Source organism: Allobosea sp. UNC402CLCol (assembly GCF_000745475.1).
Taxonomy (GTDB): Bacteria; Pseudomonadota; Alphaproteobacteria; order Rhizobiales; family Beijerinckiaceae; genus Allobosea; species Allobosea spartocytisi.
Genome location: NZ_JQJJ01000010.1, coordinates 112,585 through 168,673, shown reverse-complemented (window position 1 = coordinate 168,673; position 56,089 = coordinate 112,585). Strand labels below are relative to the sequence as shown.

Sequence of the window (56,089 nt, the reverse complement as noted above, 5' to 3'; positions counted from 1 at the left end):
GCCTTGGTCGCGCTTTCGCCACAATCAAGCAGGGCACGGGGGATTTTCGGCAAGACGAGCTTTTCGGCAGCCTGCCCGCCAAATAAGCAAAAGCCCCCGAAACGGGGGCCTTCGCGCCTGCAAAACAGGCTCAGATCATTTGATCGGGAACTGTTGCAGTTCCGTCACATACCCAAAACGCCGGAAACGACCGCGATCAGCGCGTGACCGGCTGGCTGGCATAGGCGGCCGGCGACTGGTCCAGGCTGCTGGTGCGCAGGTTCGTCGCCCGTCGCGGCGGCAGCGGGGCGCGGATATTGGTCGGATTTGCCGGCACGGTGACCTCGACCGGCACTTCCACCGCAGCGGTGCTCTGCCCGCTCGTGCTGGAGGAGCCGCCGAATGTCGGCATGAAGCTCAGCGCGCGCTGCAGGAAGGGCTTGCTCTCCTCGGCCGGCGCGGCCACCGGCACCGAGGTGGTGCTGGCCAGCACTGGCGCCTGCTCGGCCTTGCCGGGCTGGATCCGCGCGAGCTGGGTCGTCGCCGGGGCGGTGAACGGCTTGGTCTCGGCCTTTGCCGGTTCGGGCTTGCTGGGCTCGGGCTTGGCAACCTCGGCCGGCGCGGCGGCGGCAACCGCAGCCATCACCGCGCCGTCATCCGCCGAAGCGGCGCGCGCCGTGCCTTTCGCCCTGCCCTTGTCGTCGAGCACGACCACGCTCGGCCCCGAGGCCAGCGCATCCTCGCGGCTGATGCCGACATCCCGCGACGCCCAGGACGCCCTGCGGTTGAGCGCATCGGCGCCGCCGGCCATCAGCGCCTGCTTGAACGAATTATGCTGGTCGCCGTCGTCATAGACGAGTCGGATCGCCGGCGTGCCCTTGGCGACGAGGGCAGCGACCTCGACCGCGTCCTGGCGTTCCTTCGCGGCAACCTCGGCCGGCTCCGAGCCGCCATTGAAGACATAGCGGCCGCCGACGACGGACACCGCCGGCTCGTCCTTCACGACTTCGAAATAGTCCGAGCCTTCCTTCAGGTTCTTCCAGAAGGCGATGTTCGGATCGAGCCGGTGCTGGGCGAGGTTCTTCGCCGTCATGCGGAAGGGGAAGGCCTGCATCTGCACGGCCTTCTGGCCGGCGTTCTGCGCCTCGCGCACCAGCGCGTAGATCTCGCCGATCTGGTCATCCGTCATCGAGTAGCAGCCGGCCGAGGAGCAGGCGCCATGCACCATCAGATGCGCGCCGGTGCGGCCATGGGCCCGGTCATAGGCGTTGGGATAGCCCATGTTGAACGAGACGTAATAGGACGAGTTCGGGTTCATCTGCTGCGGCGCGATGGCGTAGAAGCCCTCCGGCGCCATGCGGTCGCCCTCGCGCACCTTCGGGCCGAGCTGGCCCGACCAGCGGCACATGGGAAAAGTCTTGAGCAGGGCGTAGCGGCCATCGGCCTTGCGCTTCCAGACCTCGAGCTCCGACTCCTTCTTGTAGGAGCGGATCAGGATCGGCTGGTCCTTGCTCATGCCCTTCTCGGACATCAGCGCATAGGTCGCCGACGGAATCGGGATGTTGTGCCGACCGGCGCCGCGATAACGCTCTTCCTCGCAAGCCGCCAGGGTCAATGCAACAAAAGCCACGAGCGCGAGTTGCTTCAGTGCCACGTCGTCAATCCCATCGAACGGCAGGCCGGGGCGCGACCTGTGACTTCGCAAGACGGCTAAATTGTGCCGTCGTCCTGTTTTAGAAGCGTTAGCCTTGAGGGTTCCTTACCATAGGCTCCCTGAGTCTGGCCACATGGTCAATGCCCGGTAAAGACGCCGCCGTTTCGCAGGCGCGAAATCAACGCTTTCAGAGATGGCGCCCGATCCCGAGGAATTTTTCCGCCCGCTTGTCGACGATCGCGGCGCCGTCGAGGCCGGCGAAATCGGCGAGCGCCGCCGCGATGGCGTCCCCCGCCCGCGTCATCGCCGCCTGCTTGTCGCGGTGGGCGCCGCCGGTCGGCTCAGAGACGATTCCGTCGATGACGCCGAACCTGAGCAGGTCCTGCGCCGTGATCTTCATGCCGGTGGCGGCGTCCTGCGCGCGCGCCGTGTCGCGCCAGAGGATCGAGGCCGCGCCTTCCGGCGAGATCACCGAATAGATCGCATGCTCGAGCATCAGCACGCGGCTCGCCGCCGCGATCGCGATCGCCCCGCCCGAACCGCCCTCGCCGATCACCAGCGCGACGCTGGCTGTGGGCAGGCCGAGCCAGGCTTCCGTCGAGCGGGCGATGGCCTCGGCCTGGCCGCGCTCCTCGGCATCGATGCCCGGATAGGCGCCGGCGGTGTCGACGAAGCTCAGCACCGGCAGGCCGAAGCGGCCGGCCATCTCGACGAGCCGCACCGCTTTGCGATAGCCCTCGGGCTTCGGCATGCCGAAATTGTGCCGGATGCGGGTCTCGGTCGAATCGCCCTTCTCCTGGCCGATGACGCAGACCGCCTCGCCGCGGAAGCGGCCGAAGCCGCCGACGATCGCCTCGTCTTCCCCAAAGGCGCGATCGCCCGCGAGCGGCGTGAACTCCTCGATCAGCGCGGCGCAGTAATCCTTGAAATGCGGCCGCTGCGGATGGCGCGCCACCAGCGTCTTCTGCCAGGGCGTCAGCGCCGCATAGATTTCCTTGAGCGCCTGGTTCGCCTTGGCGTCGAGCTTGCCGATCTCTTCCGACAACGAGATGCCGTCGCCACGCGCCTCGAGAGCCCGCAACTCGTCCGACTTCGCCTCGAGCTCGGCGACCGGTTTCTCGAAATCCAGATAGCTACGCATCGTGATCCAGTTCAGCTTCCGCGCCGGGTTCGGCACGGATCGGCGGTTTCGCATGAAACCGGGGCTCGAAAGGCGGCGGACCATGTCCGCGACCCGGCGAAATTGTCAACCCGCATGGGGTTTTCGAGGTGACGGGAATTCCAGTCCCGCGCTGCCGGAAGGCTTCGCGGCGCGCGGCGTCGGCGCGGGCTGCGGCAGCAGGATGGGCCTGAGCGCGAAGCTGCGCCGCGTCGCGCGCAGCGGCGCGCGCCGGTAGAACTGCTTGGTCGCGTCGATGACATGGACCCCGGCGAAGGGCAGCGACAGCCCGAGCCCGATCTGCTCCCAGGCATAGGCCGAACGCATCAGGATCCGCCGCTGCAGCGGCGGCACATAGAGCACCTCAGCCCAGTGCTCGGGCGAGAATTCGGCGGCGCGCATCAGCGCCGAGAGCTGGCGGCGGCTGAACGGACGGCCCTGCCCGAAGGGCGTGCCGTCCATGCGCGCCCAGAGGCCGCGCCGGTTGGGCACCACCAGGATCATCCGCCCGCCGGGATTGAGCACGCGCGAAACCTCTTCCAGCAGGTCGTCGGGGCTTTCGGTCTCCTCCAGCGCATGGACGAGCACGACCCGGTCGATCGAGGCGGTCGGCAGCGGCAGCAGGGTCGGCTCGACCAGCGCCGAGGCGGAAAGCCCCGGCGAGGGCCAGTTCACCACGCCTTGCGCCGCCGGCATGAAGGCGATGGCGCGTTCGGCCTCGATGCCGAGCACGGAGAGATAGGGCGTGGAGAAGCCGAGCCCCAGCAGCCGCTGGCGGTCGCAATCCGGCCAGAAGCGCAGCATGGCCCGGCCGATGAAGCGTCGCGCCACATGCCCGAGCGGGCTGGCGTAGAAGGCGCGCAGGTCGACGACGTCGAGAGGCATGGCGCCTGAGATGGAACGCCGCGCGCGCGAACGCAAGGGCGGCTTCCGCAGCAACTGCACGACGACACTGCGCGCCCGGTGGGTTGATCGACAAGCGGCCTTGGCCCATGCAGGGCGTCCGTTCGCACTCGCAGGAGTCCGCCATGCCGCTCGACCTCCATGTCTTCCGCACGCTCAGCGACAATGCGGGCGCCCTGCTCCACGACCCCGCGACAGGTGCCTGCGCGGCGGTGGACGTGCCCGATGCCGGCGAGATGCTCGCCGCCGCCAGGGCCAAGGGCTGGACGATCAGCGACATCTTCATCACCCATGCCCATCACGACCATACGCAAGGCGTCGCCGAGGTGAAGCAGGCGACGGGCGCGACCGTCGTCGGCCCGGCCGATGCCCGCACATCCGCCCCGCTCGACCGCGTGATCGGCGAAGGCGACAGCGTGGCTCTGGCGGGCGAGCGCTTCGAGATCTGGCACACGCCCGGCCATTCCGACGGCCATCTCAGCTATATCGGCCTGGGCAGCAAGATCGCGCTGGTCGGCGACGTCGTCTTCGTCATGGGCTGCGGCCGGGTCCAGCCCGGCCAGATGGAGCGGATGTGGACCTCGCTCTCGCGCATCATGGCGCTGCCCGGCGACATCCGGCTCGTCACCGGCCATGACTACACGCTCGCCAATGCCCGCTTCGCCCGCTCGGTCGATCCGACGAACGCGGCGCTCGCCGCGCGTTTCGCCGAGGCCGGGACAGCCAAGGCCGAAGGCCGCTTCTGGGCGCTGACCACCATCGCCGAGGAACAGGCGACGAACCCCTTCTTCCGCGCCGGCGAGCCCACGCTGGCGGCCGCCGTCCATCTCGCCGGAAAGCCGGCTTCCCAGGTCTTCGCGGCGCTCCGCGAAGCCAAGAACAAGTTCTGACCATGCCGCATCGCCTCGAAGGGCTGACGGCGGCGGAGGTGATCCGCCTGCTCGACCTCAAGCCCCATCCCGAAGGCGGGCATTACCGCGAGACCTTCCGCGATGCGGAAGGCCCGGAAGGGCGCGGCCATTCGACCGCGATCTACTATCTGCTCGACACCGGCGAAACCTCGGAATGGCACCGCGTCGATGCCGCCGAGATCTGGCACCATTATGCTGGCGCGCCGCTGGTCATCACCGTCTCGCCCAATGGCCACGACGCCTCGGCCCATCATCTCGGCACCGATCTCGCTGCCGGCCAGCGCCCGCAATTCGTGGTGCCGGCCGGCTGGTGGCAGAGCGCGACCTCGCTCGGCGCCTGGACGCTGGTGGGCTGCACGGTCGCGCCGGGCTTCGCGTTTTCGGGATTCGAGATGGCGCCGCCGGGCTGGCGGCCGACGCCACGCAAGCCGGCTGGAGGAGCATGATGCTGACGACGAACGAGGACAGCCGGCTCGCGCTGGAATGCGAGCGGCGGATCATCAATGCCTGGCCGGCCTTGTCGACGCTCGTCCTCGGCGACTGGGTGCTGCGCTTCGCCAATGGCTATTCCGGCCGCGCCAACTCGGCGACGCCGCTCGCCTATGGCGCCGAGCTCGACGATGCCATGCTCGACATGCTCGAGGAGCTCTACCGCGCCGACGGTTTGCCGCCCACGATCCGGCTGACCCCGCTCGTCGCCGAGGCGACCCGCGCGGCCGTACTGGCACGCGGTTACAGGGTCAAGGACGCCTCTTTCGGCATGATCGCGCCGCTCGCCGGGCTCCCGGTCTCCGAAGAGGCGGAGCTCCAGATCGAGGCCCGGCCCGAGCTGGAATGGATCGCCGGCGTCGCTGCGCGCCAAAGCGGCCTGAAGACGCATGCGGGCAATCTGGCGGCCATCGTCGAGAAGGTCCGCCTGCCCGCCGCCTTCGCCTCATGGCTGGTCGAGGGCGAGCCTGTCGCCTTCGGCATGGCGGTGGCGGAGCGCGGCATGGCCGAGATCGGGCTGATCTGCGTCGATCCCGCCCATCGCGGCAAGGGGCTGGGCCGCCGGATCGTCGCCGGGTTGATGGGCTGGGCCGGCGCCATGGATTGCCACAGCGCCTATCTGCAGGTCGAGCAGAGCAACGCCATCGCAATCAGCCTCTATCGCAGCCTCGGCTACCGCCAGCTCTACGCCTACGAGACGCGAATCCTGGACTAGCGCCGTCATTCTCGGGCTTGACCCGAGAATGACGGCGCAGTGCCTCAACGAATCAGCAGCGCCGTGCCGTAGAGGCCGATGGCGAAGACCGTATGCCCGACGATATTGAGCAGGCGGATCTGGTTGGCGTTCGGGCGCTTCGAGGCGGCGATGCCCATGCCCATGCCCGGCTGCAGGATGAACCAGCCGCAGCCCACCGTCGCGAGCCCGACGATCAGCGCCGGCAGAAAGGTCGGGTTGCGCGCCCAGCCCATGCCCCAGACCACCAGCACGACGCCGGCGAAGAGGATGCCGACGAGGTAGTGGAAGAGCCAGCCCAGCGCGACCTCGTTGGCGACCGGCTCGGCCTTGCCGATATCCTCATGCCCGACGCGCCCGCGCAGCAGGTGCGCGAACCAGCGCCCCGGCGGCCCCCAGTTCGGCTTCGGCATGCCGAAGAGCCGCAGGAACTGCGCCCAGAGATCGAACAGGATGGTCGCGCCGATGCCGATGACGACCGCGCGATAGATCAGATCCGCCAAATCTCGTCCCCCAAAACTCTCGCCCCCAAAAACCGGCGATCTTCGCTGCCCTCCTCGTTGGAGCGGCGATCGCCGCCGCGGTCAACCGGCCGGAGGCGCCCCCGACGCAGCCGCGGCCTGCGGAAGACGCATCCGGCCCGCACCGGAACCTCGCGCCGGGCGCGGTGTTGCCTCCGGAGAGATCGCAAGAGGAGTGCATATGGCTGGGGCAACGGCAGAGAAGACGCGCAGTGCCGGCGCGACGGGTCCGCACGGGGCGGCGGAGCTGCCTTCCGTCATCGTCACCAGCTACAATCTCGAAATCCGCGACGAGGACGGCTTCGTCGGCGACAAGGCGAGCCGCAGCGCCTTCGTCGAGCATCTCGATGCGCTGCGGCAGCATCTGAAGAAGAACGGCGACGATCCGCTGCGGGGCAAGACGGCCGAGATCAGCAAGAAGGAGCTCGATGCGCTGCTGAAGGAGGGCGACGCCACCGAGGCCGCCCTCGTCCTCGGCGCGGTCGAGGGTTTCGCCCAGTCGCTCGCCTTCGTCATCCGCCGCTTCACCCGGCTGAAGAACTGGGCCGAGGTCGAGCGCATCGTCGTGGGCGGCGGCTTTCGCGAGAGCCGCATCGGCGAGCTCGCCATCGCGCGCGCCGCCATCATCCTGCGCACGGAGGGCCGCGACATCGACCTCGTCCCGATCCGTCACCACCCGGACGAGGCCGGGCTCGTCGGCAGCGCGCATCTCGCGCCGAAATGGATCTTCGAGGCTTTCGACAGCCTCGTCGCCGTCGATATCGGCGGCTCCAACATCCGCGCCGGCATCGTCGAGCTCCGGCAGAAGAAGGCGCCCGATCTGGGCAAGGCCCGCGTCTGGAAATCCGAGCTCTGGCGCCATGCCGACGAAGAGACGAGCCGCGACGAGGCGATCAAACGTCTGGGCCGGATGCTCAAGGAACAGATCGAGCAGGCCGAGAAGGAAGGCTTGCGGGTCGCGCCCTTCATCGGCATCGGCTGCCCCGGCCTGATCGAGCCCGACGGCAGCATCGACCGTGGTGCCCAAAACCTGCCGGGCAACTGGGAGAGCAACCGCTTCAACCTCGTCGCCAGCGTGCGCGAACTGGTGCCCCGGATCGGCGAGCACGACACCGAGATCGTCATGCACAACGACGCCGTCATCCAGGGGCTGAGCGAGATGCCGGCGATGCAGGACGTGGAGAATTGGGCCGTGCTCACCATCGGCACAGGGCTGGGCAATGCGAGCTATCGCAACCGCGACAAGGTGAAGAAGAAGGGCTGACGATCCGGTTCGGCAAGACGAGCTCCATCCCGAGCAGCCGCGCAGCGGAGAAAAAGCGCGACCCTGCCATCTTCAGGTCGCCTTTGCCGGTGAAGACGCGGCATGGCGTCCGGTTCGGGCGCGATCCAGCAAAGGAATTGCGGGAGTCTTGCCTTGCCGGCAGTCGAAAAGCGGCCTTCGTCTTGCCTTGAGCCCGTGGCTGTGCCGAGGCTCGGGAGCGATACGAATCACCCTCAGGAGCGGGGCCGCCCGACCATGACCACTGAGCTGGCGCCGCGCTTTCGGCACGCTATGCGTGCTCTGCTCGCCCTCTGCGTGCTGACGCTGACACTGGCCGCCGGGCAGCCGGGCGCGCAGGCCCAGCAACCTGCCCCGGCGCCGACCGGCGCTCCAGCCACCGCTCCCGCGGTCGCGCCGGCCGCCGCGCCGGTCGATCCCAACAGCCCGCGCGGGCGCCTCGATGCGGTCCGGCTCGAACTCTCGCAGATCGAGACGACCCTGACGCGCCCGGACCTCAGCGATGCCGAATTGCAGCGGCAGCGCGTCCGTCTGCAGCCCTCGCTCGACCAGCTTCGCCTCGTCATCGAGCAGCAGGGCCCGCTGGTCGACCAGGCCAAGCTCAAGCTCGACCAGCTCGGCCCGAAGCCGGACGAGAAGGCCCCGCCCGAATCCGCCGAGATCGCCCGCGAGCGCGAGGCCCGGACCAAGGCCTATGCCGATGCCGACGAGACGCTGAAGATCGCCCGCGCCGCGCTGCTCCAGGCGGAGCAGTTGCAGAGCACCATCGGCGACAAGCGCCGCGAGATCTTCGCCACGACCCTCTTCGCCGCCGGCCCCTCCGTGCTCAGCCCCGATGTCTGGGGCAACGCGGTGGCAACAGCGCCCGAGGACCTGCGCGCCTCGGGCTACGTCTTCGGCGGCTGGCTCTCCGGCGTCTCGGATGCGCTTTCGGGCACGCGCGGCGGCATTCTCGCGCTCGCGCTGATCGGCGCCATCCTGCTCTACTGGGCCCGCGCCCGCTATCTGCCGCGCTTCAAGGCCCGCTACGCCAACACCCAGGACACCGGCAGCCTGCATTGCCTCTACGTGGCGCTGGCGCATATCGTCGCCGGCGCCGCGCCGCCGGCTCTGGCGAGCTGGCTGCTCTACAAGGCGCTCAGCACCACCGGCCTGCTGCCGGAGCGCATCCAGCCGGTGATCTGGGCGGTGGTGATGGGGCTGGCCTTCGTCGCCTTCGTGCAGGCCCTCGCCGATGCGGTGTTCGCACCCTCGAGCCCGCAGCGGCGCCTGATCCGCGTGCTCGACGATACCGCCCGCAGCGTCGTCTGGATCGCGAGCGCGCTGGCGCTGGTGACGGCGGTCGGCAAGGTCTTCGAGGCCTGGCTGCAGGCCATCGCCGCCGGCCTCGCCATCTCGATCATCGTCAAGGCGCTCTTCGCGATCCTCTTCGCGCTGGCGCTGATCGCGGGGCTCTACCGGATCAGGGACGACGAGGATGTCGAGCAGGAAGCCTGCCTCGGCCCCTATGTCCCGGTCGATGGCGCGAGCCTCGGCCCGCTTCGCATTCTCGGCTGGATCATCGGCCTCGCCATCATCGCGGCCGCGCTCAGCGGCTATATCGTCTTCGCCTCCTTCCTGGCCCAGCAGGCGCTCTGGCTCGGCATCGTCGCCTGCCTCTATCTGCTGACGCATCAATTCGTCGATCTCGGCATCCCGCGTCTCTTGACCGGCAACGGGCGGCTGGCGCTGACGCTGCGCGCTGGCGTCGGCCTGCGCGCGGCCACGCTCGACAAGATCGCGGTGCTCGGCGCCGGGGTGCTGAAGCTGCTTCTGCTCTTCGTGACGCTGCTGCTGGTGCTGGCGCCCTGGGGGCTGGAATCCTCGGACTTCCTGGGTTCGCTGCGCGCCGCCTTCTTCGGCTTCCAGGTCGGCGGCGTCACCGTCTCGGTCTCGACCATCGTCGTCGGCGCCGTCGTCTTCGCCTTGGGCATCGCCGCGACCCGGACCTTGCAGCGCTGGCTCGACAACAAATTCCTGCCGACGACGCATCTCGACCCCGGCCTGCGCAACTCGATCACCACCGCCGCCGGCTATTTCGGCTACATCGCCGCCGTCGCCATCGCCGTCTCGGCGGTGGGCCTGAGCCTGGAACGGCTGACGCTGGTCGCCTCGGCGCTCTCGGTCGGTATCGGTTTCGGCCTGCAGTCGGTGGTGTCGAACTTCGTCTCGGGCCTGATCCTGCTCTGGGAGCGGCCAATCCGGGTCGGCGACCAGGTCGTGGTCGGCGACGTCGAGGGCATCGTCAAACGGATCAATGTGCGCTCGACCGAGATCGCGACCTTCGACCGCTCCTCGGTCATCGTCCCGAACTCGAACCTCATCTCCGGCGTGGTGCGCAACCGCGTCCGCAGCGACCGCACCGGCCGGGTGCTGATCGCGCTCACCGTGCCGCGCACGCTCGATGCCGGCCAGGTCCGCGCCATGCTCTCGGAGGTCGCGAGCAATCATGGCGACGTGCTGCAGAAGCCGCCGCCGGCCGTAATGTTCAAGAAGATCGGCACCACGACGATGGATTTCGAGCTGATCTGCGTCGTCGCCGACGTCGAGATCACCGGCCGGGTCAACAGCGACCTCAACTTCGCCATCCAGAAGCGCCTGACCGAGTTGGAGCCGCCGGCCGATACGCCGCAATTGCTGGTGAAGGGGCTCGACGGCGTCGAGCACTCGCTGGGCGAGATCGCCGCCGCCGTCGGCCGCGATCGCGAGTCGCAGCGCAAGGCCGCGACCGGCGCCGGCAAGCCGACGGCAAACGGCAAGACCGCCGTGGCGCAACCGCGACGGTCCCGGGCCGCCACGCCCGACGCGGACGAAACACAGGACGAGGACAAGCCGGATACGAAGCCGCTTCCCCTCCCCGATCTCGCCAATGCCAAGGACAGCGACAAGGAATGACCGGATGCCCAAAGCATTTGCGAGCGAAGTGGACACTGGTTTGCGTCGAGACCATGCGCCGGAACAAGGAACTGAGGCCGTTCCGCGCTTCGGGGGATCGCGGAATGGCCGCAGCCTCCTGCGCCGCCTCGCGGGCCAGCGCGCCATGACCTGCCCCGCCGCCATCGCCGGCGCGCTCGCCCTGCTCGGCGTCGCCGGCTGCACGGAGCCGCAGCGCCAGGCCCAGCCCGCCTTCTATCGCGACCTCGGCTCGACCTCGGCCAAGGTCGATGCCGAGCAGGCCCGCGCCATGATCTCGGCCTACCGCATGAACGCCGGCCTCGGCACGCTGGCGCTCGACCCCTCCCTCGACGAGGCGGCCCAGCGCGAGGCCGAGGCGATGGCCCGCTCCGACAAGCCGGCGCAGGCCGATGCGGTGAAGGCACGGCTCGCCAAGGAGGGCGTGCCCGGCGCCGAGGCCAATCTCTCGGCCGGCTACCGGCGTCTCGCCGAAGCCTTCTCCGGCTGGCGCGACTCGCCCCAGCATGACCGCGTCATGAAGGACGCGAAGGCGAAGCGCATGGGCATCGCCACGGCCTATGCGCCCGGCTCCAAGTACCAGGTCTACTGGGCGCTGATCGTCGCGCCCTGAGGCCCGGCGTCGCGGCTGCTCGAGGAGGCGGCCATGCGGCTCCCGCCAGCCGCTGTCAGCGGAGAAGCGCGCGCCCTCTTACGAAGCGCCGGCGCGGTGGCTAGCTTGCATCCATGCCGCCTCGCCCCCGCAAGCCGCTCGCCCTCTCTGCCGAACAGGCCCGCCGCATCTGGCTCGCAGCCCAGCGGCTCGACCGGCGCGCACCCTTCGGTGCCGGTCCCGCGGCGACGCGGGCCGCGGTCGAGCATCTCGGCTATGTCCAGATCGACACGATCAACGTGATCGAGCGCTGCCACCACCATATCCTCTACGCCCGCATTCCGGCTTATCGCCGCAGTGACCTCGCCCACGCGCAATCGGTCGAGAAGAGCGTCTTCGAATACTGGACGCATGCGCTCTCCTATGTGCCCACCCGCGACATCCGCTATGTCCTGCCGGAGATGAAGGCGCATCGCGAGGAGCCGAAGCGCTGGTCGGCCGTCGGCTCCCGCGAGGAAACCCGCAAGCTGCTGCGCCGCATCCGCCGGGACGGCGCCCTCTCCATCCGCGACATCGAGGAGGAGCTGATCGAGAAGGCCCATCTCTGGGCCAGCAAGAAGCCCTCCAAGGGCCTGCTGGAGCGCGCCTTCTACGATGGCGAGCTGGTGATCTCCGCCCGCACCGGCATGGTGAAGACCTATGAACTCTTCGACCGGCATTTCCAGTGGGAGAAGCGGCCGACGCCGGCGAGCGAGCGGCAGGTTGCCGCCTACAAGCTCGACCGGGCGCTGAGGGCGCAGGGGCTCGTCAGCCTCGAATCCGCCTGCCATCTCGACGCGCCCAGCAAGAAGGCGGTGGCCGCGCAGATCGCCGGCCGGGTCAGGCGCAAGGAGCTCGTGCCCGTCGCGATCGAGGGCGCCGGCAAGCAGGTCCACTGGGCGGCGCCCGAGGCGCTGGAGACGGTGCCGGAGCCGCCGGAGCCCGGCCTGATCCATATTCTCTCGCCCTTCGACCCGCTGGTGATCCAGCGCAAGCGCGCGAAGCTGTTCTTCGACTACGCCCATGTCTTCGAGGCCTATCTGCGCCCCGAGAACCGCGTCTACGGCTATTTCGGCCTGCCGGTGCTGGCGGGGGACCGGATCGTCGCCGTCCTCGATCTCAAGACCGACCGCGCCGCCGGCAAGCTCCTGATGCAGCGCTGGACCTGGCTCGATGGCTTCGAGGCGCCCGCCCTCAAGACCGCCATCGAGGAGGAGTTGCAGCGTTTCGAACGCTTTCAGCTCGGCCGCGACGAGGCGGAACCCGTTCCGGCCGAGGTCGACACAAAAATGCCGGCTTGATCGCGGCTGTTCCCCGGCGAGGGGCGAGGCGCGAAACCGGATGATGGCGATATTCCGACCGGGCGATTCTGTTCGCGGCAAGTCTGTTCGCGGCACATCTGCGCGCGGCAAGGCCGTGCCCTGAACCATGCCATCGGCGCCTCGGTCACGAGCTGCGACGCTGGCGCCGGGCCTGCCGGCTGCCGCGATCCTGCATGCCGCGCTGATCGCCTGGCTCGCTTCAGTCGCGATCCAGCAATTCGACATCGCCCCCTTCGCCGAGCAGAGCGTCGAGGTCGAGTTGCAGACATCCGAGCAATTCGAGGCGCTGACCCGGCCGCAACCGCCGACGCCGGCCCCCGCTCCGACCGCGCCTGTCCCGGACATCGCGCCGCCGCTCGTCGCCCCGCCTGCTCCCGCAACCCCTGCCGCGCCGGCACCGAGCCCTCCCGCCCCGGTCGCGGCGGACGGGATGGTCCACCCGCCGCGCATGCTCTCGCAGCGTGTGCTGGCCGATCCGCGCAGCCGCGACGCCCTCGCCATGCTGCCGCGCCTCGCCCCCGACGAGCGGGTCGAGCAGCTCTGCGGTTTGGAAGCGATGGGCCAGATCCGTGACTGGCAGCACAGTTTCGAGCCCGACCGCGTCACTGCCTATGCCCTGGCGGGCACCAAGCTTTCAGGCCAGGTCCTGACCGCCGAGGGGGCCGCCTTCCGCAGCAGGCAGCGCTGGTATGGGTTGCGCTTCGCCTGCACGCTCTCGCCGGATCTGAAGCGCGTCACCGCCTTCGCCTTCCATGTCGGCGATCCCATCCCGCGAGATCGCTGGGAGGCGCTCGGCCTACCGGCCGTGCATTGAGCGGGGCTTACGCTCCGAGCAGGTCGACCAGCGGCGGAATCAGCGGTTCGTCGGCCGGCGGCATGGCGAGATCGCGCAGCTTGCCGGGGCGAACCCATTTCAGCGCCTGCGCCTCCCGCGAGGCGGGCGAGCCCTCCCAGCGTCGGCAGACATAGAGCGGCATCAGCAGATGGAATTCGGGATAGGCATAGCTGGCGAAGGTCAGCGGCGCGAGGCACTCCTCCTTCACGGTGATGCCGAGCTCCTCATGCAGCTCGCGGATCAGCGCCGGCTCCGGCCGCTCGCCCGGCTCCAACTTGCCGCCGGGGAACTCCCAGAGCCCGGCGAGCGCCTTGCCCTCCGGTCGCTGGGTGACGAGGATGCGGTTGTCGGCATCGATCAGCGCGCAGGCGACGACGAGAAGCAGTTTCACGGGGACAGGACTCAGTTGCCGGAGAGGATGACCTGGACGGGCTCGGTTTCCTTGCCTGTCAGCGTGACGCTGTCATAGACCGAGCCGCCCTCCCGCGAGAAGGCGTCCTCGTCGCCCCAGATCACCTGAGTGGTGACGAAATAGCTGCCGGGCGCCACCTTCTCGAAGCTGAAGCGGCCATTGGCCTCCGCCTTGGTGGTGCGGGTGTATTCGCTATAGGCGGGATCGACCGCGTCCTCGGCCGGGTAGGCGCGGTGCGGAACATATTTGCCCTTGCCGTAGAAATTGGCGAAGCGCTCGCGGGCGAAGGCCGTGGCCGGGATCAGGCGCACGACCTGCCCGGCGGCATTGACCACCGTGCCGCTCGGCCTGGTGCGGAAGGCGTGGCCGACGATGACCCCGTTGCCGCTCTGCTTGATGAAGGCCGCCTCCTCGGTCGAGAAGGCCACCGTCGCCGGCTTGCGTTCGACGCAACCGGCCATGATGGCTGCGGCCAGCGCCGCCGCCGCGAATAGCCCGATCCTCATGCAGCCCCCAGCTTGCGCGGCGCCGTCGTGACCAGGAAGACGCCGGCCAGGATGATGCAGCCACCGAGAACCTGCCGCAACTCCAAAGCCTCGCGCAGGACGACGACGCCGAGGATCACCGCCACCGTCGGCACCAGATAGCCGGTCATCGCCGCCCGGGTCGGCCCCGCCGCCCGGATCAACCGCATGAACACCGTGACCGGGATCGCCGTGGCGAAGATGCCGAGCGCCAGCATCACCGGCAGATGCGAGCCGAGCGGCAGGAAGGCCGAGGGGCCCAGGATGGCGAGCGTCAGCCCCGTCGCGATCACGCCGGAGAACATCTGCTGGCCCAGCGCCAGCCGGGCTGGATCCCCGATTGCGGTCGGGACGGTCCGGACATAGAGGTTCGCGACGGCGTAGCTCAATGTCGCGCCGATCATCGCGATGACGCTGAGCGCCGTGCCGCCGCCCTCGAACAGGCGCGGGCCGATCAGCAGCGCGACCCCGGCCATGCCGAGCAGGATGCCGCCGAGCCTGCGCCGGCTCAGCCTCTCCTCGGCGAAGACGAGATGCGCGACGAGCGCGGTGACGAGCGGGCCGGCCGCCTGGATCATCGCCGCCGGGCCGCTGGCGAGCTGGATCAGCGCATAGCCGACGAGCACGTTCGGCAGCCAGCCATTGGTGGTGCCGAGCATGATCCAGGGCAGGATCTCGGCCCGGCGCGGCAGCGGGCTGCGCCCGCGGCCCAGGCTCCACAACGACAGCACGGCGGCGCCGAGCAAGCCCCGGCTGGCGGCGATCGCCAGCGCCGAAACCTCCCCGCTCATCAGCTTGATGAACAGGTAGCTCGATCCCCAGAGCAGGGAGCAGATCAGCAGGTTGACGGCGATGAAGCTGCGGCTTGGATCGGCCGGAAGCGGCCGCTCAGGAGCGGTAATCGCCATTGATCTCGACATAGGCCTTGGTCAGGTCGCAGGTCCAGACCGTGGCCTTGCCGCGCCCGATGCCGAGATCGGCGGTGATGACGATCGTATCGCCCTTCATGTAATTCGACACGGCCTGCTCGTCATAGGACGGGGCGCGGGCGCCCTGCTTCGCCACGACGATGTCGCCGAAGCCGATGTCGAGCCTGTCGCGATCGGCCGGCTCGCCGGCCTTGCCGACCGCCATGACGACGCGGCCCCAATTGGCGTCCTCGCCAGCGATGGCGGTCTTGACCAGGGGCGAATTGGCGATCGAGAGCGCGACGCGCTTGGCCGAGCGGGCCGAGGCCGCGCCGCTGACGCGCACCTCGACGAATTTCCGCGCGCCCTCGCCGTCCTTGCAGACGAGATGGGCGAGCTCGAGCAGGATCGAGTTCAGCGCCCGCTTGAAGCCCGAGAGCCGGGCATCATTGACCTCGGTGATCTCCGGCACGCCGCGCGCCGCCGCCTTGCCGGTGGCGAAGAGCATCAGCGTGTCCGAGGTCGAGGTGTCGCTGTCGACGGTGACGGCGTTGAACGAGCCCTTCACGCCCTTCGACAGCAGCGCCTGCAGCACCGGCGCGGCGATCGGCGCATCGGTGAAGACGAAGGAGAGCATCGTCGCCATGTCCGGCGCGATCATGCCAGCGCCCTTGGCGATGCCGGCGATCACGACCTCCTTGCCGTCGATCTTGGCCTTGCGGGTCAGAGCCTTCGGGAAGGTGTCGGTGGTCATGATCGCCTTGGCGGCGTCGATCCAGGGGCCGTCCGCGGCGCGCTTGGCGCAATCGTCGAGCACGCCCTTGAACTTGGTCGCGTCGAGCGGCTCGCCGATCACGCCGGTCGAGGCGATGAAGACCTCCTGCGGCTGGCAGCCGGCGGCCTTGGCGGCGATCTCGGCCGTCAGCTTGACCGAGTCACGCCCCTTCAGGCCGGTGAAGGCGTTGGCGTTGCCGGAATTGACGACGATGGCACGGGCGGAGCCCTGCTTCAGGTTCTCGCGGCACCAGTCGACCGGGGCGGAAGGGCATTTCGAGCGGGTGAAGACGCCGGCGACCTGCGTGCCCTGATCGAGCAGCGCGAACCAGACATCCTGGCGGCCCTTGTAGCGGATGCCGGCCTCGGCGGTCGCGAAGCGCACGCCCGGAACCGGCGGAACCTTGGGCTGGCGCTTGGGCGCGAGCGGGGAAACGGGAACATCCTTGCCGGCCATCGGGCTTCCTCCTGCGGGACACTGCTCGAAGACCGGCGAATCGTCCGCTCGCCGGGCAGTGCGCCTCGTTCGAGAGTCCCTCTGCCGCAGGCCGATGACGAAAACAAGAAGGGCGGCCGCAAGGGCCGCCCTCCAAAATCGCGTAGTCGGGAGCGAAACGCTCAGTTCTTCTTCGGCTCGGCCGGCTTGGCGGCGTCCGGAGCCGGGGCAGCCGGCGGAGCCGGCTTGTCGAGGCGCTCGACCTTGGCCTTCTCGCGCAGCGCCAGCACGGTGTCCTGCTGGGCCTTGCGCTCGAGATACTGGTCGATCTGCGGCTTCACCGCGGCGAAGTCCGGCAGCGGCTTCGAGCGCTTGTCCTCGAGCTTGATGACGTGCCAGCCGAACTGGCTCTTCACCGGCACTGAGACCTCGCCCTTGTTGAGCTTGAAGGCGGCCTCGGCGAATTCCGGCACCATGCGGTCCTTGGTGAACCAGCCGAGATCGCCGCCCTCCTTGCCCGAGCCCGGATCCTTCGAGACGTCGGCCGCGACCTTGGCGAAATCCTCGCCCTTCTTCAGCCGCTCCTCGACCGCCTTGGCCTGGTCCTCGGTCTCGACGAGGATGTGGCGGGCATGCGCCTCCTCCTCGGGGGCCATCGCCTTGGTGGTGTCGTCATAGAGCTTCTTGGCGGCCTCTGCGGTCACGGCCTTCTTGCCGACGCCGGAGAGATACTGATCGAGCATCACCTTCTCGCGGTAATAGCCGAGGCGCGCGGCGAATTCCGGTGTATCGGCGACCTTGGCTTCGGCCGCGGCCTTGGCGCCGAGCTTGAGGTCGACGAGATAGTTGATGACCTCGTCGCGCTTGCGGTCTTCGGGGAGCTGGGCGAGGCGCTCGCCGAGATCCTCCGTCGCGAGCTGGACCTCCTGCTCCGTGATCGGGATGCCGTCGACCTTGGCGACGACCTTGTCGGCCTGGGCAAAGGCCGGTCCCGCCAGCAGCGCGAAGCCGAGAGCGGCGATGAGACGGGTGGATTTCATGAAAACGGCCTTTCCCATAGAGAGCCGAAGACGCGACCTGGCGCTGCACTGCCAGTTGAACGCGGCAAAGGCAAGGCGGTTCAGGGGGTTCCCGGCGCGGATCGCGCATCATCCGCAGGCAAGCGGCGCCGCGCCGCTCGCGGCCATGCCTTCCGCGCGGCCGACGCCCTTGGAAGCGGCCGGGCAAAACCCCACATGGTCGGGAAATCTCTTGCCGTTTTGCCCGCTCTTGGACGAAACGCATGCTGGACCATGCCCGCGCACGCGTCTAAACACGCGGTCGCAATTCGAGAATACCGCGGCCTGCCGGCCCGGGCGCGAAACCCGAGGGGCCGCGCCGGCCGGTGGACCGAGACATCACCTGAAAGGCCCAACATGCTTGGCGCGCTCGCAAAGAAGATCTTCGGCTCGTCGAATGACCGCCGCGTCAAGGGCTACCAGCCCCGCGTCGCGGCGATCAACGCCCTGGAGAACGAGATCGCCGCGCTGAGCGACGAGGCGCTCAAGGCCCGTACCGACGAATTCCGGCAGCAGCTCGCCAATGGCGCCAAGCTCGACGACCTGCTGGTGCCGGCCTTCGCTACGGTGCGCGAGGCAGCCAAGCGCGTGCTCGGCCAGCGCCCCTACGACGTCCAGCTCGTCGGCGGCATGGTGCTGCACGAGGGCGCCATCGCCGAGATGAAGACCGGCGAAGGCAAGACGCTGGTCGCGACGCTCCCGACCTATCTCAACGCCCTCGAAGGCAAGGGCGTCCATGTCGTCACCGTCAACGACTACCTCGCCCGGCGCGACGCCGAGTGGATGGCGAAGCTCTACAACTTCCTCGGCCTGACCGTCGGCACCATCGTCCACGGCCTCGACGACGAGGAGCGCCAGCGCGCCTATGCCTGCGACATCACCTACGGCACCAACAACGAATTCGGCTTCGACTACCTCCGCGACAACATGAAGTACGACGTCGCGCAGATGAGCCAGCGCGGCCACCACTTCGCCATCGTCGACGAGGTCGACTCGATCCTGGTCGACGAAGCCCGCACGCCGCTGATCATCTCCGGTCCGCTCGACGACAAGTCGGACCTTTATGTTTCGATCGACAAGGTGCTGCCCGGCCTCGTCCCGACCGATTACGAGGTCGATGAGAAGCAGCGCACGGTGGCGCTGACCGAAGCCGGCAACGAGCATATCGAGGAGTTGCTGCGGCAGGCCGGCATCCTGACCGAGGGCGACCTCTACGACGCCCACAACATCACCATCGTCCACCACGTCAACCAGGCGCTGAGGGCCCACGCCCTCTTCACCCGCGACAAGGACTACATCGTCCGCAACGACGAGGTCGTGATCATCGACGAGTTCACCGGCCGCATGATGCCGGGCCGGCGCTATTCGGAAGGGCTCCATCAGGCGCTCGAGGCCAAGGAGCACGTCACCGTCCAGCCCGAGAACGCGACGCTCGCCTCGATCACCTTCCAGAACTATTTCCGCCTCTACAGGAAGCTCGCCGGCATGACCGGCACGGCCGCGACCGAAGCGGACGAGTTCTTCCAGATCTACAAGCTCGAGGTCGTCGAGATCCCGACCAATCTCCCGATCTCCCGCAAGGACGAGGACGACGAGGTCTATCGCACCTTCGAGGAGAAGGTTCGCGGCGTCATCCGCGAGATCAAGCAGGCGCAGGAGAACGGCCAGCCGGTGCTCGTCGGCACCACCTCGATCGAGCGCTCGGAGCTTATCGCCGAGATGCTGGAGAAGGCGGGCTACAAGCTCATCGACTTCACCGATCCCACCGCGCTGGAGCCGGTCTACGCCGCCGCCCGCAAGGGCGAGACCGTCAAGGCCTTCGCCGTGCTGAACGCCCGCTTCCACGAGCAGGAAGCCTATATCGTCGCCCAGGCCGGCGTGCCCGGCGCCATCACCATCGCCACCAACATGGCCGGCCGCGGCACCGACATCCAGCTCGGCGGCAATGCCGAGATGCGCATCGCCCACGACCTCGCCGGTATCGAGCCGGGCCCGGAGCGTGACGCGAAGGCCGCCGCCATCCGCGCGGAGGTCGCCGATTTCAAGCAGCGCGTGCTGAAATCGGGCGGGCTCTACATCGTCGGCACCGAGCGCCACGAGAGCCGCCGCATCGACAACCAGCTGCGCGGCCGCGCCGGCCGCCAGGGCGATCCCGGCCGCTCGAAATTCTTCCTGTCGCTGCAGGACGACCTGATGCGCATCTTCGGCTCCGACCGGATGGACGGCATGCTGCAGAAGCTCGGCCTCAAGGAGGACGAGGCGATCGTCCACCCCTGGATCAACAAGGCGGTCGAGAAGGCGCAGGGCAAGGTCGAGGCGCGCAACTTCGACATCCGCAAGAACATCCTGAAATACGACGACGTCATGAACGATCAGCGCAAGGTCGTCTTCGAGCAGCGCCGCGACTTCATGAAGCAGCCGAGCGTGCGCGAGACCATCGACGACATGCGCCAGGGCGTCGCCGAGGACCTCGTCGCCCGCCACATCCCCGAGGAGGCCTATCCCGAGCAGTGGGACACCGCCGGCCTCAAGCAGGAGGTGGTGCAGTACCTCAACCTCGATCTGCCGATCGAGGACTGGGCCAAGGAGGAGGGCATCGCCGACACCGAATTGCGCGAGCGCATCCGCAAGCTCTCCGACGAGGACTATGCCGCCCGCATCCAGCGCAACACCGAAGAGGTCATGACCTATGTCGAGAAGCAGGTGCTCCTGCAGACGCTCGACCATCTCTGGCGCGAGCATCTCGTCACCCTCGACCATCTCAGGCAGGTCATCGGCTGGCGCGGCTATGCCCAGCGCGACCCGCTGCAGGAATACAAGCAGGAGGCCTTCGAGCTCTTCGACGGGCTGATCGGGCAGCTCCGCCAGCAGGTCACCGGCCATCTCTCGCGCGTCGAGGTCCGCTTCGATCAGCCCGAGGAGCAGGCCCCGCTGCAGGTGCAGGATGCGGGCCCGGTGGGCGGTTTCGGCGGCGACTATGGCGGCAGCGGCGGCGTGCAGTTCGCGGCGCTCGGTGCCGACGATACGGCGGTGCTCGACCGCAACCCCGACGATCCCTCGACCTGGGGCAAGGTCGGCCGCAACGAGGCCTGCCCCTGCGGTTCCGGCAAGAAATACAAGCATTGCCACGGCCAGTACGTCTGAAGCAGAACGCTTCCGGCTTCGCTTTCGTCATGCCCGGCTCCGGCCGGGCATTGTCGTTTTGGCTCGGCGCATGGGCGGCTCGCAGCTGCGCCTGCGCCTGATGGACGCACGGATTCGTGAGGTCATGTTTACGCCTCGGTAAGGCTCTTCTTTCCAAGTTGCGCGCTGCGAAAGGAGATGAACGGATGATCAAGACAACGCTTTCGGCAATCTGCCTGGCTTTGCTGACGAGCACGGGTGCTGAAGCGGCTTCCGCCAAATCGCTCGGACAGTTCAACGCCTGGAGTGCGGCAGCCTACGACAAGGACAATTCGACCCGTTGCTTCATCATGAGCAGCCCCACGGCCGAGAATCCGTCGGGCTTGCGTCACGGCGAGGTCTTCTTCTTCGTCCAGACGGGAAATAACGGCACCAATACGGAATCGAGTTTCCAGACGGGCTACAGCTTCGCCACGAACTCGACCGTCACCGTCACCATCGGCGACGAGGAGTTCCGCATGCTGACCGAGGGCAACAACGCCTGGCTCGAGAAGGTCGAGCGTGAGCCCGCCCTTCTCGCGGCGATGCGCGCGGGCAGCGACATGGTGCTCGAAGCCCGCTCGGCCCGTGGCAACGCCACGAGCTACACCTTCTCGCTCGCCGGCGTCACCGCCGCCTCACGCCTGCTCCAGCGCTGCGACACGGCAGCGGCACAGAGCTAGGACATCGGTGGCGTTCGCGGCTCCGATGCAAGGCGCGGGGAACTCCTCTCCCGAATGGGAGAGGGGCAGGGGTGAGGGACCGCCGCTTCTCGCCAAGGCACGACGCGGCCGCCGCGCCTTCTGCGGAAAGCACACACCCTCATCCGGCGCTCCGCGCCACCTTCTCCCACCCGGGAGAAGGAAGGGGCCGTCGCACTTTCCCTGCAAACTTATCCCCGCCCTCCCACATCGCGCCTATCCTCGGACCACCTCATCCCCGAGGGGCAGCCATCCGGAGGTGTGCCGTTGGTGGGGATGAGGTCGGCGCCTGCGGGTGGAGTCACGATCCACTCCCGGGAGGCTTCGGGGCACCGCCCTGGGGACATTACGATCCCTGTGCGAGGAGCTCGCTGGGAACGGCCGATGGCATCACGCCTTCGTCCCATGCCCGAGTAGACGCGACAAGGCGATGAGCCGAACTGGCGTCGAAAAGGCTCGCGGCGAAGGATGGCCGCAGGCCCGATAAGCGCGGCCCGGAGACTTAAAGAACGCCGGCAAGCGGAGCGCCACGGGGCGTGCGGAAGGTGGCTCAATCCTTCCGCGCCGCATCCTGGCTCAATGGAAGCGGCCTGATACCCAACCGCGCCTCGCGGCGCTCCGCTGCCCCTCACCACCACCGAACGCGGCGACGCGGGCGGGCGAAGACGTTTGCGCCCGCGCTTGCATCCGCCCGCCACAACCGCCAGTTTGGGCCGCTGCCGGCAAAGACGAGCAGGCCTAACGCGGCGGGGGAAACGGAATGGATCTGTCGGGCTTCAATATTGCGGTCATCGTCGTGGTGGCGCTGGTGATCCTGACGATCGCGCGCGGCGTCCGCACCGTTCCACAGGGCTTCAACTACACCGTCGAGCGCTTCGGCCGTTATTCGCGCACGCTGAGCGCCGGCCTCGGGCTGATCGTCCCCTATATCGATCGCATCGGCCACAAGGTGAATGTCATGGAGCAGGTGCTCGACATTCCCTCGCAGGAGGCGATCACCAAGGACAATGCCGGCGTGCGCATCGACGCCGCCGCCTTCTACCAGGTGCTCGACGCGGCCAAGGCCTGCTACGAGGTGTCCTCGCTCAACGATGCGCTGATGGTCCTGACCATGACCAATATCCGCACCGTCGTCGGCTCGATGGACCTCGACCAGCTCCTCTCCCATCGCGACGAGATCAACGAGCGGCTGCTGCGCGTGATGGACGCCGCCGCCTCGCCCTGGGGTGTCAAGGTCACGCGCATCGAGATCCGCGACATCCTGCCGCCGGCCGACATCGCCGGCGCGATGAACCGGCAGATGAAGGCCGAGCGCGAGAAGCGCGCCGCGATCCTGGAAGCGGAAGGCCTGCGCCAGGCCGAGATCCTCAAGGCCGAGGGCCAGAAGCAGTCGCAGATCCTCGCCGCCGAGGGCCGCAAGGAATCGGCGCTGCGCGACGCCGAAGCGCGCGAGCGGCTGGCGCAGGCGGAAGCAGCGGCGACCGCCATGGTCTCAGAGGCGATCGGCAAGGGCGACATCCAGGCCGCCAACTTCCTGATCGCCGAGCGCTATACCGATGCGCTGAAGGCCATCGCGACCGGCCCCAACAGCAAGGTGGTGATCGTGCCGATCGAGGCGGCCTCCCTTGCCGGCACGGTCGGCGGCATCGCCCAGCTGACCAAGGCCGTCTTCGGCGAGGACGCCGTCGCGGCGCGGCGCAATTCGGGCTCGGTTCCGCCGGCCGGGCGCGCGAATAGCTGAGGTCGCCATGCCCGACTGGCTCCTCACCCATAATGGCTGGCTCTGGGCCATTCTCGGCCTCGTCCTCATCGGCGGCGAGATCCTGGCGCCGGGCGTCTTCCTGATCTGGCTCGGCCTCGCCGCGCTCGTCACTGGCGCGGTCGTCGGCATCTTCGGCCTCGGCTGGCAGGCGGCCTCGATCGTCTTCGCGATCCTCGCCATCGCCAGCGTCGCCGCCGGGCGGCTATTGACCCGCCGCCGCGGCGAGGAGCCCGATGCGGCGACCGGGCTCAACGACCGCGGCCGCCAGCTCATCGGCAAGGTCTTCCGGCTGGAAGCAACGATGACCGGCGGCGAAGGGCGCGTCCGCGTCGGCGATTCCTCCTGGCGGATCATCGGCCCCGAGCTGCTGGCGGGCACGGAGGTCAAGGTCGTACGCGTCGAAGGCTCGACGCTGGTGATCGAGAAGGCATGAGGTTTTTGCATCGCTTGCGGCGTTTCGCGCGTCAGCGTTGCATCTAGGGCGTTGGCCTCGCGCCCGGCGAGGACTATAGCAACCGCTCCTTCACGAGCGCGAATTCCATGACCCCTGCCAGCGAACGCCTCTCCCTTCCCAAGGACCGCATCAAGGTCCTGCTGCTGGAAGGCATCAACGATTCCGCCGTCGCGCTGCTGACGCAGGCCGGCTACTCCAATCTGGAGCGGCTGCCCAAGGCGCTCGACAAGGCGGCGCTGATCGAGAAGATCCGGGGCGTGCATGTCCTCGGCATCCGCTCGCGCACCCAACTCACGCCGGAGATCTTCGCCGCCGCCGACCGGCTCTTCGCCGTCGGCTGCTTCTCGGTCGGCACCAACCAGGTCGATCTGGAGGCCGCGCGCCAGCAGGGCGTGCCGGTCTTCAACGCGCCCTTCTCCAACACCCGCAGCGTCGCCGAATTGACCATCGGCGAGATCGTCATGCTGCTGCGCCGCATCCCCGATCGTTCGCGCTCGGCCCATGAGGGCGGCTGGGACAAGTCGGCCGAGGGCTCCTTCGAGGTGCGCGGCAAGACGCTCGGCATCGTCGGCTACGGCAATATCGGCAGCCAGCTCTCGACGCTGGCCGAGGCGATGGGCATGCGCGTGATCTATTACGATCACACCGACCGCCTGCGCCACGGCAACACCGAGCCGGTCGGCAGCCTGGCGGAACTGCTCGGCTCGGCCGACATCGTCTCGCTGCACGTTCCCGAGACGCCGCAGACCCACGGCATGATCGGCGCCGAGCAGCTCGCCCAGATGAATCGCGGCAGCTACCTCATCAACAATTCGCGCGGCACGGTCGTCGATCTCGACGCGCTGGCGGCGGCGCTGAAGAGCGGCCATCTTGCCGGCGCTGCGGTCGACGTCTTCCCGGTCGAGCCCGCCTCCAACGCCGAACGCTTCGTCTCGCCGCTGCAGGGCTGTGCCAACGTCATCCTGACGCCCCATATCGGCGGCTCGACCGAGGAGGCGCAGGAGCGCATCGGCGCCGAGGTGGCGCGCAAGCTCGTCGATTATTCCGATGTCGGCGCGACCGTGGGCGCGGTCAACTTCCCGCAGGTGCAGATCCCGGCCCGGTCCGTCGGCACGCGCTTCATCCATGTCCAGCGCAATGTTCCCGGCATGCTCAGGCGCCTCAACGACGTCTTCGCCAATCGCCAGGTCAACATCGCCGCGCAGAACTATCACACCGATGGCGAGGTCGGTTACGCGGTCATCGAGGCCGACGGCGTCACCAGCAGCGAAGCGAGCGACATCCTGCGCGAGATCCGCGCGCTCGACGGCACGATCCGCGCCCGCCTGCTCTACCAGCGCGGCTGATCCGCCGCGTCAGCGCTTTCCCCGGCCGCCGGGCTTGGTCGGCGTCTGGGTCGCGACGGGGTCGCTGGCCGGGAAGGTATCCTTCAGCGCCCGGTTGAGTTCGGCGTCCTTGCCGTGCTCGCGCTCGGCCTTGCGCTGCTCCTTCTGCTCCTTGCGCAAGCTCTCCTTGGCCGGATTGGCAGTCGTAGTCATGGGTTGCCCCCCTTTCGATGGCGCCGCGCGGAAACGCGGCCGTCATCTGGGCAACGCGTCAGCTTTGCGCCCGTTCCGCCAGAACGCCAGCGCAGGCGCGCCATGACGAAGCGCTGGCGCCTCTGGACCGCGACGCCCATCCTTCCCATCTGGTGAGGCCACGCCATCGTCGCCGGCTCGCTCCGGCACCAGCCAGCAGGGCCCGCCATGGTCGCGATCTCCGTCCTCGATCTCGTTCCCGTCGTCGAAGGGGAAGGCCCGCGCGAGGCGCTGCTGAAGTCGATCGACCTCGCCCGCCATGCCGAGGCGCTGGGCTTCTCCCGCTACTGGGTGGCCGAGCACCACAACATGGTCGGCATCGCCAGCGCCGCGACCTCGGTGGTGATCGGCCAGCTCGCCGCCGCCACGAAGACGATGCGGATCGGTGCCGGCGGCATCATGCTGCCGAATCATGCTCCCCTCGTCATCGCCGAGCAGTTCGGCACGCTGGAGGCGCTCTTTCCCGGCCGCATCGATCTCGGCCTCGGCCGCGCCCCCGGCACCGACCAGCTCACGCTCAGGGCGCTGCGCCGCAGCCCGATGTCCTCCGACAGCTTCCCGCAGGATGTGCTGGAATTGCAGGCGCTCTTCGCCCCGGCCGGCCCTAACCAGGCGATCCGCGCGGTGCCCGGTGAAGGGCTGAACGTGCCGCTCTGGATTCTCGGCTCCAGCCTGTTCGGCGCGCAGCTCGCCGCCGAGCTCGGCCTGCCCTACTCCTTCGCCTCGCATTTCGCCCCGGACGCGCTGATGCAGGCGCTCGCCGTCTATCGCGAGCGCTTCAAGCCCTCCGAGCAATTGCAGTCCTCCTACGCCATGCCCGGCATCAACGTCGTCGCGGCCGAGACGGATGAGGAGGCGCGTCATCTCGCGACCTCGCTGCAGCAGCGTTTCGTCGGCATGGTCCGCGGCGCGCGCGGCAAGCTCCAGCCGCCGATCGACGATATCGAGCAGTACTGGAGCCCGGCCGAGAAGGCGCATGTCTCGCAGATGCTGCGCTATGCCTTCATCGGATCGCCCGAGACGTTGCGGCGCGAGCTCGGCGCCTTCGTCGCCAATACCGGCGCCGACGAGATCATGGTCACGGCCCCGATCTTCGACCATGAGAAGCGCAAGCGCTCCTTCGAGATCGTCGCCGAACTGGCCCCTGAGCTCGCGAAGGCGCGCGGCGTCGCGTGACGCGCAGGGCCGGATTTGCGGCCGGACAACGCGCTCATGATCCAGATGGGAATGACACGCATTCGCGATTTTAATGCGAATGCTTATGACTTCTAAAAAGGCAGCTTTTGCAAATAGCCGCGCTCATTGCTATGGGCTGAGCATGAGTGAAACCGACCGGCGCGTTGCCGTTTTCGAAAGCCAGTTGAAGGGGGCGGGCCTGCGCATGACGCAGCAGCGCCGCCTGATCCTGCGCGTGCTGGCCGAGGCCGACGATCATCCCGACGCGAAGGGCATCTTCACGCGCGCCTTCGCGCAGGATCCGACGCTCTCGCTCTCGACCGTCTACCGCACCATGAAGGTGCTGGAATCGCAGGGCGCGATCGAGCGGCACGCCTTCGAGGACGGCATCTCGCGCTATGAGCACGCCGACCAGCAGCACCACGACCATCTCATCGACGTCGATACCGGCGACGTGATCGAGTTCTCCTCGGATGCGATCGAGGAGCTGCAGCGGCGCATCGCGGCCGAACTCGGCTACGAGCTCGTCCGCCACCGGCTCGAACTCTACGGCCGCAAGAAGCAACCCGCGCGCAAGGGCCGCAAGGAGCCGGGCCCCAGGGAACGCTGAGCCCGCTCAGCCGTCGACGATGTCATCGTATTCCGGATGCTTCGCGACCCAGGCCTTAAGGAACGGGCAGCGCACCACCGCCTTGCGCCCGCTCGCCCGGATCAGCTCGAACACGCCCTTGGCCAGCCGCGAGCCGACGCCCTGGCCGGAGAACTGCTCGGGCACCTCGGTATGGATCAGGACGAGCCGGTTGCCATCCATCCGATAGGCGACAACCGCAGTGCCGCCCTCGAGAGCGAGCTCGAAGCGGTTCTCTTCCGGTTTCTCGACGACGTCCATCGCGTCTCTCCTTGGCGGCCCGTGCTATTGGCCCGGCTTCTGCTGGGCCGGCGCTGACGGCGGGGCCGGCTGCGGTTGCGCCGGGGGCGGCTGGTCGGACTGCGCTTGCGGCGAAGGCTGGGCCGGCTGCTGCGGGGCGGGCTTCTCGCTGGCCTCCGCGCGCCACGGATAGCTCCAGGTTTCCGTCAGCGTCTTGGGGCCGCTCTTCAGGAAGGCGCGCATCTCGGCGAGCTGCCCCGGCTCGCCGGTGATGTCGACGAAGGCGCGGAAACCGTTGATCTTCGGGTTCGGCACCAGGAACGCGCGATCGATCTTGCCGCGGGTGATCGACGGCACGATCTCCACCTTGTCCGGCTGCTTGAGATGGTAATCGAGATCGCCGCCGGCGAAATCGACGATGAAGCGGCGCGCGCCGTCCGCCACCGGCTCGACCGAGCCGAGCGCCTTCGGCGCCGCCTGGAAGGTGTTGACCACGCGCCCGCCGGGATGGAGATCGCTGGAATCCAGCATCGCCGTCAGCCGGTAGCCGAAGGCGAATTCCTTGCCCGGCTCCAGCGGTGTCTTCGGCGTCCACTGCACGACGACATTGTCGTTGCTCTCATCGGTCGTCGGCATCTCGATCAGCTCGATCACGCCCTCGCCCCAGTCGCCCTGCGGCTCGACCCAGTAGGACGGCCGGCGCTCATAGGCGAGGTCGAGATCCTGGTAGTGCTCGAAATTGCGGTCGCGCTGCATCAGGCCGAAGCCGCGCGGACTGCGCTCGACGAAGGCGGAGACCGCCTGCTGCTTCGGGTTGCGCAGCGGCCGCCACAGCCACTCGCCCGAGCCCGAATGGATCATCAGCCCGTCGGAATCGTGCAGCTCCGGGCGGTAATCCTCGAAGAAGCGGCGGTCGTTCTCGCCGGTGAAGAACATCGAGGTCAGCGGCGCGAGCCCGAGCCTCTCGATCGGCTTGCGCGGGATGAGCGTCGCCGCGACCTCGACCAGCGTGTCGACATCCGGATAGATCGTGAAGCGATAGGCGCCGGTCAGCGAAGGCGAATCGAGCAGCGCGTTGACGACGATCCGCTCCGCATTCGCGGCAGGCTGCTCGACCCAGAACTCGCGGAAGACCGGGAATTCCTCGCTGTTCGTGCCTGCCCCGATGGCGAGCCCGCGCGCCGACAGCCCGTAGCGCTGTTCGCGGCCGAGCACGCGGAAGTAGCTCGCGCCGATGAAGGCGATCAATTCGTCGAGGACGCGCGGATCGTTGAGCGGGTAGTGCAGCCGGAAGCCGGCGAAGCCGAGATTGACCGGCAGCGGCTTGTCGAACTTGACCTTGCCGTAGTCGAACAGATTGGCCGAATAGGGCACCGGCGTCGGCACGCCGTCGCGCACCACATTGACCGTGACCGGCCGGGTGAACAGGAAGCCCGGATGGAACATCTGCATCCGGAAGGGCGAGCCGTTCTGCGCGAGCAGGGCCCGGTCCGGGCGGAAGCGGATGTCGCGCCAGGAATCGTAGTCGAGCCGCGCAAGCGGCTCGGGCAGGGCCGCCGGCGGCTCATAGGCGACGGCGGCGACCTCGCGCGCCCGGCGCTGCACGTCCTCGAAGCCGAAGCGCGGCTGTGGCGGCGTCTGCGGCGGCGGCACCGGGTTCGGATTCTGCGGTTGCTGTGCGAGCAGGGCGGACGGAGCCGCCGAAAGGCACAGCATGGCGGAAATCCCGCCAAGGACGCGGCGGCGGTCAAACTTCGTCATCTCTCGTCCGTCTACTGGGTACCGGTTGTCGCGGAGGCGCCTGCGCCAGCGACTTAACGCCATGAAATGGGGCCGGTCTAGGGCAGCGCGATTGACAAGACATGAAGAGATGGCAACCTTTGCCCCCGGCCGGATGCGGCCAGCCGCTCGCGCCCCTTGGGCATGGTGAACGCATCCCTTGAGACGACGCTGTCCTGATCCCGCTCTCCCCGCGGACGGATATCGGCAAGGCGAGCCCCGATCGTTTCCGTCCCGAACGAGAAGGATCACGACGATGCGCGATTTCCGCGACGCGAAGCTGATGGCGAAAAGCCTGCGCGAGGCCATGGCCGCCAGGCAGGTTCAGCTGACCCATTCCGAGACCCTCGAGATCGTGGCGCGCCAGTTCGGCCATGACGACTGGAACGTGCTGGCGGCCAGGATCGGCGAGGCCGGGCCGGCCATGCCGGCCGAAAAGCCCGCCGAAGCCGTGCGCCTGCGGATGGGCATCCCGATCCTGCGCATCTTCGACGAAGCCAAGGCAAAGGAGTTCTATCTCGACTTCCTCGGCTTCCGCATGGACTGGGACCATCGCTTCGGGCCGAACACGCCGCTCTATATGCAGGTTTCGCGCTCCGGGCTCGAGCTCCATCTCTCCGAGCATCACGGCGACGCCAGCCCCGGCTCGACCGTCTTCGTCTGGATGGACGGCATCGACGCCCTCCATGCGGAGCTGATCGCAAAGCGCTATACCTATTCGCGGCCGGGCATCGAGGAGGATGCGCCGGGCGGGCGCACCCTGCAGGTGCCGGACCCGTTCGGCAATCGAATCCGCTTCTGCGAGAAGCGCGGCTAACCCATAGCCGGCACAGCGCTTTCCGCCGTTAACCCGTTCCCGGAGGCGCGCAGATCCGCCCTGCAAAAAAATGCGGCTTCGGGTTCACAAAACACTTGTGGTCCGGGGTCGCTATCCGTATATCGCGTTCACCCAATTCGCACGTGCCTGTGGCCGCGTGCTGGTCGGTGGGCATCCGGACAAGAGGCCGGACAGCCGCCAGGGGTTGGAGGACGGATGGAGGGGATGGACATCCCTCAAATCACGCCTCCCAGTCTCCGCAAGGAGATTGTTCCCCGACACAGACCAGCAGCCGGAGGCAAAACCGGCGAACCCCGAATCTCCACGGGGGACGCAGCTTAAAGCAACGACGGAGCGGGCTTTTTTGGTCTCGTTGGTCCTCCAAAGGCCAACACCGAAGAGGCTTGTCCTTCATTGCCGGCCGTGCGGGGTCTTCCCCAATCGAACGGTGTTTCGGGTCCGGACGTTTCGTCCGCTGTCGCCGGCGTCTCCACAGCGCCTCGCGACGGCAGCGATTCATTCGGCGATACATCGCATCGGCGCCGCTTGCGCCGGGGGAGTCGCGCGTCATGACCGACCGCATCCGTGAGTTTCTTCGTACCCGCCGCGAGGACGGGCCCTGCGTCGTCATCGATACCGATGTCGTGCGCGAGAACTATCACGCCTTCGCCCGTGCGCTGCCCGACACCCGCGTCTTCTACGCGGTGAAGGCCAACCCGGCGCCGGAGGTGCTTGCCCTGCTCGCCAAGCTCGGCTCCTGCTTCGACTGCGCCTCGGTCGTCGAGATCGAGCTCGCGCTCGCCGCCGGCGCCACCGCCGACCGCATCTCCTTCGGCAACACCATCAAGAAGGAGCGCGACGTCGTGCGCGCCATGGAGCTCGGCGTGCGCCTCTTCGCCGTCGACTGCACGGCCGAGGTCGAGAAGGTCGCCCGCTCGGCGGACAAGACCGGCACGAAGGAAGCGCGCATCTTCTGCCGCATCCTCTGCGACGGTGCCGGCGCCGACTGGCCGCTCTCGCGCAAGTTCGGCTGCGTGCCGGAGATGGCGGCGGATGTGCTCGAGCACGGCCATCGCCTGGGCCTGACCGCCTATGGCATCTCGTTCCATGTCGGTTCGCAGCAGGCCAATGTGAACGCCTGGGATTCCGCCCTGGCCTCGGCCTCGGCGGTCTTCAAGGAGTGCGCCACCCGTGGCATCTCGCTGTCGATGGTCAACCTCGGCGGCGGCTTCCCGGCGCGCTACCTGAAGCCGATTCCGGGCGTGCCCTCCTATGGCGACGCGATCTTCCGGGCGCTGTCGAAGCATTTCGGCAACCAGCTGCCCGAGACGATCATCGAGCCGGGCCGCGGCATGGTCGGCGAAGCCGGCCTGATCGAGGCCGAGGTCGTGCTGATCTCGAAGAAGGCCGAGGACGACAAGGTCCGCTGGGTCTATCTCGACATCGGCAAGTTCAACGGCCTGGCCGAGACGATGGACGAGGCGATCCGTTATCCCATCCGCACGGAGCGCGATGGCGATACGACGGTTCCCTGCGTGCTCGCCGGCCCGACCTGCGACTCGGTCGACGTCATGTACGAGAAGACCCCGTACATGCTGCCCTTCTCGCTGGAGATCGGCGACAAGGTGCTGATCGAGGGCACGGGCGCCTATACGACGACCTATTCGGCCGTCGCCTTCAACGGCTTCCCGCCGCTGAGGCAGTACGTCATCTGACCTGGGAGGGCTGACCGGCCCTCCCTCACCAATCGGGTCCGGCGAAGCGCCCTGTCCGAAACGGCAGGCTGCCCAGCGAAATCCGGGCGGAGCGACCGCGTCTCCAGAATGGAGCGCGGGCGTGGCTCCCGCCGGACCCCTCTTCCCACATCCTGTTCTGCTTGTGGCCGCGTTCGCGCGGCGCCGGGAAGGCCCGCCAGGAAGCGGGCGCTCCGGCCGGAGGTGCGTCATGATCCGGATCCGCGACGAAATCGCTGCCGATGTTCCCGCCCGCGAGGCGCTGCTCGACCGTTGCCTCGGCGAACGCCGCGCTGCCAAGTCGAGCGAGCGCCTGCGCGAAGGCCGCTTGTCGGCGGAAGGGCTCGCCCTGACCGCCGAGCTGGACGGCGAGATCGTCGGCACGGTCCGACTCTGGCATGTCGAAGCCAATGGCGTGCCGGCGCTCATGCTCGGTCCGCTCGCGGTGAAGCCCGAGCTTCAGGGCGAGGGCCTCGGCAAGATGCTGATGCGCGAGGCGCTCTGGCGCGCGGCTTGCCGTGGCCATGGCGCGGTCATCCTCGTCGGCGACGCATCCTATTACGCCCGCTTCGGCTTCGATCCGGCGCTGACCCGCGACCTCGCCATGCCCGGCCCGGTCGAGCGCGAGCGCTTCCTCGCCATCGAATTGCGCGACGGCGCGCTCAATGGCGCGCAGGGCGTGCTCATCGCGACCGGCGAACTGGCCGAAGGTGTTGTGCCGCTGCGCAAGGCAGCCTGAAATATAGACAGCGCACCCCGCGACATGCGGGGTTCGTCACCGAGCTGTCATCCCACCGTGACGGCTCCGTCACCGACCCCGGCCATGACCGCGCCCCAAGACGGGACGCATCATGGCCGACACCATCATCGCAAGCCAGCCGACACCGGCATGGCGCCTGGCGATCAGGCACCCACGCCGGAAGACGCTCGTCGCCTTCGGCCTGCTCGCGCCTTCGCTCGTGCTGCTGGCGCTGTTCACCTACTGGCCGATCATCCAGTTGACCTGGCAGTCGCTGCACGGCCAGCAGCGTGTCGGCGGGCCGCAGGTCTATACCGGCCTGAAGAACTTCGCCGATCTCGTCGCTGACCCCGCGTTCCGCAAGGCGCTGGTCAACAATCTGATCTATGCCTTCGGCACGGTGCTGCCGAGCCTCGTGCTGGCGCTGGGCTTCGCGCTGGCGCTGGCGCGCTCGAACCGCATCAACACCGTGCTGCGTTCGCTGTTCTTCCTGCCGGTGCTGCTGCCGCTCGTCGCCGCCGCCTCGATCTTCCTGTTCCTGTTCCTGCCCAATGTCGGGCTTCTCGACTACTACCTCGCCAAGCTCGCCCTCTCCGGCCCGAACTGGCTCGGCGACCCCGATGTCGCGCTCTGGTCGATCATGGTGCTGACGATCTGGAAGAACGCCGGCTACTACATGCTGTTCTTCCTCGCCGGGTTGCAGGCGATTCCGGCGGACGCCAACGAGGCGGCGATCCTCGAAGGCGCCAATCCCTGGCAGCGCCTGCGCTATGTCACCCTGCCCTATCTCAAGCCCACCATCGGCTTCGTCCTCGTCATCGGCCTGACCAATGTCGTGACGCAGGTCGACCACGTCTTCGTGCTGACCAAGGGCGGCCCGGCCGACGCCACCAACCTGCTGCTGTTCTACGTCTACCAGCAGGCGGTCGAGAATTATGAGCCGGGCCGGGCGGCCGCCGGCTCGCTGGCGATGCTCGGGCTCCTGCTGGCGCTGACGGCGGCTTCGCTGCGCACTCTCGAGCGCTCCTTCGGGGAGCCGGAATCATGAGCGTCGCCAATCGCGAGATCTCGCCGAAGCTCGGCTATGGCGCGACATTGCTGGTCGCCGCGCTCTGGGCCGTGCCGTTCCTCTGGATGCTGGTCGCGGCCTTCAACCCGGAGAGCACCGGCGCCGGCATGGCCGCGCTGATCCCGGACTATGTGCCGAGCCTCGCCAATTTCGCCGAGGCCTGGGGGCTCGCCGATTTCCCACGCTACGGCCTCAACACCGCGATCATCAGCTTCGGCATCCTGGCGGTGCAGTTCGTCACGATCACGCTGGCGGGCTATGCCTTCGCGCGGATCGACTTCCCCGGCCGCAGCTTCTGTTTCTATCTGTTCCTGACGCAGCTCATGCTGGCGCCGGTCGCGCTGATCGTGCCCAATCTGGTGACGATTGCCTCGCTCGGCCTCTATGACAGCCTGCTCGGCGTGATGGCGCCCTATTTCGCCTCCGCCTTCGGCACCTTCCTGATGCGGCAGGCCTTCCGCGCGATCCCGCGCGAGCTGGAGGAAGCCGCGCTGATCGACGGCGCTTCCATCGGGCAGCGCATCCGCCTGATCTACCTTCCGCTGGCCAAGCCCTCGCTGATCGCCTTCGCGATCGTCTCGGTCACCAGCCACTGGAACGAGTTCCTCTGGCCGCTGATGGTGATCAATTCGCCCGATCTGCGCCCGCTCACCGTCGGGCTCGCCACCTTCACCCGTGGCGCCGAGGGCGCGCAGGCCTGGGGCGTCATCGCGGCGGGCACGCTCATCGTCAGCGCGCCGCTGATCCTCGCCTTCGTCCTGTTCCAGCGCGCCTTCGTCAACTCCTTCGTCTCCTCCGGCATCAAATAGAGGATTGCCCCATGACGACCACCCGCCGTTCCCTTCTCGCCGGCGCCGCGCTTGCCGCCACCTTCGCAATGACGCCGGCTTTCGGACAGTCCCCGACCGAGATCGAGCTGTTCTTCCCGGTTCCCGTCGACGGGCAGCTCGCCCGCGACATGGCCACCCTGATCAAGGAGTTCAACGAGGGCCATCCGGCGATCAAGGTGACGCCGGTCTATACCGGCTCCTATGACGAGACCCTGATCAAGACCCGCGCCGCGATGAAGGCCGGCAAGCCGCCGGCGGTCTCGATCATGTCCGCGAACTTCCTGCGCGACCTCCAGATCGAGGGCGAGATCCAGCCGCTCGACACGCTGATCAAGGCCGACGGCAAGAGCAACGACCAGTTCATGGGCCAGTTCTTCCCGGCGCTCTCCGGCAATGCCGTGCTCGACCGCTCGGTCTATGGCGTGCCCTTCCACAACTCGACGCCGATCCTCTACATCAACGCCGAGCATTTCAAGGAAGTCGGGCTCGACCCCGAGAATCCGCCGAAGAACTGGGCCGAGCTCGCCGCCGCCGCCGCGAAGCTGACCAAGCGCGAGGGCGACCGCGTCACGCGCTGGGGTATCGCGATCCCCTCGCAATACGACACCGGCGGCTGGCTGCTGCAGGCGCTGACCTATTCCAATGGCGGGCGCTGGTTCAACGTCGATTATGCCGGCGAGGTCTATTACGACGAGCCCTCGACGCTGGGCGCGCTGACCTTCTGGAGCGACCTCGTCAAGAACAAGGTCCTGCAGCCCGGCGTGCAGCAGAACGGCGCGGTCTCGACCGCTTTCCTCTCCGGCCAGGCCTCGATGATGCTGCATTCGACCGGCTCGCTCACCTTCGTGCGCAGCAATGCCAAGTTCCCGCTCAAGGTCGCCTTCGTGCCGAAGAACCTGCAGAATCAGGTTCCGATCGGCGGCGCCTCGCTGGTGGTTCCGACAGGCGTCGAGGGCGAGCGCCGCAAGGCCGCCTGGACGCTGATCAACTGGATGACCAGCCCTGAGAAATCGGGCTGGTGGAGCCGCGCCACCGGCTATTTCGCGCCGAATATGCAGGCCTATGAACTGCCCGAGATGAAGGCCTTCCTCGACAAGAACCCTGACGCCAAGGTTGCTGTCGACCAGCTCGCCTATGCCAGGCCGTGGTTCGCCACCTACAAGACCGTGCCGGTCCGCAAGGCGGTCGAGGACGAGCTCGCCAATGTCCTCTCCGGCAAGAAGTCGCCGAAGGAGGCGCTTGTCGCCGCCCAGAAGGCCGCCGACGAGATCATGAAGCCTTATGTCGAGCAGACCGCGCTGAAGCTGCCCGGCAGCAACTGATCGCGCATAGCGCCATGCCCGGGCCTGTCCCGGGCATCCTTCTTTTGACCTTCCGCCTGAAATGGCCGGGCCCAGGCCCGGCCATGACGGCATTCCGGACACCGCCCATGCTCATCGCCCATCTCACCGACCTGCATATCCGCCCGCGCGGCAAGCCGGCCTATCGCGTCTCCGAGACCAATGCGCTGACCGAGCGCGCCATCGACGCGATCGCGGCGCTGCGCCCGCGCCCCGATCTCGTGGTGATCACCGGCGACCTGACCGATTGCGGCCTGCCGGAGGAATATGCGCTGCTGGAAGCCATGCTGCGCCGATTGCCGATGCCGGTGCTGCTGGTGCCCGGCAATCACGACCGCCGCGAGACGCTGCTCGCCGGCCTGAGCTTCGACCCGCGCAGCCTGCGCGAGGACGGCTTCGTCCAGTTCTGCGCCGATCTCGGCCTGATGCGCTTGATCGGCATCGACACGCTGCTGCCGGGCCAGAGCGCCGGCGCGCTCTGCGGGACGCGGCTCGCCTTCCTCGACAAGGCGCTGACCGAGGCACAGGGGCGTCCGGTGGCGATCTTCATGCACCACCCGCCCTTCGATTGCGGCATCCGCCACATGGACGCCATCCGCCTGCTCGAGGGCGCCGAGGAATTCGCGGCCATCGTCGCGCGCCATCCCAATGTCGAGCGCATCCTGTGCGGCCATCACCACCGCCCGATCGTGACGCGTTTCGCCGGCACCCTCGCCCAGATCGCCCCCTCGGTCACTCATCAGGTCACGCTCGACCTGACCGAGGAGGGCGCCGCGACCTTCCATATGGAGCCGCCGGCCTATCTCCTGCACAGCTACGACCCGGTCGCCGGCTTCGTCAGCCACACGGCCTATGTCGAACGCTATCCCGGCCCCTACCCCTTCGTGCTCGACGCCGATTATCCGGGCGCGCATGCCTGAATCCGGCGCGGGCGGACCTGGCGCATCGGTCCGATGCTGCCGCGGCTGTTGACGCCGGGGCCGCCCGCCCATACCAGCCTTCGCTTCAATGTTTCCCGAACCCAGGAGTTCAAAAGAATGACGGATTGGCCCGTATACGGCGAGATCACCGGCCCGATCGTGATGATCGGCTTCGGCTCGATCGGCCGCGGGACGCTGCCGATGATCGAACGGCATTTCAAATACGACAAGAGCCGCTTCGTGGTGATCGCGCCGGACGACGAGAACCGGGCGCTCCTCGATGAGCGTGGCATCCGCTTCATCCAGGAAGCGCTGACGCCCGAGAACTACAAGGCGCTGCTCGAACCGCTGCTGACGGCCGGCGGAGGACAGGGTTTCTGCGTGAACCTGTCCTGCGACACCGGCTCGCGCGACCTGATGGAATTCTGCTCCAGCTTAGGGGCGCTTTATATCGACACCGTCAACGAGCCCTGGCTCGGCTTCTATTTCGACGAGAGCAAGGGGCCGGGCGAGCGTTCGAACTATGCCCTGCGCGAGATGACGCTGGCCGCCAAGCGCGCCCGTCAGCCTGGTTCGACGACGGCCATTTCCTGCTGCGGCGCCAATCCGGGCATGGCCTCCTGGCTCGCCAAGAAGGCCCTGCTGAACGTCGCCGCCGACATGCGCCTCAACGTGCCGCAGCCGAAGACCCGCGAGGAATGGGCCGCGCTGATGAAGCAGGTCGGCGTCAAGGGCATCCATATCGCCGAGCGCGACACGCAGCGTTCGAAGAACCCCAAGCCGCCCGGCGTCTTCGTCAACACCTGGTCGGTCGAGGGCTTCATCTCCGAGGGCGTGCAGCCGGCCGAGCTCGGCTGGGGCACCCATGAGAAATGGATGCCGGAGAATGCCCGCACCCACGAGACCGGCTCCCAGGCCGCGATCTACCTGATGCAGCCCGGCGCCGAGACCAAGGTGCGCAGCTGGTGCCCGACGCCGGGCCCGCAATACGGCTTCCTGGTGACGCATAACGAGTCGATCTCGATCGCGGACTATTTCACCGTGCGCGACGAGAGCGGCAAGGCGATCTACCGGCCGACCTGCCACTACGCCTATCACCCTGCGAACGATGCGGTGCTCTCGCTCCACGAGATGTTCGGCAATGCCGGCCGTCCGCAGGAGAAGCACCACATCCTCGAGGAGAACGAGGTCGTCGACGGCATCGACGAGCTCGGCGTGCTGCTCTACGGCCACGACAAGGGCGCCTACTGGTTCGGCTCGCAGCTCTCCACCGAGGAAGCCCGCAAGCTCGCTCCCTATCAGACCGCGACCGGCCTGCAGGTCACCTCGGCCGTGCTCGCCGGCATGGTCTGGGCGCTCGAGAATCCCAATGCCGGCATCGTCGAGGTCGAGGAGATGGATCTCGACCGCTGCCTGGGAATCCAGATGCCCTATCTCGGTCCGGTGAAGGGCTATTACACCGACTGGACCCCGCTCGACGGCCGCCCGGGCCTGTTCCCGGAGGACATCGATACCAGCGATCCCTGGCAGTTCAGGAACATCCTGGTTCGGTAAGGCTGGATGTCATTCTCGGGCGCCGCGGAGCGGCGACCCGAGACTCATGACGAGAGACAGCTGGTTTCAAAGATGCTCGGGTCAGGCCCGAGCATGACGGCGGTGACAGACGGGCGCTACGGCGCCCGTTTCACGTTAACACCCGCCAAAAGCGCCCCGCCCGCCAGGAAGAACACGATCAGCACCGCCAGGCCCGCGCGCTGGCTGGCGAAAACGCTCGTCGCCAGCGCGACCAGCGTCGGCCCCATGAAGGACGTCACCTTCCCCGACAGGGCGAAGAGCCCGAAGAACTCGCCGATCCGCCCTTCCGGCGCGAGCCGCGCCAGCAGGCTGCGCGAAGCCGCCTGCATGGGCCCGGCGACGAGGCCGATCAGCAGGCCGAGGCCGAGATAGACCTTCTCCGGCAGCGAGGCATAGAGTCCGTCGCCCGGGACAGGCGGGGCGGCCGGGACCACAAACAGGATATGGTCGGCGCTCAGCGAGAGAATGCCGAGGCAGGCGAAGAGCAGGCAGGCGATCGAGCCCAGGATCACCGGCTTGCCGCCGATGGCATCGTCGAGCTTGCCACCGAGCCAGGCGCCGAGCGTGCCGGTGACGGTGAGCAGGATGCCGAAGACGCCGAGCTCGATGGTCTGCCAGCCGAAGACGCCGGCCGCATAGATGCCGCCGAAGGCGAAGAGCGCGACCAGCGCATCCTGGTAGATCATGTTCGCGAGCAGGAAACGCCCGAGCGCAGGCAGCTTGGGCAATTCCGCGATCGTCGCCTTGAGCCGCCCGACGCCGCCTTGCGCCGCTTCCTTGAGCCGCATCCCGGTTCGCGGCGAGTCGGGAGTGAGCAGGAACATCGGCGCGACGAAGACGATGAACCATAGCGCCGTCAGCGGCCCGGAGAAACGGTCGCCCTCGCGGCTGGCGGCATCGAGCCCGAAGATCGGCGACAGCCCGGCCAGCGTCTTGCCGGTATGCGGATCGGCCGCCAGCAGGCCAAGCGTCACCGCCAGCGAGAGAAGCCCGCCGAGATAGCCGACCGCCCAGCCCGTGCCGGAGAGCCAGCCCAGCCGCTCCGCCGGCACCAGCCGCGTCATCATCGCATTGTTGAAGGTCGTCGCGAATTCGGCGCCGACCGTCGCGATGACGAAGCCGGCGAGCGCGATCGTCACCGCCCATGGCGAGCCGGGCACCGCGAACCAGAGCATGGCCGAACCGATCACCAGCAGCGCCCCGAAGGCCGCGATCCAGGGCTTGCGCGGCCCCGTCCGGTCGGCGACGCCGCCGAGCAGCGGCGAGAGCAGCGCGATGCAGAAGCCGGCGAAGCCCGTGGCATAGCCCCACAGCGCCTGCCCCTCCGCCGCATCGCTCGCCAGGGCCGAGGCGAAGAACGGTGCGAAGACGAAGGTGGTGATCAGCGTGAAGAAAGGCTGCGCCGACCAGTCGAAGAAAATCCACGCCACGACCGCGCGCCGCGGCGGCCAGATCGACGGCGGCGCGACGGCAACCGGCTCGGACGAGGAAATGGCGGAGCTCACTGCAGCGTCGTGTCCGGATCGCCGCCGCCGCGCGCCAGCTCGATCTCGGTGATCGCCACCAGCACCTCGGCGCGCTCCTTGAGGCTGCGCGCCTCCAGCAGCGCCTGCTTCTCGCGCGGGCCGAAGGGGCACATCATCGCCAACGCGTTGACCAGCGCCTCGTTCGGCGCCTCATGGACGCCCTTCCAGTCGATCTTGAGGTCGTTTGCCTTGGCGAAGTCGCGCAACGCCTTGAGCAGCCCGTCGCGATCGACCGCCTCCTCGCCCGAGCGGGCGATGAAATCGACCGCGAAGGGCTCGTAATCCACCCGTCCCTGCCGGTAGGGCGTCACCACGGACAATTCCTCCACGATGCGGAAACGGCTGATGCCGGTCAGGCTGATGATGTAGCGATCGTCGCCGGTCTCGGCGAACTGGGTGATGCGGCCGAGACAGCCGACCCTGACCAGCGGCGGAATCTCGACGCGGCGACCGTCATCCGGCTCGGGCTGGATCATCCCGATGACGCGGTCGCCCCGGATCGCGTCATCGATCATCGCCAGATAGCGCGGCTCGAAGATATTGAGCGGCATCTGTCCGCGCGGGAGCAAGAGCGCGCCGGTCAAAGGGAAGAGCGGGATCACCTGCGGGCAATCCCCGGCCCCCTTGTAGACGGCGTTCATGCCCATCCGCGCATCCTCGCTTCAGGAAAACAGCAGGGTCGACAGCTTCCGGCGTCCGCCCACGCTTGCCTCGTCCATCGGCCCCCAGGCCTCGAAGAACTGGAGGAGCTGCTTGCGCGCGCCATCGTCGTTCCACTTCCTGTCGGCCTTGATGATGGCGATCAGATGGTCAACGGCCTCCTCGCGCTTGTCGCGCGCATTGAGCGCCAGCGCGAGATCGAAGCGCGCCTGATGGTCCTTCGGATCGGCGGCGACCTTCGCCTCGAGCTCGGCCGTGTCGCCGAGCGAGGCGGCCTGCTCGGCAAGCTCGATCGCGGCCCGCACGGCGGCGATCGCCTGGTCGTTCGCCTTCTCCTGCGGCGCCATGGCGAGGATGCCCTTGGCGCCCTCGATGTCGCCGGTGTCGAGATGCAGCCGCGAGAGCCCGGCGATGGCGCCGAGGTTCTCCGGCTCCAGCTGCAGGGCATGCCCGTAGAGCTCGCTCGCCCCGGCGGCATCGCCGGCCGCGAGCGCTTCCTGAGCCGCCGCGATCAGCTCCTCCGCCTCGCCCGGCCCGACCGGCCCGACCAGGCGCTCGATGAAGGCTTTCACCTGGCTTTCCGGCTGCGCGCCCATGAAACCGTCGATCGGCTGGCCCTGCTTGAAGGCGATGACGGCGGGAATCGACTGGATGCCGAGCTGGCCGGAGATCTGCGGGTGCTCGTCGATGTTCATCTTGACGAGCTTGACCTTGCCGCCGGCGGCCTTGACCGCCTTCTCGATGACGGGCGTCAGCTGCTTGCACGGCCCGCACCACGGCGCCCAGAAATCGACCAGCACCGGCTGCTGCATCGATTCGGCGATGACGTCCTGGCGGAAGCCCTGGGTGGTGGTGTCCTTGATCAGGCCGGGTTGCTCGGCCGCCTCGCCATTGACCAGCATGGGTCGCCCTTCGTGATGCCGTCGTTCCGACGTTCGGATTCGTGCGTTTTCAGCAATTGGCGGCCGCGACGCGGCCGCCCCTTAAATGGGGAGCTTTAGCCGTTCTGTCCATCGGGCGGCACCGGCAAATCGACGATCAGCGGCTCATGGCCGGTCTCGCGCAGGAAGGCGACGAGATCGTCCCGGCCGATGCGCAGGGTCGCGGTGTTGACCAGGGGATGGAAGTTGACCTCCTCGCCGGTCGTCAGATTGGCGTCGAGCACCATGGTCACCGCCCCTTCGCGATCGTTGACGACGGCAAAGGCCGTGACCGAGCCCGGCGTGACGCCCAGCTTCTCCAGCAGCAATTCGGCCGACCCGAAGGACAGCCGGCCGCTGGCGCCCAGCGTCTCGTGCAAGCGCTTCAGGTCGATGCGTGCGTCGGATTTGGCCGAGACCAGGAAGAGCCGGCCCTTCTTGTCCTTCAGGAACAGGTTCTTGGTCTGCAATCCGATCATCATGTCGCGATGCGGCGCGGTCTCCGCCACCGTGAACACGGCCGGATGGTCGGTGCGGTGGAACGCGATGCCGCTCGCCGCGAGGCGCGCGCACAGCTCCGCATCGGTCAGAGGGACGATATGGGACGTGGGAATCATGGCGGGGCGGGAAACCGTTTCAATCCGATCCGATCCGGCTCTAGACCATTTGAGGCGGCAGCGGAATCCGCATTTCCGGCAAGGACGGGCCGCGCCGCGCGCCGAGCCGTCTCCGGCCCGGAATCGACGGACCCCGCCCTCCGGCATTCCGAGGCGCGAAGCCGGTCCGCTGCGGGATTTATCGACAGGGGGCAAAAAAACTTTGCCGAAACGCTTGCACTCCGCAGCGCTTTGGGGCAATAACCCGGCCGCGCCGCCACGGCGTGACTGTCTCGGATGCGGGTGTAGCTCAGGGGTAGAGCACAACCTTGCCAAGGTTGGGGTCGAGGGTTCGAATCCCTTCGCCCGCTCCAGACAATCTCAGGACTTGAGAAGCATGCAAGCGTCGGGTTTCCCGGCGCTTTTTGCTTTTTGGACCCGGGCGGTTCGGAGCGATTTCCGATGGGCTCCGAAAGCCCGTGGTTACATCGCAGTTACAGGTACGTGCGATTGTGGTGGCGGTAGTGAAGCTCTGGGCTCTTGGATCGCCGCCCATTGCCATACGAGTGCCTGTACTTAACGGCATACTTATCTGTCTTGCCTTCGCGAACTTCGAGATATCCAACCGGCAACGCGGCTTGCGGGGGGAAGTTCGTCGTCTATGTCATCCGATAATGAACTGCTGACCGCTGCGAGCAATGCACACGCAGGACTTGGCAATAGCAACTGAGCGTCGCCTTCAGCCCTTCGCGCCAAAACGATAAGCCGGTACCCCGTCGCCTGACGCCGCAAGCGGCAAATGACAGCCCCCGACCGTGTCAGAACCACTGGAAATCCAACTCGAATACCTTATTGCTGGGCTCGGTAGAGGCGACTCAGGACGGCAGAAAAGATGGCAGCAGCACAACAAGAATTGATCGTCCGCGGCGAGCAGGTCGAACGCGTCTTTATCAACTTCCGAGATAACAAGTACGTCGTAAACAGGCGGTATCAGCGTAAACTGATCTGGACCATCGAAGAGAAGCAGAATTTTATTGATTCCATCACAAGAGGGTTCCCTGTTCCAATTATTCTGCTCGCCGAGCCGCTCGGACGCCAGGACGGTACTCTTGAGATTATCGATGGGATGCAGCGTTTGAACGCCATAACGTCCTTTATTGGGAATGAATTCCCAATTGACGGGGCCTATTTCGATCTGAATACGTTCGCGACGACGAAGGACCTCTTTGATCGCAATGTTGTCCAGCAGAAGACGCCGATCCTCGACCGGGAACGATGCCTCGCTGTAGCATCCTACCCGGTTCCTCTCTCGATCTACGAAGCCGCGCGCGGCGACTCGGTTGAGGAAGTCTTCCGGCGCATCAATTCTGGCGGCCGTCAGCTTTCTCGGCAGGAACTCCGGGCGGCAGGCGCGACAGATGCCTTCGCGAGTGCGTCCGGCAGATCTCCGCGCGAGTGCGCGGCGACACATCGAACTCCGACCTGCTTCTCCTAAGCGATATGAGTAAGATCAGCATCACAAACAGGGAGCTGGACTATGGAATCAGCGCCGACAGTGTTTTTTGGGTCGCGAACGGCATTTTGACGAAGGACCAGCTTCGCCAGAGCCGCGACGAGGAAATGGTCGCCGACCTCCTTGCCTACATGATCTCGGACGAGCCGGTGGCGTCCCGCACGGAGCTATTTGACGACTACTACGGGGCGACTTTCCCGATGACGACAAATAGTAAGGCGCGATTTGACGCTATCGACCAGGCCATCAGGAAGCGCAGCCCGGAGCTCGTCGACCTGGATTATCAACGCGTACAAGACGCACTGGCACTGCTCCTCAGTCAGGCTAAGGCCACGTTCGCTGGGCTAATATTTCCGAACGGGAACGGCGGCAACCCGGTGCCTCGCTACTTCCAAGCTGTTTTCCTTGCTCTTCACGACCTAATCGTCAAAAAAAGTATGGTTGTTTCGAATAGCGCGGGCCTAATATCGCGACTGACGGATTGCGGGAAGAGCATCGACATCCAAGATGGCGGAAGGTGGGGTGCGGAGAACCGCAGCAAGACTGTCGACTCCGTAGTCGGCTGGATTCAGGCGTTCTTCGAAGATGATAAAAACCCAGATCCAGCGAAGGTCCATTGGGTCACAAAATTCCAGAATCTGCTTACCAATTCCATGACCGAGCAGGCAGCTTACGATTTCAAGCAGGGTTTTTACACTCTAAACACGACCCCGTCCTTCGATGATGCCTCCTTCGACAAGATCATGGAGACCTGTGCCGCGATTGCCAACATCGGCAAGGGCCACAAGGGCTACGTGCTTGTTGGAGTTGCAGAGAATGCCCAGACCGCGGCAAGGGTTGAGAAGATCTTCGGCGTCCAGCCGCTTTCTTTTGGAGGTTTTTACATAACCGGAGTGGATCACGAGGCGAAGTATGTCGGAAGGAATCTCGATCAGCTATTCCAAGATATCACTGAACGCGTCGGTCGCTCCGCGCTATCGGAACCACTTAAATCTTACGTTAACTCTCACGTCAAATGCGTTCAGTATTATGACAAGACTGTTTTTGTCTTTGAAATACTTGGTCAGAACAACCCTTCGCACTGGGGAGGGAAGTGGCCAGAACGGCAAGGTCCGCAGGTTAAAGAAGTTCCCGCCGATCGTATGGGCGCGCTGTTCGAGCGCTTCAAGTGACGACATAGCTGCATTGAGCTTTCGCATGCGTCGGCGGCTCAAGCGATCCGCTCACGCCGCTCGACCTCGACTGCATCGCCGGCGATACGCGCCACCGCCTCGCCGAAGCTGCGCGCGATGAAATCGGCCTCGGGGACATGGCCGACCGCCTCAGGGGGTGCGGGCTCGTCAGGGTCCTGCCAGATCACGAGGCCGATGCGGACACCCGGCCATTGGCGCTTCAGCCGCCGGACCAGAAAACGACCGCTGCGAAGCGAGCCCGCATTCAGCAGGCACACGGCAACCGCATCGATATCGGAAACACCGTCCGGCCGCGCCGTCCCCAGCGCGGCGCGGGCGACCGCCACCGCCCGCGCGCCGTCCGCGGTGAGAACCTGAGCGAGCATCGTCGCGCTGACATCGTCCAGCACGCTTCGCCCGCCGACGCAGAGCACGGATCGCGTCGGCGCGCACGCAGTGGCGGCGCCGGCTTCCGCGTCCTCCGGTTTCTCGGGCTCGCTGTCGGCCGGAGCCGCCGCCTCGGCCAGATTGGCAATGACGGCCTGGGCAGCGGATGACACCGTCTTGAGCTGGCCATCGGCCATGACGCCGCGCTGGCGGTCGCGATCGGCCAGGATCAGGGCGGGAATGGCGACCTCGCCGTAGATCTCCGACAACGGCCTCTCCTCCAGCAGTTCCTCGAGCTGGTCGGTGGCCTCGTTCGGGTCGTTGGCGAGCAGCCTCTGGTAAAGCCGCATCTCGGGGTCGAGAACCGGCTCGTTGCCGAGGAGCACCTCGAAGAACTGGAACTGGGGCACATGCTTGCCGAGCACGACGAGGCACACGGTGAGCGGCGTCGACATCACCAGCCCGACCGGCCCCCACAGCCAGGTCCAGAAGATCGCCGAAACGATGATGGCGAGCGGCGACAGCCCCGTCCGGGATCCGTAGAGCCAGGGCTCCACGACGTTGTTGATGACGAGCTCGATGACGATGAAAAGCGCCCCGACCCATAACAGCAGCGTCCAGCCGGGCGAGACCGCGACGGCGAGGAACAGTGGCAGGACCATCGAGACGGCCGGGCCGATATAGGGCACGAAACGCATGACGATGCCCAGCGCCCCCCACAGCGCCGCATTGGGGATGCCGATCCACCACAGGCCAAGGGCGACCGGCACGCCATAGAACAGGTTGACCATGAGCTGCGTGAGCAGGTAACGGCCGACGCGGCTGCCCGCCTCCTGCAGGGCTTCGGTCGTCCGGTGCAAATCGCCGTAGCCGGCGAGCCGGATGAAGCGGTCGCGCAGATCCTCGCGCTCCAGCAGCATGAAGATGACCACCACGACGACCAGACCCGCCGTCGCCAGCGGGCCGATCAGCGGGGCGATCACGCTCGTCAGGATCTGGATCGGCTGCTCGGGCGAATAGATCTGCACGAGCATCGGGCCGCTGCTGTCACCGTCCGGCCGCCCGGCGGGAGTGTCGCCACGGCTGATTTCGCGCCCGACCCGTTCCACAGCCTCGGTGATCTGGGAGATGATGCCGTTCTCGGCGCCCGCATGCTTCAGGTTGCGGATCTTCTCCAGGATGTTCGACTGGTAGGTCGGCAACTGGCCGGAGAGCTCGGAAACCTGGCTCGCCACCAGGAAGCTGAAAGCCGCGATGCCGATGAAGGCCGCCGTGACCACGATGATGACGGCCGGCGTACGCCAGATGCCGGCGCGGCGGATGGCGGAAACCACCGGGGCCAATGCGAAGGTGAGCAGGACCGCGATCGCCAGCGGAACGAAGACATCCCGCGCGACATAGAGCACGGCGACAACGCCGAGCAACGCAACGGCCTGCATCCAGCTCGCCGGCAGGCCGGGACGGCTGGTTGCTCCCTCCGGTTCCGGTGTGACCGGACGCATTGCATCATCTGGATTCAAGGGTCACCCGCCTTTGCGCGATGCATAACGCGCTTCCGGCCGGTTTGATCCGCCCCGCGGGCCGCGCGGATCAGTTTGGGCCCGGCAACCTGCAAAGCGTCAGCGGATCGGCCTCTCCGTCGAAGAAGCGGCGCAACACCGCCCGGCAGAGATTATCGGCACGGCCATCGGCCCGGTCGAACAGCGTCATCGACGAGCGCAGCTTCATCTCGTCGGGCGAGCCGAGGATCGCATGCGCCGTCAGCCCCTCATGCGCGAGCAGGGCGCGCATGCAGGCCTCCAGCCGGGGGCCAAGAACGGGATGCGCCAGATAGGCCCGCGCCTCGTCGAGCGATTCCAGCCCGTAGAACAGGGAGGTCGGCGACAGGCCGAGCCCGCGCAGTTGCGGAAAGACGAACCACATCCAATGCGTCCGCTTCCGTCCGGCCTTCAGCTCGGCCAGCGCGGTCTCATAGACGGGCTCCTGGGCCACGAGGAAGCGCGCGAGATCGAAACCTGCGGGTTCCATGCTTCGTTTCCCTCCTGTCCAATCCGAGGCTGGGGACCCTTGTTCTTGCGCCGGCTTTCCCCGAAAATCCTATCCCGCTTTTCGGGCCGATGCGCTAAGCCCGCCTGACTGTCGTCCGGATCGGAAATCATGACCCAGCGCGCCCGCGATTTCGGCCTCATCTGCGGCATCATGGAGCCGGGACCGCTCAACGCGATCACCGATGTCCCGGGCGTAAAGCTCGGCCATCATACGCTGCGGGATGGCGACATCCTGACGGGCTTCACGGCGCTGCTGCCGCATGACGGCAATCTGTTTCGGCGGAAGATGCGGGCGGCGGTCGACATCATCAACGGCTTCGGCAAGAGCGCCGGGCTGATGCAGATCGCCGAGCTCGGCCAGATCGAGACGCCGCTGCTGCTGACCAACACGCTGGCCGTCGGCACCGGCTTCGACGCGCTGGTGACGCGCGCGCTTGCCGCCAATCCCGACATCGGGCGTGGCACCGGCACGGTCAATCCCGCCGTGCTCGAATGCAATGACGGCTATCTTTCCGATATTCGCGCCCGCGCGCTGACGCAGGACCATGCCTTCGCCGCGCTCGACGCCGCCGCCACCGGACCGGTGGCAGAGGGGGCGGTCGGCGCGGGAGCGGGCATGAGCGCCTTCGGCTTCAAGGGCGGCATCGGCACGGCATCGCGGCGCTTCGCGCTCGATGGCAGCGATTTCAGGCTCGGCGTGCTGGCGCTGGCCAATTTCGGCAATGCCGGCGATCTCGCCCTGCCGGACGGACGACGCCCCGTCCCGCCCGAAACCCGATCGCAGGCCGAGCGCGGCTCGGTCATCCTCGTCATCGCGACCGACGCCCCGCTGGAATCACGCCAGCTTCGCCGCGTCGCGCAGCGTGGCGGTGCCGGGCTCGCCCGGCTCGGCGCCTTCTGGGGCAATGGCAGCGGCGACATCGCGCTCGCCTTCACCACAGCCGATCCGATTGAACATGACGAGCCGAAGGACATCGTCCGGCTCGGCGCCTTGAACGAAAACCGCATCGACACGCTCTTCCGCGCCGCCGCCGAGGCGACGCAGGAAGCCGTGCTCAACGCGATGATCGCAGCCCCCGCCACGACCGGCCGCGACGGGCATCATCGCCCCTCCCTCGGGGATTGGCTGCGGGCGAATGCGGGCTGATCGGAAACAAGACCCGCATCATTCTCGAGCGAAGCGAAGCGCAGACCCGAGAATCTCCTGCCGGAGGGGCACCTTCTGGTCCTGAGATGCTCGGGTCAAGCCCGAGCATGACGCCCCTGCCGGCTCAGGCCCACTCGCCCTTGCGGAACACCGGCACGCGCCGCCCATCCGCATGGACGCCGTCGATGTCGACTTCGCCCGAGCCGATCATCCAGTCGATATGGATGAGGCTCTTGTTGCCGCCCTGCGCCGCGATCTGCTCCGGTGTCAGATTCGCGCCGTCGACGAAGCATTTCGAATAGCACTGGCCGAGCGCGATGTGGCAGGAGGCGTTCTCGTCGAAGAGCGTGTTGTAGAACAGGACGCCGCTCTTCGAGATCGGCGAGGAGTGCGGCACCAGCGCGACTTCGCCGAGCCGGCGCGCGCCCTCATCGGTGTCGAGCACCTTGTTCAGCACCGCCTCGCCACGCGAGGCCTTGGCCTCGACGATCCGCCCGCCCTCGAAGCGCACCTGGATGCCGTCGATCAGCGAGCCCTGATAGGAGAGCGGCTTGGTGCTCGACACATGCCCCTCGACCCGGCGCGCATGCGGGGTGGTGAAGACCTCCTCGGTCGGGATGTTCGGGTTGCAGACGATGCCGTTGCGGGCCGGCGAGGCGCCGCCCTGCCAGTCATGGCCATCGGCGAGCCCGACGGTCAGGTCGGTACCAGGCCCGGTGAAATGCAGCGCGGCGAAGCGTTGGCCGTTCAGCCAGTCGCGGCGGCTGCGCAACGCCGCGTTATGCGCCTTCCAGGCTGCCACCGGATCGGTCTCGTTGATGCGCGACGCCGCGAAGATCGCCTCCGCCAGCTTGCCGACCGCGACCTCCTCGGCATCCTCCGGGAAAACCTGCTTCGCCCAGGCCACGCTCGGAAAGGCGATGATGTTCCAGTTGATGTCGAAGCCGGCGATCTTCTCCAATGCCGGCTGGTAGGCCAGCGCATTCGCCTTGCTGGCACGGCCGACCTTGGCAGGGTCCTCGTTGGCGAGCAGCATCGGGTTGTCGCCGACGATGGCGAGCCGGGCCGTATTCTGCGTGAAGGCCTTGGCGACGCCCTCATAGAGCCAGCCCGGCGCCTTGTCGAAGCTCGCATCCGGCGCGGAGCGATAGCGCGCCAGGGTGACCTCCTCATCGGAGAGCAGCGGCGTCACGATGCCGGCGCCGGCCTTGTAGGCATGCTCGGCGATCCGCCTGACCAGCGGCAGCGCGGCGACAGGCGCCGTCAGGAACAGATCCTGACCGGGTTGCAGGTTCAAGCCCACGCGGATGGCGACCTCGGCCAGCTTGTCGAGCTTGGCGGGATCGATGGCGGCGGGGCGTTGATGAACGGTCATGGCAGTCAACCTGTCGGAGTTCGCAAACTGCCATTGCTCGCGCAAATCGCCGCCGGGTCAAGACTGTCCCTGCGTCGAGGCGGTCATTCGGAGATCGGACGAAGGGCCGTCAATCGGCCGATCTCGGGCCAAGCCGGAGCTTGCTCGCCCGCAGCAGATGGCTGCGCATCAGGGCCGAGGCGACCTCGTTCTCACCGGCCTCCAGATGGTCGAGCATGGCGAGATGCTCGGTGCAATTCACCTGGACGCGCTCGAAGCCAAGGCCCCAATCGTAGTTCGAGAGGCGCCTGAGCTGGTTCTGGCGCCGCACGGCCGAATGGAAATAGCGATTGCCCGTCGCCGCGGCCAAGTCTTCATGGAAAGCGGCATTCATTTCGTAGAAGGCGATGCTGGACGATTCGCGCCACGGGCTTCGCAGGTATTCGAGATGGCGCGCCCGCATCTCCGCGATCCAGCCTGCTTCGAGCCGGAAGTCCGGTTCGAGCATGCACATCGGCTCGATCACCATCCGGAAGCGATAGCTCTCGTCGCGCAGGCGCCGGTCGCGCGGCTCATGCAGGAAGCGCCAGCCATAGCCCGGCTTGCGCTCGACCATGTCGAGATCGGCGAGGCGGGCGAGCAGCTTCTGCGCCTCCGGCCGGCCCAGTTCGTAGCGCCGCATCACCTCCAGTTCTGAGACCTCGTCCGGCAGGAGCCCGTTCTCGCGCTCATGCGCCAGCCGGACCATGGCGAGGTCGATCAGCTCGGGCGGCAGAACGCTCGCCGTCGCATCCGGCAGCGCGACGACCTCGACCCCCTTGTTGGCGAGCCGCCGCACCACGCCCTGACGCGCGAGATGGTCGAGCGCGGCGCGGACCGGGGTCCGCGAGACGCCGAGCCGCTGCGCCGTGCCGTTCTCGTTCAGCCGGGCGCCGGCGCCGAGGCCGTCATCCCGCATCATCTGCAGGATGCGCTCGGCGATCTCCTGCTGCAGCCGCGTCGGCGTCGTCATCGAAGGCCTTGATTGTTTTAGTTCGTGATGAAATACAATACAGCATAACCCCAGGCCAGCATATCCGAAAGGCCCCACGCCATGGTCCAGCCCTGCCCCTTCGTCGATGTCTCCGGCTCGCCCTACGAGCGCGGCCGCCAGCATGGCGCGGCCGTGCCGAGCCGCGTAAAGCGCTCGATCGAGCTCTATGGCGGCCAGCTCGGCGATCTCGGCTACGACGCCAAGGCCAAATCCGCCCTGATCGGCGAGTTCGCCCGCGAGATCGAGGCTTTCGGCGCGCATTACATCGAGGAGATGCGCGGCATCGCCGACGGCGCCGGCGTCGCGCTGGAAGACATCATCATGGTCAATGCCCGCACCGAGGTGATCGCCAAGGCGCGGATGGTCAAGAACAAGCCAGTCGAGGCCACGGAAGAGCTCGACGATGGCTGCACCGGCGCGATCATCCTGCCTGAGCGCAGCGCCAACGGCGAAGTCATCCACGGCCAGAACTGGGACTGGCGCGCCGAATGCGCGGAGACCGCGATCGTGCTGCGCGTGCGCCGCGACGACGGCCCCGACTTCCTCACCTTCGTCGAGGCCGGCGGCCTCGCCCGCTGCGGCATGAACGCGGCCGGCGTCTCGATCACCGCCAACTATCTCGAATGCGACCGCGACTTCAGCCAGACCGGCGTGCCGCTCGCCCTGATCCGCCGCAAGGTGCTGGAGCAGGAGCATCTCGCCTTCGCGATCAAGGCCGTGGCGGCAACGCCCAAGGCCTGCTCCAACAACATGATGCTCTCGACCGTGAAGGGCTTCGGCATCGACTTCGAATGCGCCCCGGACGAAGCCTTCCCGATCTACCCGGAAGACGGCATGATCGTGCATGCCAATCACTGGGTCGGCCAGATCGCGCTGACCAAGGTCAAGAACACCAGCATCCCGCGCGTGCCGGAAAGCTTCTACCGCGACTGGCGGGTCAAGAAGCTGCTCAACGAGGCCGGCCGCAAGCTGACGGTCGACGATCTCAAGCAGGCCCTCTTCGACGATTTCCTCTCGCCCTATTCGGTCTGCCGTCCGGCCCGCCCGAACGAGCAGGGCAACCTCTCGGCCACCGTCGCGATGGTGATCATGCAGCCGGCCAAGGGGATCATGGAGGTCGCGCCGCTGCCCGCCCAGAACCGCGTCTTCACCCGCTACAGCCTGACCGAGGATCCGGTCCTGCTCGCCGAAGCGGCCGAATAACCCGGCCACGCAGCGTTTTCGAGCGAAGCGGACACCGCTTCGCGTGCCGACAATGCGTCAGGAAAGACGGAGCGCTCCCCGCTCGGGAGAGGCGAGGGAGCGCTCCGATACCGCGTCACAACCGCATAAAAACAGGGGAAGATGATGCACCGAACCGCCACCGCCACTGCCCTCGCTGCCGCGCTCCTGTGCGGCGGCGTGCAGATCGCCGAGGCCAGCACGCTCAGGATCCAGCTTCGCGCCGACATCCGCTCGATCAATCCCGGCGTCAACCGCGATGCCAACACCGACGGCGTCGTGCTGCAGATGGTCGAGGGCCTCGTCGCCTATGGCGAGGATGCGCTGCCCAAGCCGCTGCTGGCCGAGAAGGTCGAGATCTCGCCGGACGGCAGGAGCTACACCTTCACGCTGCGCCAGGGCGTGAAGTTCCATAACGGCGCGCCGCTCACCGCAGCCGACGTGCTGTGGAGCTGGAACCGCTACATGGATCCGAAGACCGACTGGCGCTGCCTCTCGGAATTCGACGGCCGCGGCCTGGTCAAGGTCGAGACGGTCACGGCGCCCGACGACAAGACCGTGGTGTTCCAGCTCGACAAGCCGAGCGCGCTTTTCCTCTCCTCACTCGCCCGCACCGACTGCGCCATGACCGGCATCCTCCACAAGGATTCGCTCAAGGCCGACGGCTCCTTCGACAAGCCGATCGGCACCGGCCCGTTCAAGCTCGGCGAGTGGAAGCGCGGCGAATACATCAAGCTCGATCGCTTCGCCGATTACGCCTCTCTGCCCGGCAAGATCGACGGGATGACCGGCGCCAAGAAGCCGCTGGTCGACGAAGTCCGCTTCGTCGTCATCCCCGACAACGCCACCGCCAAGGCTGCCCTGCTTCGCGGCGACATCGACGTTGTCCCCGACATCGCCAACTCCGACATCGCGGAGTTGAAGAAGAACGACAAGGTCAAGACCTCGGTCATCACCAGCATGAGCCTCGTCGGGCTGATCATCCAGACGCGCGACCCGCTGCTGCAGAATGTGAAGCTTCGCCAGGCCATCGCCGCCGCGATCGACGTCAAGGAACTGGTCGCGACCATCACCGACGGCCTCGGAACGCCGAACAATTCGATCATCCCGATGCTCTCCGCCTATTACGGCGCCGCGCAGAAGGAGGGCTGGGCATACGATCCGGCCGCCGCCAGGAAGCGTCTCGCTGAGGCCGGCTACAAGGGCGAGAAGATCGTGATGCTCGCCAACAAGCGCTACCCCGAAAGCTTCGACGCCGCCGTCGTCGCCCAGCAGATGCTGAAGGCGGTCGGCCTCAATGTCGAGATCGAGGTGCTGGAATGGGCGACGCAGCTCGACCGCTACACCAAGGGCAACTACCAGATGCAGGCCTTCCCCTATTCGGGCCGCATGGATCCGGCGCTGAGCTATGAATCGATGACCGGGCCGAAGGACAAGCAGCCGCGCAAGCTCTGGGACAATCCCGAGGTGCAGGCCCTGCTCGACAAGTCGATGGTCGTGAACGACCGCGCCGGGCGCCAGGCGATCTTCGACACGCTGCACCGGCGCTTCCTCGCGGAGGTGCCGATGGTGATGCTCTATAACGGCATCGTCGGCGGCGCGATGAGCGCCAAGACCCAGGGCTATGTCTCGACGGTGAGCTCGCTGCCCCGCGCCTGGGAAGTTACGGTCGGCGAATAACGGACCCTCCGCCTCCGGGCTTTCGCGCAAAGGCATGCCCGCTCAGGGCCTGCCGGACGACACGACAACAAGGGGAACGGGAATGATCCGCATTTCGGCTTCGGCATTGGCGCTCGCGCTCATCGGCGGCGCGGCACAGGCGCAGACCGTCAATGTCGCGCTCAATGCCGACATCCGCTCGACCAATCCGGGCGTCAACCGCGACGACAACACCGACGCCGTCGTGCTGCATATGGTCGAGGGCCTCGTCGGCTATCGCGAGAACGGCGCGGTTGCGCCGCTGCTGGCCGAGACCATCGACATTTCGGCGGACGGGCTGACCTACACCTTCCACCTCCGCAAGGGCGTGAAGTTCCACAACGGCGCGGAGATGACCTCCGCCGACGTGCTGTGGAGCTGGAACCGCTACATGGACGCGAAGACCGACTGGCGCTGCAAGCCGGAATTCGACGGCAGGATCGGCCTCAAGGTGACGGAAGCGACCGCTCCTGATGCCTCGACCTTCGTGATGAAGCTGGAAAAGCCGAGCGCGCTCTTCCTCGACACCATGGCCCGCACCGACTGCGCCATGGTCGCGATCCTGCACAAGGATTCCGTGAAGCCCGACGGAAGCTGGGACAAGCCGATCGGCACCGGCCCGTTCCAGCTTGCCGACTGGCGCCGCGGCGAATTCGTCCTGCTGAAGCGCTTCGACGGCTATGTCTCGCCTGTTGGCGACAAGCGCGACGGCTATGTCGGCTCCAAGCGGCCGCTCGTGCCGGAGGTGAAGTTTCTCGCCATCGCCGATGGCGCGACCGTCAAGGCCGGCATGATCTCGGGCGCGCTCGATGTCGCCGACGTTCCGGACCAGGATGTGCCGGAGATGCAGAAGACCGGCCTGCAGGTCCTGACCGCGCCGAGCGCCACCAAGCACACGATCCTGCTCCAGACCCGCGACCCGCTGCTGTCGAATGTGAAGATGCGCCAGGCGATCGCCTCCGCGCTCGATCTCGACGAGATCGTCGGCGCCGTCTCGAACGGGCTGGGCAAGACCAACAACTCGGCCGTCTACATCACCTCGCCCTATTACGACGAGGTCCAGAAGAAGCGTTACGCGCACGACCCCGCCCGGACGAAGAAGCTGCTCACGGAAGCCGGCTACAAGGGCGAGACGATCAAGCTGATCGCCAACAAGCGCGCGACCGTGCCGAGCTACCCCGTCGCGATCATGACGCAGGCGATGCTGGAAGCAGCCGGCATCAAGGCCGAGATCGAGATCCTGGAATGGGCGACGCAGCTCGACCGCTTCTCGAAGGGCAACTACCAGATGATGTCCTTCAGCTACTCGGCCCGGATCGACCCCGCCCAGAGCTACAACCAGTTCTCCGGCTCCAAGGACAACCTGCCCTCGAAGGTCTGGGACAGCCGCGAGGCCGATGCGCTGATCGAGAAGGCGACGCTGATCAATGACCAGGCCGAGCGGAAGAAGATCTTCGACCAGCTCCACACAATGATGCTGGCCGATGCGCCGCTGATCTTTCTCTACAATCAGGTCGACACCGCCGTGGTCTCGAAGCGCCTGCAGGGTTTCGCGCCCTGGGTCGCCTCGAAGCCCCGGCTCTGGGAGGTCAGCCTCGCCAGGTGAGGTGGAGGCTTCCCGGCGCGGAAACGCTGCGGCTCACACCGGCACAGCCAGTGGCGGCACCAGCGTAGCCCCCTTGGCGACATGCGTCGCGACCAGGGCGGCAAGGCGGCCGGCGTCGCGCGCCTTCAGGGCCTCCATCATCGCATAGTGCTCGCGGTCGCTGCGCAGCAGAGATTCATGCGAGCTCCACACCGTGATCCGCGAGCCGCGCCCGCGATCGCGCAAGGCCCAGATCGTCTCCTGCAACACGGCATTTCCGCAGAAGGAGTACATCAGTTGATGGAAGGCGTGGTTGATCTCGCTCTGCTCGGTGCGGCTGCCGGTCAATACGGCGGCCGAGAACTGCGCCGCCAGTTCGTCGAGCCGCGCGATCCCGGCTTCGTCGATGCGCGCGACCGCTCTTTCCGCCGCCGCCGTCTCGAGCATGACCCGGATCGCGACGATCTCCTGATAGGTCTTCATGTCGATCTCGGCGACGCGGTAGCCCCGGTTCGGGACATGCTCGATCGTCTTGCGCGCGGCGAGCTCGTCGAGGGCGCCGCGCACGTCGAAGCGCGTCGCCTCGAAACGTTCCTCCAAATCGATCTGGCGCAGCCATTCGCCCGGTCGATACATCCGCAGGCGGATGGCCTCCGCGATCGCATTGGCGAGGTCGGCCCGTCGGGTGCCGGTGTTTTTGCGTTTCCGCTCGGACGTCATGGCAGGCTCTCTAAAGCATTCTCGAGCGAAATCGACACCGGTTCGCGTAAACAAAATGGGGCAAATCAATGCTCTAGCAGGAATTGTCCGGCGCGGCAGAAGTTGGTTGCGGAACGGACCATAACATGCAACATAATTGGCGCCAATAATTTCACCAGAGGAGCAGGCCCGTGAGCGCCGTGGCAGAACAGACCGGCAAGCCGGAAGACGAGGCAGCCGCGCGCGGCAAGGCGCTCTACGAATACGGGCCGACCTCGATCTATTCGGCGAAGCACGATCCGCGCTTCCCCTACTGCCTCTATGTGCCGCCGAATCTCGGAAAGACCGGCGAGAAGCCGGAGCTGATCGTCGCGATGCACGGAACCGGCCGCGGCTTCACCGGCTATCGCGACGCCTTCTCGGCCTTCGCCCGCTGGAACAACTGCATCATCCTGGCGCCGCTCTTCCCGATCGGCGTGATGGGCGACGGCTATCGCGACGGCTTCAAATACATGCGCGAGGGCAATCTCCGTTACGACCACGTC

General features: G+C 67.1%; 51 protein-coding genes and 1 tRNA gene (1 of these 52 cut by a window edge). 31 read left to right on the top strand and 21 right to left on the bottom strand.

Annotated elements, in window-relative coordinates; all coding sequences use genetic code 11:
* Positions 1-196: 196 nt before the first annotated feature.
* The 3 genes from GY40_RS12810 to GY40_RS12800 form a co-directional block, all read right to left on the bottom strand.
* Complete coding sequence (locus GY40_RS12810) at positions 197-1,633, bottom strand: L,D-transpeptidase family protein (protein WP_197062746.1); 1,437 nt, start codon at positions 1,631-1,633, stop codon at positions 197-199.
* 187 nt (positions 1,634-1,820) lie between these two features.
* A complete protein-coding gene (locus GY40_RS12805) occupies positions 1,821-2,774 on the bottom strand; it encodes an acetyl-CoA carboxylase carboxyltransferase subunit alpha (RefSeq protein WP_038364053.1) in 954 nt (317 codons plus the stop codon).
* Positions 2,775-2,879: 105 nt separating this feature from the next.
* A complete protein-coding gene (locus GY40_RS12800; protein ID WP_051988149.1) occupies positions 2,880-3,677 on the bottom strand; it encodes a class I SAM-dependent methyltransferase in 798 nt (265 codons plus the stop codon).
* 143 nt (positions 3,678-3,820) lie between these two features.
* Between GY40_RS12800 and gloB the strand changes: the two genes are divergently transcribed.
* The 3 genes from gloB to GY40_RS12785 are packed head-to-tail and all read left to right on the top strand — an operon-like array spanning position 3,821 to position 5,810.
* Positions 3,821-4,585, top strand: a complete 765-nt coding sequence (gloB, locus tag GY40_RS12795) for a hydroxyacylglutathione hydrolase (RefSeq protein WP_038364049.1) — start codon at positions 3,821-3,823, stop codon at positions 4,583-4,585.
* A gap of 2 nt (positions 4,586-4,587) precedes the next feature.
* Entirely contained in the window at positions 4,588-5,052 is a 465-nt protein-coding gene (locus GY40_RS12790; RefSeq protein WP_038362849.1) for a cupin domain-containing protein, read from the top strand.
* Entirely contained in the window at positions 5,052-5,810 is a 759-nt protein-coding gene (locus GY40_RS12785) for a GNAT family N-acetyltransferase (protein WP_051987925.1), read from the top strand. The genes GY40_RS12790 and GY40_RS12785 overlap by 1 nt, the downstream gene beginning before the upstream one ends.
* Before the next feature lie 44 nt (positions 5,811-5,854).
* Here GY40_RS12785 and GY40_RS12780 read toward each other — a convergent pair whose 3' ends face one another.
* Positions 5,855-6,331, bottom strand: a complete 477-nt coding sequence (locus tag GY40_RS12780; protein WP_038362848.1) for a DUF2938 domain-containing protein — start codon at positions 6,329-6,331, stop codon at positions 5,855-5,857.
* Positions 6,332-6,530: 199 nt separating this feature from the next.
* Here GY40_RS12780 and GY40_RS12775 point away from each other — a divergent pair, with 199 nt between their 5' ends.
* The 5 genes from GY40_RS12775 (at position 6,531) to GY40_RS28245 (ending at position 13,350) form a co-directional block, all read left to right on the top strand.
* Entirely contained in the window at positions 6,531-7,613 is a 1,083-nt protein-coding gene (locus GY40_RS12775) for an ROK family protein (protein WP_038362847.1), read from the top strand.
* Positions 7,614-7,868: 255 nt separating this feature from the next.
* A complete protein-coding gene (locus tag GY40_RS12770; protein WP_156115938.1) occupies positions 7,869-10,565 on the top strand; it encodes a DUF3772 domain-containing protein in 2,697 nt (898 codons plus the stop codon).
* A gap of 4 nt (positions 10,566-10,569) precedes the next feature.
* Positions 10,570-11,196: a CAP domain-containing protein gene (locus GY40_RS12765; protein ID WP_349236404.1), complete on the top strand. Its 627-nt coding sequence runs from the start codon at positions 10,570-10,572 to the stop codon at positions 11,194-11,196.
* A 113-nt stretch (positions 11,197-11,309) separates the two neighbouring features.
* Positions 11,310-12,515: a winged helix-turn-helix domain-containing protein gene (locus GY40_RS12760; protein ID WP_051987920.1), complete on the top strand. Its 1,206-nt coding sequence runs from the start codon at positions 11,310-11,312 to the stop codon at positions 12,513-12,515.
* Between the two features lie 127 nt (positions 12,516-12,642).
* Entirely contained in the window at positions 12,643-13,350 is a 708-nt protein-coding gene (locus GY40_RS28245) for a DUF930 domain-containing protein (protein ID WP_248311157.1), read from the top strand.
* A 7-nt stretch (positions 13,351-13,357) separates the two neighbouring features.
* Here the strand turns inward: GY40_RS28245 and mutT are convergent, their stop codons facing one another.
* The 5 genes from mutT to GY40_RS12730 all read right to left on the bottom strand — a co-directional run bounded on the left by mutT (position 13,358) and on the right by GY40_RS12730 (position 17,465).
* Entirely contained in the window at positions 13,358-13,762 is a 405-nt protein-coding gene (gene mutT / locus GY40_RS12750; protein ID WP_185748012.1) for an 8-oxo-dGTP diphosphatase MutT, read from the bottom strand.
* 11 nt (positions 13,763-13,773) lie between these two features.
* The gene (locus GY40_RS12745; RefSeq protein ID WP_038362844.1) at positions 13,774-14,289 is read right to left on the bottom strand and encodes a peptidase associated/transthyretin-like domain-containing protein; all 516 of its coding nucleotides are present in this window, start codon (positions 14,287-14,289) and stop codon (positions 13,774-13,776) included.
* On the bottom strand, positions 14,286-15,215 hold the full coding sequence (locus GY40_RS12740; protein ID WP_038362843.1) for a DMT family transporter: 930 nt from the start codon (positions 15,213-15,215) through the stop codon (positions 14,286-14,288). The genes GY40_RS12745 and GY40_RS12740 overlap by 4 nt, the downstream gene beginning before the upstream one ends.
* On the bottom strand, positions 15,196-16,446 hold the full coding sequence (gene argJ / locus GY40_RS12735) for a bifunctional glutamate N-acetyltransferase/amino-acid acetyltransferase ArgJ (RefSeq protein ID WP_038362842.1): 1,251 nt from the start codon (positions 16,444-16,446) through the stop codon (positions 15,196-15,198). Before argJ ends, GY40_RS12740 begins: the two co-directional genes overlap by 20 nt.
* Before the next feature lie 161 nt (positions 16,447-16,607).
* Positions 16,608-17,465, bottom strand: coding sequence for a peptidylprolyl isomerase (locus GY40_RS12730; RefSeq protein WP_248311156.1), 858 nt, complete (start codon positions 17,463-17,465; stop codon positions 16,608-16,610).
* A 375-nt stretch (positions 17,466-17,840) separates the two neighbouring features.
* Between GY40_RS12730 and secA the strand changes: the two genes are divergently transcribed.
* From secA to serA, 5 genes are all read left to right on the top strand, one after another.
* Complete coding sequence (gene secA, locus GY40_RS12725) at positions 17,841-20,627, top strand: preprotein translocase subunit SecA (RefSeq protein WP_038362840.1); 2,787 nt, start codon at positions 17,841-17,843, stop codon at positions 20,625-20,627.
* Positions 20,628-20,812: 185 nt separating this feature from the next.
* Positions 20,813-21,328 carry an invasion associated locus B family protein gene (locus GY40_RS12720; protein WP_038362839.1) on the top strand — a complete coding sequence of 172 codons (516 nt, stop codon included), beginning with the start codon at positions 20,813-20,815 and terminating at the stop codon, positions 21,326-21,328.
* Between the two features lie 778 nt (positions 21,329-22,106).
* Positions 22,107-23,087: an SPFH domain-containing protein gene (locus tag GY40_RS12715; RefSeq protein WP_038362837.1), complete on the top strand. Its 981-nt coding sequence runs from the start codon at positions 22,107-22,109 to the stop codon at positions 23,085-23,087.
* A gap of 7 nt (positions 23,088-23,094) precedes the next feature.
* Positions 23,095-23,541 (top strand): NfeD family protein, encoded by a 447-nt coding sequence (locus GY40_RS12710; RefSeq protein WP_038362835.1) that lies wholly within the window; start codon positions 23,095-23,097, stop codon positions 23,539-23,541.
* A gap of 107 nt (positions 23,542-23,648) precedes the next feature.
* Positions 23,649-24,908, top strand: coding sequence for a phosphoglycerate dehydrogenase (gene serA, locus GY40_RS12705; protein ID WP_038362834.1), 1,260 nt, complete (start codon positions 23,649-23,651; stop codon positions 24,906-24,908).
* A gap of 9 nt (positions 24,909-24,917) precedes the next feature.
* Here serA and GY40_RS12700 read toward each other — a convergent pair whose 3' ends face one another.
* Complete coding sequence (locus GY40_RS12700; protein ID WP_038362832.1) at positions 24,918-25,100, bottom strand: hypothetical protein; 183 nt, start codon at positions 25,098-25,100, stop codon at positions 24,918-24,920.
* A gap of 207 nt (positions 25,101-25,307) precedes the next feature.
* Between GY40_RS12700 and GY40_RS12695 the strand changes: the two genes are divergently transcribed.
* Together GY40_RS12695 and GY40_RS12690 are read left to right on the top strand one after the other, a co-directional pair.
* Entirely contained in the window at positions 25,308-26,315 is a 1,008-nt protein-coding gene (locus GY40_RS12695) for an LLM class flavin-dependent oxidoreductase (protein ID WP_038362830.1), read from the top strand.
* Positions 26,316-26,457: 142 nt separating this feature from the next.
* A complete protein-coding gene (locus GY40_RS12690) occupies positions 26,458-26,925 on the top strand; it encodes a Fur family transcriptional regulator (RefSeq protein ID WP_051987919.1) in 468 nt (155 codons plus the stop codon).
* Between the two features lie 6 nt (positions 26,926-26,931).
* Here GY40_RS12690 and GY40_RS12685 read toward each other — a convergent pair whose 3' ends face one another.
* Positions 26,932-27,204 carry a GNAT family N-acetyltransferase gene (locus GY40_RS12685; RefSeq protein ID WP_038362828.1) on the bottom strand — a complete coding sequence of 91 codons (273 nt, stop codon included), beginning with the start codon at positions 27,202-27,204 and terminating at the stop codon, positions 26,932-26,934.
* 24 nt (positions 27,205-27,228) lie between these two features.
* A complete protein-coding gene (locus GY40_RS12680; RefSeq protein WP_081925358.1) occupies positions 27,229-28,944 on the bottom strand; it encodes an OpgD/OpgG family glucan biosynthesis protein in 1,716 nt (571 codons plus the stop codon).
* Positions 28,945-29,218: 274 nt separating this feature from the next.
* Between GY40_RS12680 and GY40_RS12675 the strand changes: the two genes are divergently transcribed.
* The 8 genes from GY40_RS12675 to GY40_RS12640 all read left to right on the top strand — a co-directional run bounded on the left by GY40_RS12675 (position 29,219) and on the right by GY40_RS12640 (position 37,964).
* Positions 29,219-29,779 carry a glyoxalase superfamily protein gene (locus GY40_RS12675; RefSeq protein ID WP_038362826.1) on the top strand — a complete coding sequence of 187 codons (561 nt, stop codon included), beginning with the start codon at positions 29,219-29,221 and terminating at the stop codon, positions 29,777-29,779.
* A 569-nt stretch (positions 29,780-30,348) separates the two neighbouring features.
* Complete coding sequence (locus GY40_RS12670; RefSeq protein WP_038362824.1) at positions 30,349-31,494, top strand: type III PLP-dependent enzyme; 1,146 nt, start codon at positions 30,349-30,351, stop codon at positions 31,492-31,494.
* 229 nt (positions 31,495-31,723) lie between these two features.
* Entirely contained in the window at positions 31,724-32,251 is a 528-nt protein-coding gene (locus GY40_RS12665; protein WP_038362822.1) for a GNAT family N-acetyltransferase, read from the top strand.
* 112 nt (positions 32,252-32,363) lie between these two features.
* The gene (locus GY40_RS12660; protein WP_081925357.1) at positions 32,364-33,299 is read left to right on the top strand and encodes a carbohydrate ABC transporter permease; all 936 of its coding nucleotides are present in this window, start codon (positions 32,364-32,366) and stop codon (positions 33,297-33,299) included.
* A complete protein-coding gene (locus GY40_RS12655; RefSeq protein WP_038362820.1) occupies positions 33,296-34,129 on the top strand; it encodes a carbohydrate ABC transporter permease in 834 nt (277 codons plus the stop codon). The genes GY40_RS12660 and GY40_RS12655 overlap by 4 nt, the downstream gene beginning before the upstream one ends.
* Positions 34,130-34,140: 11 nt before the next feature.
* Positions 34,141-35,472 (top strand): ABC transporter substrate-binding protein, encoded by a 1,332-nt coding sequence (locus tag GY40_RS12650; protein WP_038362818.1) that lies wholly within the window; start codon positions 34,141-34,143, stop codon positions 35,470-35,472.
* Between the two features lie 107 nt (positions 35,473-35,579).
* Positions 35,580-36,410, top strand: coding sequence for a phosphodiesterase (locus tag GY40_RS12645; protein ID WP_038362816.1), 831 nt, complete (start codon positions 35,580-35,582; stop codon positions 36,408-36,410).
* A 117-nt stretch (positions 36,411-36,527) separates the two neighbouring features.
* A complete protein-coding gene (locus GY40_RS12640) occupies positions 36,528-37,964 on the top strand; it encodes a homospermidine synthase (protein WP_038362814.1) in 1,437 nt (478 codons plus the stop codon).
* Between the two features lie 116 nt (positions 37,965-38,080).
* Here the strand turns inward: GY40_RS12640 and GY40_RS12635 are convergent, their stop codons facing one another.
* The 4 genes from GY40_RS12635 to GY40_RS12620 form a co-directional block, all read right to left on the bottom strand.
* On the bottom strand, positions 38,081-39,478 hold the full coding sequence (locus GY40_RS12635; protein WP_051988148.1) for an MFS transporter: 1,398 nt from the start codon (positions 39,476-39,478) through the stop codon (positions 38,081-38,083).
* Between the two features lie 8 nt (positions 39,479-39,486).
* Positions 39,487-40,158 carry an LON peptidase substrate-binding domain-containing protein gene (locus GY40_RS12630; protein ID WP_038362810.1) on the bottom strand — a complete coding sequence of 224 codons (672 nt, stop codon included), beginning with the start codon at positions 40,156-40,158 and terminating at the stop codon, positions 39,487-39,489.
* Between the two features lie 15 nt (positions 40,159-40,173).
* Complete coding sequence (gene trxA / locus GY40_RS12625; RefSeq protein ID WP_038362808.1) at positions 40,174-41,073, bottom strand: thioredoxin; 900 nt, start codon at positions 41,071-41,073, stop codon at positions 40,174-40,176.
* Between the two features lie 95 nt (positions 41,074-41,168).
* Positions 41,169-41,708 carry a prolyl-tRNA synthetase associated domain-containing protein gene (locus tag GY40_RS12620; protein WP_038362806.1) on the bottom strand — a complete coding sequence of 180 codons (540 nt, stop codon included), beginning with the start codon at positions 41,706-41,708 and terminating at the stop codon, positions 41,169-41,171.
* 278 nt (positions 41,709-41,986) lie between these two features.
* Between GY40_RS12620 and GY40_RS12615 the strand changes: the two genes are divergently transcribed.
* From GY40_RS12615 to GY40_RS12610, 3 genes are all read left to right on the top strand, one after another.
* Positions 41,987-42,061: transfer RNA gene (locus GY40_RS12615), tRNA-Gly, on the top strand.
* A 518-nt stretch (positions 42,062-42,579) separates the two neighbouring features.
* A complete protein-coding gene (locus tag GY40_RS27970) occupies positions 42,580-43,182 on the top strand; it encodes a DUF262 domain-containing protein (protein ID WP_197062745.1) in 603 nt (200 codons plus the stop codon).
* A 5-nt stretch (positions 43,183-43,187) separates the two neighbouring features.
* Positions 43,188-44,372 carry a hypothetical protein gene (locus tag GY40_RS12610; RefSeq protein ID WP_197062744.1) on the top strand — a complete coding sequence of 395 codons (1,185 nt, stop codon included), beginning with the start codon at positions 43,188-43,190 and terminating at the stop codon, positions 44,370-44,372.
* 38 nt (positions 44,373-44,410) lie between these two features.
* Here GY40_RS12610 and GY40_RS12605 read toward each other — a convergent pair whose 3' ends face one another.
* Positions 44,411-46,261 carry an AI-2E family transporter gene (locus tag GY40_RS12605; RefSeq protein WP_081925356.1) on the bottom strand — a complete coding sequence of 617 codons (1,851 nt, stop codon included), beginning with the start codon at positions 46,259-46,261 and terminating at the stop codon, positions 44,411-44,413.
* Positions 46,262-46,349: 88 nt separating this feature from the next.
* Positions 46,350-46,787 (bottom strand): DUF1810 domain-containing protein, encoded by a 438-nt coding sequence (locus GY40_RS12600; RefSeq protein ID WP_038362804.1) that lies wholly within the window; start codon positions 46,785-46,787, stop codon positions 46,350-46,352.
* A gap of 129 nt (positions 46,788-46,916) precedes the next feature.
* Here GY40_RS12600 and GY40_RS12595 point away from each other — a divergent pair, with 129 nt between their 5' ends.
* The gene (locus GY40_RS12595) at positions 46,917-47,954 is read left to right on the top strand and encodes a DmpA family aminopeptidase (RefSeq protein WP_038362802.1); all 1,038 of its coding nucleotides are present in this window, start codon (positions 46,917-46,919) and stop codon (positions 47,952-47,954) included.
* Between the two features lie 124 nt (positions 47,955-48,078).
* Here GY40_RS12595 and GY40_RS12590 read toward each other — a convergent pair whose 3' ends face one another.
* Together GY40_RS12590 and GY40_RS12585 are read right to left on the bottom strand one after the other, a co-directional pair.
* Complete coding sequence (locus GY40_RS12590) at positions 48,079-49,329, bottom strand: aminopeptidase (RefSeq protein WP_038362800.1); 1,251 nt, start codon at positions 49,327-49,329, stop codon at positions 48,079-48,081.
* Positions 49,330-49,438: 109 nt separating this feature from the next.
* Entirely contained in the window at positions 49,439-50,320 is an 882-nt protein-coding gene (locus tag GY40_RS12585; RefSeq protein WP_038362798.1) for a GntR family transcriptional regulator, read from the bottom strand.
* 81 nt (positions 50,321-50,401) lie between these two features.
* Here GY40_RS12585 and GY40_RS12580 point away from each other — a divergent pair, with 81 nt between their 5' ends.
* From GY40_RS12580 to GY40_RS12570, 3 genes are all read left to right on the top strand, one after another.
* Positions 50,402-51,544 carry a C45 family autoproteolytic acyltransferase/hydolase gene (locus GY40_RS12580; RefSeq protein ID WP_038362796.1) on the top strand — a complete coding sequence of 381 codons (1,143 nt, stop codon included), beginning with the start codon at positions 50,402-50,404 and terminating at the stop codon, positions 51,542-51,544.
* A 144-nt stretch (positions 51,545-51,688) separates the two neighbouring features.
* Complete coding sequence (locus GY40_RS12575) at positions 51,689-53,242, top strand: ABC transporter substrate-binding protein (protein WP_038364028.1); 1,554 nt, start codon at positions 51,689-51,691, stop codon at positions 53,240-53,242.
* An 82-nt stretch (positions 53,243-53,324) separates the two neighbouring features.
* Positions 53,325-54,866 carry an ABC transporter substrate-binding protein gene (locus tag GY40_RS12570; protein WP_038362795.1) on the top strand — a complete coding sequence of 514 codons (1,542 nt, stop codon included), beginning with the start codon at positions 53,325-53,327 and terminating at the stop codon, positions 54,864-54,866.
* Positions 54,867-54,899: 33 nt separating this feature from the next.
* Here GY40_RS12570 and GY40_RS12565 read toward each other — a convergent pair whose 3' ends face one another.
* Positions 54,900-55,565, bottom strand: coding sequence for a GntR family transcriptional regulator (locus tag GY40_RS12565; protein WP_051987912.1), 666 nt, complete (start codon positions 55,563-55,565; stop codon positions 54,900-54,902).
* Positions 55,566-55,744: 179 nt separating this feature from the next.
* On the opposite strand from GY40_RS12565, the gene GY40_RS12560 reads away from it, so the two are divergent.
* Positions 55,745-56,089 carry the 5' end (the start) of an alpha/beta hydrolase family protein gene (locus tag GY40_RS12560; protein WP_038364022.1) on the top strand. The gene runs 531 nt beyond the window's last position, so the window shows 345 of its 876 coding nt (coding positions 1-345); it begins with the start codon at positions 55,745-55,747; its stop codon lies beyond the right edge, outside the window.

What these genes read in the sequence shown, in the direction of transcription:
- GY40_RS12610 (WP_197062744.1), top strand. Translation starts at nt 43,188, where the DNA reads ATGAGTAAGATCAGCATCACAAACAGGGAGCTGGACTATGGAATCAGC.
- GY40_RS12765 (WP_349236404.1), top strand. Translation starts at nt 10,570, where the DNA reads ATGCCCAAAGCATTTGCGAGCGAAGTGGACACTGGTTTGCGTCGAGAC.
- GY40_RS12630 (WP_038362810.1), bottom strand. Translation starts at nt 40,158, where the DNA reads ATGGGCATGAACGCCGTCTACAAGGGGGCCGGGGATTGCCCGCAGGTG.
- GY40_RS12640 (WP_038362814.1), top strand. Translation starts at nt 36,528, where the DNA reads ATGACGGATTGGCCCGTATACGGCGAGATCACCGGCCCGATCGTGATG.
- GY40_RS12670 (WP_038362824.1), top strand. Translation starts at nt 30,349, where the DNA reads ATGACCGACCGCATCCGTGAGTTTCTTCGTACCCGCCGCGAGGACGGG.
- secA (WP_038362840.1), top strand. Translation starts at nt 17,841, where the DNA reads ATGCTTGGCGCGCTCGCAAAGAAGATCTTCGGCTCGTCGAATGACCGC.
- GY40_RS12790 (WP_038362849.1), top strand. Translation starts at nt 4,588, where the DNA reads ATGCCGCATCGCCTCGAAGGGCTGACGGCGGCGGAGGTGATCCGCCTG.
- GY40_RS12680 (WP_081925358.1), bottom strand. Translation starts at nt 28,944, where the DNA reads ATGACGAAGTTTGACCGCCGCCGCGTCCTTGGCGGGATTTCCGCCATG.
- GY40_RS12685 (WP_038362828.1), bottom strand. Translation starts at nt 27,204, where the DNA reads ATGGACGTCGTCGAGAAACCGGAAGAGAACCGCTTCGAGCTCGCTCTC.
- GY40_RS12675 (WP_038362826.1), top strand. Translation starts at nt 29,219, where the DNA reads ATGCGCGATTTCCGCGACGCGAAGCTGATGGCGAAAAGCCTGCGCGAG.
- GY40_RS12600 (WP_038362804.1), bottom strand. Translation starts at nt 46,787, where the DNA reads ATGGAACCCGCAGGTTTCGATCTCGCGCGCTTCCTCGTGGCCCAGGAG.
- GY40_RS12590 (WP_038362800.1), bottom strand. Translation starts at nt 49,329, where the DNA reads ATGACCGTTCATCAACGCCCCGCCGCCATCGATCCCGCCAAGCTCGAC.
- GY40_RS12650 (WP_038362818.1), top strand. Translation starts at nt 34,141, where the DNA reads ATGACGACCACCCGCCGTTCCCTTCTCGCCGGCGCCGCGCTTGCCGCC.
- GY40_RS12570 (WP_038362795.1), top strand. Translation starts at nt 53,325, where the DNA reads ATGATCCGCATTTCGGCTTCGGCATTGGCGCTCGCGCTCATCGGCGGC.
- argJ (WP_038362842.1), bottom strand. Translation starts at nt 16,446, where the DNA reads ATGGCCGGCAAGGATGTTCCCGTTTCCCCGCTCGCGCCCAAGCGCCAG.
- GY40_RS12710 (WP_038362835.1), top strand. Translation starts at nt 23,095, where the DNA reads ATGCCCGACTGGCTCCTCACCCATAATGGCTGGCTCTGGGCCATTCTC.
- GY40_RS12690 (WP_051987919.1), top strand. Translation starts at nt 26,458, where the DNA reads ATGAGTGAAACCGACCGGCGCGTTGCCGTTTTCGAAAGCCAGTTGAAG.
- trxA (WP_038362808.1), bottom strand. Translation starts at nt 41,073, where the DNA reads ATGCTGGTCAATGGCGAGGCGGCCGAGCAACCCGGCCTGATCAAGGAC.
- GY40_RS12580 (WP_038362796.1), top strand. Translation starts at nt 50,402, where the DNA reads ATGGTCCAGCCCTGCCCCTTCGTCGATGTCTCCGGCTCGCCCTACGAG.
- GY40_RS12695 (WP_038362830.1), top strand. Translation starts at nt 25,308, where the DNA reads ATGGTCGCGATCTCCGTCCTCGATCTCGTTCCCGTCGTCGAAGGGGAA.
- GY40_RS12770 (WP_156115938.1), top strand. Translation starts at nt 7,869, where the DNA reads ATGACCACTGAGCTGGCGCCGCGCTTTCGGCACGCTATGCGTGCTCTG.
- GY40_RS12605 (WP_081925356.1), bottom strand. Translation starts at nt 46,261, where the DNA reads ATGCGTCCGGTCACACCGGAACCGGAGGGAGCAACCAGCCGTCCCGGC.
- GY40_RS12760 (WP_051987920.1), top strand. Translation starts at nt 11,310, where the DNA reads ATGCCGCCTCGCCCCCGCAAGCCGCTCGCCCTCTCTGCCGAACAGGCC.
- GY40_RS12700 (WP_038362832.1), bottom strand. Translation starts at nt 25,100, where the DNA reads ATGACTACGACTGCCAATCCGGCCAAGGAGAGCTTGCGCAAGGAGCAG.
- GY40_RS12730 (WP_248311156.1), bottom strand. Translation starts at nt 17,465, where the DNA reads ATGAAATCCACCCGTCTCATCGCCGCTCTCGGCTTCGCGCTGCTGGCG.
- GY40_RS12595 (WP_038362802.1), top strand. Translation starts at nt 46,917, where the DNA reads ATGACCCAGCGCGCCCGCGATTTCGGCCTCATCTGCGGCATCATGGAG.
- serA (WP_038362834.1), top strand. Translation starts at nt 23,649, where the DNA reads ATGACCCCTGCCAGCGAACGCCTCTCCCTTCCCAAGGACCGCATCAAG.
- GY40_RS27970 (WP_197062745.1), top strand. Translation starts at nt 42,580, where the DNA reads ATGGCAGCAGCACAACAAGAATTGATCGTCCGCGGCGAGCAGGTCGAA.
- GY40_RS12745 (WP_038362844.1), bottom strand. Translation starts at nt 14,289, where the DNA reads ATGAGGATCGGGCTATTCGCGGCGGCGGCGCTGGCCGCAGCCATCATG.
- GY40_RS12785 (WP_051987925.1), top strand. Translation starts at nt 5,052, where the DNA reads ATGCTGACGACGAACGAGGACAGCCGGCTCGCGCTGGAATGCGAGCGG.
- GY40_RS12775 (WP_038362847.1), top strand. Translation starts at nt 6,531, where the DNA reads ATGGCTGGGGCAACGGCAGAGAAGACGCGCAGTGCCGGCGCGACGGGT.
- GY40_RS12800 (WP_051988149.1), bottom strand. Translation starts at nt 3,677, where the DNA reads ATGCCTCTCGACGTCGTCGACCTGCGCGCCTTCTACGCCAGCCCGCTC.
- GY40_RS12660 (WP_081925357.1), top strand. Translation starts at nt 32,364, where the DNA reads ATGGCCGACACCATCATCGCAAGCCAGCCGACACCGGCATGGCGCCTG.
- GY40_RS12720 (WP_038362839.1), top strand. Translation starts at nt 20,813, where the DNA reads ATGATCAAGACAACGCTTTCGGCAATCTGCCTGGCTTTGCTGACGAGC.
- GY40_RS12585 (WP_038362798.1), bottom strand. Translation starts at nt 50,320, where the DNA reads ATGACGACGCCGACGCGGCTGCAGCAGGAGATCGCCGAGCGCATCCTG.
- GY40_RS12740 (WP_038362843.1), bottom strand. Translation starts at nt 15,215, where the DNA reads ATGGCGATTACCGCTCCTGAGCGGCCGCTTCCGGCCGATCCAAGCCGC.
- GY40_RS12575 (WP_038364028.1), top strand. Translation starts at nt 51,689, where the DNA reads ATGCACCGAACCGCCACCGCCACTGCCCTCGCTGCCGCGCTCCTGTGC.
- GY40_RS12565 (WP_051987912.1), bottom strand. Translation starts at nt 55,565, where the DNA reads ATGACGTCCGAGCGGAAACGCAAAAACACCGGCACCCGACGGGCCGAC.
- GY40_RS12620 (WP_038362806.1), bottom strand. Translation starts at nt 41,708, where the DNA reads ATGATTCCCACGTCCCATATCGTCCCTCTGACCGATGCGGAGCTGTGC.
- GY40_RS12655 (WP_038362820.1), top strand. Translation starts at nt 33,296, where the DNA reads ATGAGCGTCGCCAATCGCGAGATCTCGCCGAAGCTCGGCTATGGCGCG.
- GY40_RS12665 (WP_038362822.1), top strand. Translation starts at nt 31,724, where the DNA reads ATGATCCGGATCCGCGACGAAATCGCTGCCGATGTTCCCGCCCGCGAG.
- gloB (WP_038364049.1), top strand. Translation starts at nt 3,821, where the DNA reads ATGCCGCTCGACCTCCATGTCTTCCGCACGCTCAGCGACAATGCGGGC.
- GY40_RS12715 (WP_038362837.1), top strand. Translation starts at nt 22,107, where the DNA reads ATGGATCTGTCGGGCTTCAATATTGCGGTCATCGTCGTGGTGGCGCTG.
- GY40_RS28245 (WP_248311157.1), top strand. Translation starts at nt 12,643, where the DNA reads ATGCCATCGGCGCCTCGGTCACGAGCTGCGACGCTGGCGCCGGGCCTG.
- GY40_RS12805 (WP_038364053.1), bottom strand. Translation starts at nt 2,774, where the DNA reads ATGCGTAGCTATCTGGATTTCGAGAAACCGGTCGCCGAGCTCGAGGCG.
- GY40_RS12645 (WP_038362816.1), top strand. Translation starts at nt 35,580, where the DNA reads ATGCTCATCGCCCATCTCACCGACCTGCATATCCGCCCGCGCGGCAAG.